Source organism: Turneriella parva DSM 21527 (assembly GCF_000266885.1).
Taxonomy (GTDB): Bacteria; Spirochaetota; Leptospiria; order Turneriellales; family Turneriellaceae; genus Turneriella; species Turneriella parva.
This window is the reverse complement of sequence record NC_018020.1, coordinates 3,090,397-3,146,775: the sequence shown is the minus strand read 5'-3', so window position 1 is coordinate 3,146,775 and position 56,379 is coordinate 3,090,397. Positions and strand designations below refer to the sequence as shown.

General features: G+C 54.9%; 56 protein-coding genes (1 of these 56 only partly in view). 23 read left to right on the top strand and 33 right to left on the bottom strand.

Annotation, left to right across the window (positions count from 1 at the left end; translation table 11 throughout):
* Positions 1–38: 38 nt before the first annotated feature.
* Positions 39–494, top strand: a complete 456-nt coding sequence (locus TURPA_RS15010; protein WP_014804153.1) for an RDD family protein — start codon at positions 39–41, stop codon at positions 492–494.
* A 115-nt stretch (positions 495–609) separates the two neighbouring features.
* Here the strand turns inward: TURPA_RS15010 and TURPA_RS15005 are convergent, their stop codons facing one another.
* Genes TURPA_RS15005 through TURPA_RS14990 form a run of 4 tightly spaced genes read right to left on the bottom strand, consistent with a single transcriptional unit; the run spans position 610 to position 3,790 of the window.
* Entirely contained in the window at positions 610–1,158 is a 549-nt protein-coding gene (locus TURPA_RS15005; RefSeq protein ID WP_157210516.1) for a SixA phosphatase family protein, read from the bottom strand.
* The gene (gene argC / locus TURPA_RS15000; RefSeq protein ID WP_014804151.1) at positions 1,133–2,167 is read right to left on the bottom strand and encodes an N-acetyl-gamma-glutamyl-phosphate reductase; all 1,035 of its coding nucleotides are present in this window, start codon (positions 2,165–2,167) and stop codon (positions 1,133–1,135) included. The genes TURPA_RS15005 and argC overlap by 26 nt, the downstream gene beginning before the upstream one ends.
* Positions 2,164–3,039, bottom strand: coding sequence for a peptidylprolyl isomerase (locus TURPA_RS14995; RefSeq protein ID WP_014804150.1), 876 nt, complete (start codon positions 3,037–3,039; stop codon positions 2,164–2,166). The genes argC and TURPA_RS14995 overlap by 4 nt, the downstream gene beginning before the upstream one ends.
* A 1-nt stretch (position 3,040) precedes the next feature.
* The gene (locus TURPA_RS14990; RefSeq protein WP_014804149.1) at positions 3,041–3,790 is read right to left on the bottom strand and encodes a succinate dehydrogenase/fumarate reductase iron-sulfur subunit; all 750 of its coding nucleotides are present in this window, start codon (positions 3,788–3,790) and stop codon (positions 3,041–3,043) included.
* A gap of 86 nt (positions 3,791–3,876) precedes the next feature.
* On the opposite strand from TURPA_RS14990, the gene TURPA_RS14985 reads away from it, so the two are divergent.
* Positions 3,877–5,445, top strand: coding sequence for a bifunctional ADP-dependent NAD(P)H-hydrate dehydratase/NAD(P)H-hydrate epimerase (locus TURPA_RS14985; RefSeq protein WP_014804148.1), 1,569 nt, complete (start codon positions 3,877–3,879; stop codon positions 5,443–5,445).
* 7 nt (positions 5,446–5,452) lie between these two features.
* Here TURPA_RS14985 and TURPA_RS14980 read toward each other — a convergent pair whose 3' ends face one another.
* The 6 genes from TURPA_RS14980 to TURPA_RS14955 form a co-directional block, all read right to left on the bottom strand.
* Complete coding sequence (locus tag TURPA_RS14980; RefSeq protein ID WP_014804147.1) at positions 5,453–6,718, bottom strand: AAA family ATPase; 1,266 nt, start codon at positions 6,716–6,718, stop codon at positions 5,453–5,455.
* 41 nt (positions 6,719–6,759) lie between these two features.
* Entirely contained in the window at positions 6,760–9,078 is a 2,319-nt protein-coding gene (locus TURPA_RS22105) for an EAL domain-containing protein (RefSeq protein ID WP_157210515.1), read from the bottom strand.
* Positions 9,079–9,185: 107 nt separating this feature from the next.
* Positions 9,186–10,352, bottom strand: coding sequence for a DNA recombination protein RmuC (locus TURPA_RS14970; RefSeq protein WP_014804145.1), 1,167 nt, complete (start codon positions 10,350–10,352; stop codon positions 9,186–9,188).
* A 73-nt stretch (positions 10,353–10,425) separates the two neighbouring features.
* Positions 10,426–11,796 carry an NAD(P)/FAD-dependent oxidoreductase gene (locus TURPA_RS14965; RefSeq protein ID WP_014804144.1) on the bottom strand — a complete coding sequence of 457 codons (1,371 nt, stop codon included), beginning with the start codon at positions 11,794–11,796 and terminating at the stop codon, positions 10,426–10,428.
* 27 nt (positions 11,797–11,823) lie between these two features.
* Positions 11,824–12,429: an aminotransferase class IV gene (locus tag TURPA_RS14960; protein WP_014804143.1), complete on the bottom strand. Its 606-nt coding sequence runs from the start codon at positions 12,427–12,429 to the stop codon at positions 11,824–11,826.
* On the bottom strand, positions 12,426–13,187 hold the full coding sequence (locus TURPA_RS14955; protein ID WP_169314425.1) for an aminodeoxychorismate synthase component I: 762 nt from the start codon (positions 13,185–13,187) through the stop codon (positions 12,426–12,428). Before TURPA_RS14955 ends, TURPA_RS14960 begins: the two co-directional genes overlap by 4 nt.
* Before the next feature lie 380 nt (positions 13,188–13,567).
* Between TURPA_RS14955 and TURPA_RS14950 the strand changes: the two genes are divergently transcribed.
* The 6 genes from TURPA_RS14950 to TURPA_RS14925 all read left to right on the top strand — a co-directional run bounded on the left by TURPA_RS14950 (position 13,568) and on the right by TURPA_RS14925 (position 20,207).
* Positions 13,568–14,392, top strand: coding sequence for a FecR family protein (locus tag TURPA_RS14950; protein WP_014804141.1), 825 nt, complete (start codon positions 13,568–13,570; stop codon positions 14,390–14,392).
* Positions 14,393–14,709: 317 nt separating this feature from the next.
* Positions 14,710–15,696, top strand: coding sequence for a polysaccharide deacetylase family protein (locus tag TURPA_RS14945; RefSeq protein WP_014804140.1), 987 nt, complete (start codon positions 14,710–14,712; stop codon positions 15,694–15,696).
* Between the two features lie 85 nt (positions 15,697–15,781).
* Positions 15,782–17,923 (top strand): tetratricopeptide repeat protein, encoded by a 2,142-nt coding sequence (locus TURPA_RS14940; protein ID WP_014804139.1) that lies wholly within the window; start codon positions 15,782–15,784, stop codon positions 17,921–17,923.
* On the top strand, positions 17,920–18,828 hold the full coding sequence (locus tag TURPA_RS14935; protein WP_014804138.1) for a hypothetical protein: 909 nt from the start codon (positions 17,920–17,922) through the stop codon (positions 18,826–18,828). The genes TURPA_RS14940 and TURPA_RS14935 overlap by 4 nt, the downstream gene beginning before the upstream one ends.
* Positions 18,829–18,904: 76 nt before the next feature.
* Positions 18,905–19,609, top strand: a complete 705-nt coding sequence (locus tag TURPA_RS14930; protein WP_157210514.1) for a hypothetical protein — start codon at positions 18,905–18,907, stop codon at positions 19,607–19,609.
* A 4-nt stretch (positions 19,610–19,613) separates the two neighbouring features.
* Positions 19,614–20,207, top strand: coding sequence for a uracil-DNA glycosylase (locus TURPA_RS14925; RefSeq protein ID WP_014804136.1), 594 nt, complete (start codon positions 19,614–19,616; stop codon positions 20,205–20,207).
* 101 nt (positions 20,208–20,308) lie between these two features.
* On the opposite strand, the gene TURPA_RS14920 is transcribed toward TURPA_RS14925, so the two are convergent.
* The 3 genes from TURPA_RS14920 to TURPA_RS14910 are packed head-to-tail and all read right to left on the bottom strand — an operon-like array spanning position 20,309 to position 21,555.
* Positions 20,309–20,767 carry an SRPBCC family protein gene (locus TURPA_RS14920; protein WP_014804135.1) on the bottom strand — a complete coding sequence of 153 codons (459 nt, stop codon included), beginning with the start codon at positions 20,765–20,767 and terminating at the stop codon, positions 20,309–20,311.
* A complete protein-coding gene (locus tag TURPA_RS14915; RefSeq protein ID WP_014804134.1) occupies positions 20,764–21,288 on the bottom strand; it encodes a gamma carbonic anhydrase family protein in 525 nt (174 codons plus the stop codon). The genes TURPA_RS14920 and TURPA_RS14915 overlap by 4 nt, the downstream gene beginning before the upstream one ends.
* Positions 21,289–21,339: 51 nt before the next feature.
* The gene (locus tag TURPA_RS14910) at positions 21,340–21,555 is read right to left on the bottom strand and encodes a (2Fe-2S)-binding protein (RefSeq protein ID WP_014804133.1); all 216 of its coding nucleotides are present in this window, start codon (positions 21,553–21,555) and stop codon (positions 21,340–21,342) included.
* 181 nt (positions 21,556–21,736) lie between these two features.
* Here TURPA_RS14910 and TURPA_RS14905 point away from each other — a divergent pair, with 181 nt between their 5' ends.
* On the top strand, positions 21,737–23,182 hold the full coding sequence (locus TURPA_RS14905) for a hypothetical protein (protein ID WP_014804132.1): 1,446 nt from the start codon (positions 21,737–21,739) through the stop codon (positions 23,180–23,182).
* 5 nt (positions 23,183–23,187) lie between these two features.
* Here TURPA_RS14905 and trhO read toward each other — a convergent pair whose 3' ends face one another.
* The 3 genes from trhO to TURPA_RS14890 form a co-directional block, all read right to left on the bottom strand.
* Positions 23,188–24,240, bottom strand: coding sequence for an oxygen-dependent tRNA uridine(34) hydroxylase TrhO (gene trhO, locus TURPA_RS14900; RefSeq protein WP_014804131.1), 1,053 nt, complete (start codon positions 24,238–24,240; stop codon positions 23,188–23,190).
* A gap of 79 nt (positions 24,241–24,319) precedes the next feature.
* Positions 24,320–25,261 carry a bile acid:sodium symporter family protein gene (locus tag TURPA_RS14895; RefSeq protein WP_014804130.1) on the bottom strand — a complete coding sequence of 314 codons (942 nt, stop codon included), beginning with the start codon at positions 25,259–25,261 and terminating at the stop codon, positions 24,320–24,322.
* Between the two features lie 48 nt (positions 25,262–25,309).
* Entirely contained in the window at positions 25,310–26,455 is a 1,146-nt protein-coding gene (locus tag TURPA_RS14890) for a citrate/2-methylcitrate synthase (RefSeq protein WP_014804129.1), read from the bottom strand.
* A 140-nt stretch (positions 26,456–26,595) separates the two neighbouring features.
* Between TURPA_RS14890 and TURPA_RS14885 the strand changes: the two genes are divergently transcribed.
* The 4 genes from TURPA_RS14885 (at position 26,596) to TURPA_RS14870 (ending at position 30,654) form a co-directional block, all read left to right on the top strand.
* Positions 26,596–27,645, top strand: coding sequence for a glycosyltransferase family protein (locus tag TURPA_RS14885; protein ID WP_014804128.1), 1,050 nt, complete (start codon positions 26,596–26,598; stop codon positions 27,643–27,645).
* Between the two features lie 146 nt (positions 27,646–27,791).
* Positions 27,792–28,910: a BamA/TamA family outer membrane protein gene (locus TURPA_RS14880; RefSeq protein WP_157210513.1), complete on the top strand. Its 1,119-nt coding sequence runs from the start codon at positions 27,792–27,794 to the stop codon at positions 28,908–28,910.
* Positions 28,907–29,626, top strand: a complete 720-nt coding sequence (locus TURPA_RS14875) for a hypothetical protein (protein WP_014804126.1) — start codon at positions 28,907–28,909, stop codon at positions 29,624–29,626. Before TURPA_RS14880 ends, TURPA_RS14875 begins: the two co-directional genes overlap by 4 nt.
* Positions 29,623–30,654: a CapA family protein gene (locus TURPA_RS14870; RefSeq protein ID WP_014804125.1), complete on the top strand. Its 1,032-nt coding sequence runs from the start codon at positions 29,623–29,625 to the stop codon at positions 30,652–30,654. Before TURPA_RS14875 ends, TURPA_RS14870 begins: the two co-directional genes overlap by 4 nt.
* Positions 30,655–30,691: 37 nt before the next feature.
* On the opposite strand, the gene TURPA_RS14865 is transcribed toward TURPA_RS14870, so the two are convergent.
* The 7 genes from TURPA_RS14865 to TURPA_RS14835 all read right to left on the bottom strand — a co-directional run bounded on the left by TURPA_RS14865 (position 30,692) and on the right by TURPA_RS14835 (position 39,941).
* Entirely contained in the window at positions 30,692–33,268 is a 2,577-nt protein-coding gene (locus TURPA_RS14865; RefSeq protein ID WP_041948553.1) for an ATP-dependent Clp protease ATP-binding subunit, read from the bottom strand.
* Positions 33,269–33,429: 161 nt separating this feature from the next.
* Positions 33,430–34,275, bottom strand: coding sequence for a hypothetical protein (locus TURPA_RS14860; RefSeq protein WP_041948552.1), 846 nt, complete (start codon positions 34,273–34,275; stop codon positions 33,430–33,432).
* A 59-nt stretch (positions 34,276–34,334) separates the two neighbouring features.
* Positions 34,335–34,784 (bottom strand): hypothetical protein, encoded by a 450-nt coding sequence (locus tag TURPA_RS14855; RefSeq protein WP_157210512.1) that lies wholly within the window; start codon positions 34,782–34,784, stop codon positions 34,335–34,337.
* Positions 34,785–35,094: 310 nt separating this feature from the next.
* Positions 35,095–36,543 (bottom strand): transcription termination factor Rho, encoded by a 1,449-nt coding sequence (gene rho / locus TURPA_RS14850; RefSeq protein WP_014804121.1) that lies wholly within the window; start codon positions 36,541–36,543, stop codon positions 35,095–35,097.
* A gap of 170 nt (positions 36,544–36,713) precedes the next feature.
* The gene (locus TURPA_RS14845) at positions 36,714–38,126 is read right to left on the bottom strand and encodes a DUF4398 domain-containing protein (RefSeq protein WP_014804120.1); all 1,413 of its coding nucleotides are present in this window, start codon (positions 38,124–38,126) and stop codon (positions 36,714–36,716) included.
* On the bottom strand, positions 38,126–38,461 hold the full coding sequence (locus TURPA_RS14840; RefSeq protein WP_014804119.1) for an STAS domain-containing protein: 336 nt from the start codon (positions 38,459–38,461) through the stop codon (positions 38,126–38,128). Before TURPA_RS14840 ends, TURPA_RS14845 begins: the two co-directional genes overlap by 1 nt.
* Positions 38,462–38,552: 91 nt before the next feature.
* Complete coding sequence (locus tag TURPA_RS14835; protein WP_014804118.1) at positions 38,553–39,941, bottom strand: S41 family peptidase; 1,389 nt, start codon at positions 39,939–39,941, stop codon at positions 38,553–38,555.
* A gap of 128 nt (positions 39,942–40,069) precedes the next feature.
* On the opposite strand from TURPA_RS14835, the gene TURPA_RS14830 reads away from it, so the two are divergent.
* Genes TURPA_RS14830 through priA form a run of 4 tightly spaced genes read left to right on the top strand, consistent with a single transcriptional unit; the run spans position 40,070 to position 45,252 of the window.
* Positions 40,070–40,759: a LolA family protein gene (locus TURPA_RS14830; protein ID WP_014804117.1), complete on the top strand. Its 690-nt coding sequence runs from the start codon at positions 40,070–40,072 to the stop codon at positions 40,757–40,759.
* A 5-nt stretch (positions 40,760–40,764) separates the two neighbouring features.
* Positions 40,765–41,874 carry a helix-turn-helix domain-containing protein gene (locus tag TURPA_RS14825; protein WP_014804116.1) on the top strand — a complete coding sequence of 370 codons (1,110 nt, stop codon included), beginning with the start codon at positions 40,765–40,767 and terminating at the stop codon, positions 41,872–41,874.
* A gap of 49 nt (positions 41,875–41,923) precedes the next feature.
* Positions 41,924–43,273 carry a MiaB/RimO family radical SAM methylthiotransferase gene (locus TURPA_RS14820; protein ID WP_014804115.1) on the top strand — a complete coding sequence of 450 codons (1,350 nt, stop codon included), beginning with the start codon at positions 41,924–41,926 and terminating at the stop codon, positions 43,271–43,273.
* Positions 43,270–45,252, top strand: coding sequence for a replication restart helicase PriA (gene priA, locus TURPA_RS14815; protein WP_014804114.1), 1,983 nt, complete (start codon positions 43,270–43,272; stop codon positions 45,250–45,252). The genes TURPA_RS14820 and priA overlap by 4 nt, the downstream gene beginning before the upstream one ends.
* Here priA and rplI read toward each other — a convergent pair.
* The 5 genes from rplI to rpsF all read right to left on the bottom strand — a co-directional run bounded on the left by rplI (position 45,249) and on the right by rpsF (position 47,852).
* Positions 45,249–45,692, bottom strand: coding sequence for a 50S ribosomal protein L9 (gene rplI / locus TURPA_RS14810; RefSeq protein WP_014804113.1), 444 nt, complete (start codon positions 45,690–45,692; stop codon positions 45,249–45,251). The genes priA and rplI overlap by 4 nt on opposite strands.
* Positions 45,692–46,732: a DUF2232 domain-containing protein gene (locus TURPA_RS14805; protein WP_014804112.1), complete on the bottom strand. Its 1,041-nt coding sequence runs from the start codon at positions 46,730–46,732 to the stop codon at positions 45,692–45,694. The genes rplI and TURPA_RS14805 overlap by 1 nt, the downstream gene beginning before the upstream one ends.
* A gap of 78 nt (positions 46,733–46,810) precedes the next feature.
* Positions 46,811–47,095, bottom strand: a complete 285-nt coding sequence (rpsR, locus tag TURPA_RS14800) for a 30S ribosomal protein S18 (RefSeq protein WP_014804111.1) — start codon at positions 47,093–47,095, stop codon at positions 46,811–46,813.
* 24 nt (positions 47,096–47,119) lie between these two features.
* Complete coding sequence (locus tag TURPA_RS14795) at positions 47,120–47,563, bottom strand: single-stranded DNA-binding protein (RefSeq protein ID WP_014804110.1); 444 nt, start codon at positions 47,561–47,563, stop codon at positions 47,120–47,122.
* Between the two features lies 1 nt (position 47,564).
* Entirely contained in the window at positions 47,565–47,852 is a 288-nt protein-coding gene (gene rpsF / locus TURPA_RS14790) for a 30S ribosomal protein S6 (RefSeq protein WP_014804109.1), read from the bottom strand.
* Positions 47,853–48,032: 180 nt separating this feature from the next.
* Here rpsF and TURPA_RS14785 point away from each other — a divergent pair, with 180 nt between their 5' ends.
* Positions 48,033–48,830, top strand: a complete 798-nt coding sequence (locus TURPA_RS14785) for a carbon-nitrogen hydrolase family protein (RefSeq protein WP_041949421.1) — start codon at positions 48,033–48,035, stop codon at positions 48,828–48,830.
* 2 nt (positions 48,831–48,832) lie between these two features.
* On the opposite strand, the gene TURPA_RS14780 is transcribed toward TURPA_RS14785, so the two are convergent.
* A complete protein-coding gene (locus TURPA_RS14780; protein WP_014804107.1) occupies positions 48,833–50,287 on the bottom strand; it encodes a peptidase M30 in 1,455 nt (484 codons plus the stop codon).
* A 113-nt stretch (positions 50,288–50,400) separates the two neighbouring features.
* Here TURPA_RS14780 and TURPA_RS14775 point away from each other — a divergent pair, with 113 nt between their 5' ends.
* Positions 50,401–50,655: a hypothetical protein gene (locus TURPA_RS14775; protein ID WP_014804106.1), complete on the top strand. Its 255-nt coding sequence runs from the start codon at positions 50,401–50,403 to the stop codon at positions 50,653–50,655.
* A gap of 4 nt (positions 50,656–50,659) precedes the next feature.
* Positions 50,660–51,475: an SDR family oxidoreductase gene (locus tag TURPA_RS14770; protein ID WP_014804105.1), complete on the top strand. Its 816-nt coding sequence runs from the start codon at positions 50,660–50,662 to the stop codon at positions 51,473–51,475.
* Here the strand turns inward: TURPA_RS14770 and panC are convergent.
* From panC to TURPA_RS14755, 3 genes are read right to left on the bottom strand one after another with little or no spacing between them, the layout of a single operon-like run.
* Positions 51,467–52,300 carry a pantoate--beta-alanine ligase gene (gene panC, locus TURPA_RS14765; protein ID WP_014804104.1) on the bottom strand — a complete coding sequence of 278 codons (834 nt, stop codon included), beginning with the start codon at positions 52,298–52,300 and terminating at the stop codon, positions 51,467–51,469. The two genes, TURPA_RS14770 and panC, sit on opposite strands and share 9 nt — an antisense overlap.
* Positions 52,300–53,187, bottom strand: coding sequence for an alpha/beta fold hydrolase (locus tag TURPA_RS14760; RefSeq protein ID WP_014804103.1), 888 nt, complete (start codon positions 53,185–53,187; stop codon positions 52,300–52,302). Before TURPA_RS14760 ends, panC begins: the two co-directional genes overlap by 1 nt.
* Positions 53,184–53,858, bottom strand: a complete 675-nt coding sequence (locus TURPA_RS14755; protein WP_014804102.1) for a glutathione S-transferase family protein — start codon at positions 53,856–53,858, stop codon at positions 53,184–53,186. Before TURPA_RS14755 ends, TURPA_RS14760 begins: the two co-directional genes overlap by 4 nt.
* Positions 53,859–53,935: 77 nt before the next feature.
* Here TURPA_RS14755 and TURPA_RS14750 point away from each other — a divergent pair, with 77 nt between their 5' ends.
* Positions 53,936–54,610 carry a hypothetical protein gene (locus tag TURPA_RS14750; protein WP_014804101.1) on the top strand — a complete coding sequence of 225 codons (675 nt, stop codon included), beginning with the start codon at positions 53,936–53,938 and terminating at the stop codon, positions 54,608–54,610.
* 13 nt (positions 54,611–54,623) lie between these two features.
* On the opposite strand, the gene TURPA_RS14745 is transcribed toward TURPA_RS14750, so the two are convergent.
* Positions 54,624–55,589 carry an IS30 family transposase gene (locus TURPA_RS14745; RefSeq protein WP_014801244.1) on the bottom strand — a complete coding sequence of 322 codons (966 nt, stop codon included), beginning with the start codon at positions 55,587–55,589 and terminating at the stop codon, positions 54,624–54,626.
* A gap of 160 nt (positions 55,590–55,749) precedes the next feature.
* On the opposite strand from TURPA_RS14745, the gene gcvH reads away from it, so the two are divergent.
* Both gcvH and gcvPA read left to right on the top strand, forming a co-directional pair.
* Positions 55,750–56,139, top strand: coding sequence for a glycine cleavage system protein GcvH (gene gcvH / locus TURPA_RS14740; RefSeq protein ID WP_014804100.1), 390 nt, complete (start codon positions 55,750–55,752; stop codon positions 56,137–56,139).
* Positions 56,139–56,379 carry the beginning of an aminomethyl-transferring glycine dehydrogenase subunit GcvPA gene (gcvPA, locus tag TURPA_RS14735; protein ID WP_014804099.1) on the top strand. Its footprint extends 1,085 nt past the window's final position, so 241 of the gene's 1,326 nt are visible here — the first part of the coding sequence; the start codon lies at positions 56,139–56,141; its stop codon lies beyond the right edge, outside the window. Before gcvH ends, gcvPA begins: the two co-directional genes overlap by 1 nt.

Here is a 56,379-nt window from a genome sequence, read left to right as displayed (position 1 = left end):
CTTCTGACTGCCCGGCGCAGCCCCACCGATAATTAAACATGACCTCAATTCAATATGCCGGGTTCTGGCGCCGGCTTGTCGCGGCCCTGCTCGACCAGATAGTGCTGACCGTGGGCCGGGCCTTTATCTACGGGGCCCTCGCGCTGATCGTCTATGCAGGCCTCTACCTGTTCGAAGCGCGCGACCACCAGAATCTGGCATTTGCCATCACAGGGGGATTTCTCTGGTTTCTGGATATCTGGCTCACCTGGATATATTACGCACTCATGGAAAGCTCTTCGCTGCAAGGCACATTGGGCAAACTCGCGCTGGGCATTCGCGTTTACCACCGTGACCAAACGCGTGCGCTCACCTTTGAAGAAGCGACGGTGCGCTATTTTGCCAAAATTCTGAGCCGCCTGACGCTTTTGATTGGCTATATTCTCTGCGCGTTCAGTTCACGCAAACAGGGCCTGCACGACTTTATCGGGCGTTCTGTGCTCGTGGTCAGATAAAGAATTCTTTCAGCCGGCTGCGGCAAGAGTCATGCGCGTCGAAGTACGCGCGAGAGAATGCGCACAAATGCGGACATTTGCGCTGTTGTTTTCGGCTTTTTTAGACCTTTCTTGGCTATTCGAGAAAAAGTTTTGGATAGAGTAGCGAACGCAGAATACCTGTCGCCGGTCTGATCTCTGACCAGAGCGTTACGTGAAAGTGAATAATCGCGATACCGCAGGTGGGCATTTTGCAGTGAAACGGGGATCTTGAGGTAAGCATCACAAGCAGGTCTTCGAGCACGGGGTTATGCCCGACGAGCATCATCGCATGGGTTTCATCACCGGTTTTCTGAATTTTCTGCAGGTACGACTGCGCAGAAGACGAATAGAGGTCGTCAGCGACTTCAACCGAGTCTTTAATTTTCAGCGCTTCGGCGAAAATTGCCGCAGTTTCTTTGGCGCGCGCCGCTGAAGAAGTGCAAATAACCTCGGGGGGAAATCTAAACCCGGCAACCAGGGAAGCCATCTTTTCTGCATGGCGCATACCCTTGTCGACCAGCCGGCGCTCATGATCGCTTTTTTTTACGTCTTGCGGTTCGGCCTTTGCATGCCGTACCAGAAACACCGTCTTAATGAGTTTTTCTTTTTGCGCCAATTCAGTATACTCCTGTTGTTTCTTCAAGCCCAAACATGAGGTTCATATTCTGTACTGCCTGCCCTGCCGCACCCTTCATCAGGTTGTCAATCGCAGAGACAATTTCTACCAGGCCGCTCTCTGCGTCGAAATGGTGTGAAAATTCGCAGAAGTTCGTGTGTTGCACTGACTTGAGCTCAATCGAATCGACGCTCGCGCGGTAGCGCAAAAAAGGCTCTTTCACCGCCAAAGCTGCGGATCGAAAATCGGCGTCGGTAGCGGCGGCCTTTGGGACTATATACGCAGTCGAGAGTATGCCGCGATACATGGGTAGAAGGTAGGGCGTGAATCTGAGAGAGACTTTTTGACCTGCAAACAGCGCGAGCTGCTGCGCGATTTCGGGAGCATGCTGGTGTTTTGCCGTCTTGTACGCGCGAAAGTTCTCATAGACTGTCGAATAGCCGAGGCCATCTTTTTCTTTGCGCCCACCCGCCCCAGAGGTACCGCTCTTTGCATCGACGATAACCGGCTTTGAAAAATCGATCAGGTCGCGGTAAACGTATAGCGGCAGCAGCGCAGCGGTCGGGTAGCACCCGGGGTTTGCGACAAGATTAGCGGTTTTGATAGCGGCGCGGCTCGTTTCTGGCATGCCATACACAGCCTCTGCCAGCGCCGCGGGCGCATTGTGGTCAAGGCCGTAGTAGCTTTTGAAATCCTCACTGTTTTTGAGTCTGAACGCGCCCGCGATATCGATGACACGAATACCCTGCCCGACAAAGAGCGGCGCCCATTTGAGAGAAACTTCATCGGGCGTGGCGAGAAATATGGCGTCGAGTTTTGGCACATCACCCACAACCTGCGGGTGCGCCGAAAAGGCGAGCGTCTCTGCCCCGGGGGTTAAAAGCGCAGGAAAAACCTCAACCAACTTCTTACCCGCATATTCAGACGAAGTAAGGTAGGCGAGCTCGGCACGGTCATGGCGGCTGAGAATACGAATGAGTTCTTGCCCGGTGAAGCCACCGGCGCCCAGAATACCCAGCTTCAGTTTGTTATTCAATTTTCCAGTATCGTGACTTTTTTCATCACGACAGTTTTTTTAGGTCGGTCTTGCTGGTCGCGTTCGACTTTCGTGATCGCTTCGGCGATGTCGAGACCGCCGATCACGCGACCGAATACCGTGTGCTTGCCATCGAGGTAGATGTTATCGGCTACGCTGATGAAGAACTGGCTACCGTTCGTATTCGGGCCGGCATTTGCCATCGAAAGCGAACCCTTGGTATTCGATTCAGACTCGAGGCCCGGCGTGTATGTGATACCGCGGGCAGTGTATAATTCTTCGAGCGATTTTTCGCCCCACTTGGCCTGCTCGCTCTTGAACAGCGCTTCGGCTTCTTTTTGTTTCGCGGTCAGGTCTTGCTGGCTTTGAATATTGAGTTTCTTGAAGACTTCAGTGCGTGCAACCTGCCCAACCTCTTGCATCGCCATGGGCGAAGCCGATACCTTCATCTTATCGAGGCCGAGGGCCTTGGCGTTAATCTCGTCGGCAAACTGGTAGCCGGGGCCGCCGGTACCGTTACCCTTGATGTCGCCGCCCTGAATCATGAAGTTGGGTATCACGCGGTGAAAGACGAGGCCGTCGTAATAGGGGCGTTTCGCAGGCTTACCGTCAGTGTCGGTGAATTCTCTTTCGCCTTTGGCCAGCGAAACAAAGTTCTCTACTGTTTTGGGCGCTGCGTGGCGGTAGAGTTCTACCGTAATGGTGCCTAAAGTCGTTTCGATGACTGCAACCGGGTTGGTATCTTTGCGCATTTTTTCTTTTACTTCTTTCATTGCTTCTGCCTTGTTTTTGGGAGTCTTGCTGCACGCTTCGGTTAAGGGCAGCAAGGCTGCCAGAAGCGCGAGGCGGGTAAAAAACGCGCGGCTCGCCATCTCAGTACTGGCTGACGAGTTCGGCGCTGGCGTATTCGCGGTTCATGCGCGCGATGTGCGATATAGAAATTTCTTTCGGGCATTCGGCTTCGCACGCACCGGTGTTGGTGCAATTACCGAAACCTTCGGCATCCATCGCGGCGACCATCTTACGCACGCGCTCTGCCCGCTCTGCCTTGCCCTGCGGCAGCAGCGCAAGGTGTGAAACCTTGGCGGCAACAAACAGCATCGCCGAGGCATTCTTACACGCTGCTACGCAGGCGCCGCAACCGATACAGGCAGCGGCCAGAAATGCTTCGTCGGCAATCGGCTTCGGAATCGGTGTGAGATTTGCTTCAGGTGCGCTGCCGGTATTGACGGTGATATATCCACCGGCTTGTTGAATGCGGTCGAAAGCCGAGCGGTCGACCACCAGGTCTTTCAGCACAGGGAAAGCTTTGGCGCGCCATGGCTCGACGGTGAGGGCGTCGCCGTCTTTGAATTTGCGCATGTGCAGCTGGCAGGTCGCCGTGCCGCGCTCCGGGCCGTGCGGTTTGCCGTCGATCACGACGCCGCATGAGCCGCAAATGCCTTCGCGGCAGTCGTGGCTGAACGCAACCGGCTCTTCGCCCTTGTGCGTGAGGTTTTCGTTCAGAACGTCGAGCATCTCAAGAAACGACATGTGCTCGTTGACGTTGTCGAGCTGGTAGTCATGAAACTTGCCCTTGTCGTCTTTGTTCTTCTGGCGCCAGACTTTGAGTTTGATCTTCATGTATACTCAGAATTCTTTTCGCCATTACGGCATAAAGCGAAAAACGGTTGGCACCTTGAACGTTGCCCTCTGCGAGTCGGGCAGCTATGCCTGCAATTTTGGACAACCTGCCCGATTTCGGCAGCCTGCTGCTGAGTCGCGAACAAATGCGCGCCTACGATGCGCTGGCGATGGCAAGCTGCAAAATACCCGGTACAATTCTCATGGAGAACGCAGGCCGCGGTGCCGCCGAGAAGATCGGGCGGCTGCTCGCGAAAACCGCAGAAAAACCGAGGGTTGTAATACTCTGCGGCACGGGAAATAACGGCGGCGACGGCTTCGTCGTCGCGAGGCAGCTCGTGGCTGAGCGACGCCTCGCGGCGACGGTCACCCTGTTTGTGCACGGCGCCCCGACAGATATCAAGGGGGATGCAAAAATCAATCTCGATATTCTGCTCGCGCTCGGCCAGCGCGTGCTTTTCAGTGATGATTTTTCGCTGCCCGATTTCGCTGCAGAATTGGGCAAGGCAACAATCGCCGTCGACGCGCTCTTCGGCACTGGCCTTAGCCGCGCGCTCACCGCTGAAGCGCAACGTCTCGTCGGCGAATTCAATCGCTTTGCCGGCCCACGCGTGTCGCTCGACCTGCCGAGCGGCCTTGATGCCGACACGGGTCAGGTTCTGGGGCTTGCGGTGCGGGCGACGCACACCGTGACGTTCGCGCATGCAAAACCGGGCATGCTCACACCCGCGGGCAGCGAACACTGCGGTGAAATCACTGTCGTGCACACCGGCCATGATGACACTGATATTCTGCGCCAGACCGGCCCGGCCGCCCGCGTGCTCACGGCGACAGGCGTTGCTGCATGGTTATCGCCCCGAATCAAGGGTACGTTTAAACACCGGTCGGGTGATGCAATCGTTTTTGCCGGCTCGCCCGGTAAAACCGGCGCAGCACACCTCGCAGCTCTTGCGGCGCTGCGCGCGGGTGCAGGCCTCGTCACGATTGCCACAGCGTCCGAGGCAGTGCCTGCGATTGCGCAAAGCGCAGATGAGATCATGCTGCTAAGTTTACCAGACAGCGCTTCAGCAACGGATCTTGAAGCTCTAATCCAGAAACGCAGCAGCGTCGCTCTCGGGCCGGGTTTTGGCTTGAGCGCCGAGGCCAAGCTGCTCTCTGAACGGCTATGGCAAGAATGCGCCACGGTGCTGACCGTCGACGCCGATGGTCTGACGAACATTGCCGGTGCTGCCGCGGCAATACATCCACGCATTCTGACTCCGCATTCGGGCGAAATGGCCCGGCTGCTCGGTATCACTCCAGCAGAGGTGGAGCGCGACCGATATGCTGCCGTGCGCGTTGCAGCAAAACGCTATCACGCAGTCGTTGTGCTGAAAGGTGCACATTCGCTGATTGGGGCACCCGACGGCGAAACATTCGTATCACCCTGGGCAAACCCGGCGCTCGCAACCGCGGGTTCGGGTGATGTTCTCACCGGAATCATCTGCGCGCTGGCGGCAGATCTGGAACCTTTCGCAGCGGCAAGCGCAGGCGTCTACCTGCACGGGCTCGCGGCGCATCTGTGGTGTGAAGAAAATCATGCCGACCGTGGTATGGTCGCGTCTGACATTATCGCCCGGCTGCCTGCCGCCAGCGGATTGCTGGTTTCCCGTTAGGGAAGCATCAATCTGCCGGTCTACCCAACCTGTATTCGGCGAGCGTGCGCACGTAATATTCGAGCGTCGGGGCCGCGACGGCCGTCGTTGACTTTTCGATCTGCTCGCGCGCGAGCTGGCGTTCGGCCCTGAGGCACACATCGCGAATCGCGCGCACTGAAAGCCCCGACAGCTGCTGCGCCAGTTTCTCATTATCGCCAGCCGACAGCTGTTTTGCATAGAACCTGATCAGCTCTTGAATGTCTTCTTGTTGCGGTTCGTTAAATTCGAGAATTGTGTCGAAGCGAGACAGCAGCGCGCTGTCAAGGTCTTGCGGTCGGTTCGTCGCCCCGACGGTAATGATATTATTCTGCGTCTCAAGACCGTCAATTTTTCGAAGTAATACCGACAGCAGCCGGCGCGATGCCTCAAAGAGCTTTTCGTTGCGCGACGGAGCCAGCGCGTCGATTTCGTCGAGAAAAAGTATCAGCGGTTCGCGTGTCGTCGTGGCAGCATCAAATATAACTGCGAGGCGCTTCGTCGATTCGCCATAATAGGCCGAAAGAATGTTTTCGAGCGGCACGTGAACGACAACCAGACCTGCTTCTTTACCAACGTGACGCGCCATCGTGGTTTTGCCGGTACCCGGAGGCCCTGTAAAGAGCACCGCCCGGGGGCGGTTCAAAGAGAATTCGCTACGCGTCTCGCGCGCGATCTTGTCATAGACCTCTGGGTTTTTGAGCGGCAGAATCACCGTCTCTCGCAGCTTTGCGGTGAGGCGCGAAAAGGCGGCAATACCGCCAATCTTGTCTTGCGGCCGGTAAATGTGGCAGCCCATTTCTGCTAATTGCGAAAGCACGTCTTTGCCTGAAACCCGGCCCAGCGCGCGCCGCAAAAGCGCACTCATGAGAGAAAGCTCTGCGTGAACGAGCGCCCCCTTCTTCGTAATTTCCAGTGTCTTTTCCCCGTAAAGGCCCGAAATGCGAATCTTGATTTTTTCGAGCAGGCCTTCGGTTGCGAACAGGTTGTCGTTCAGAGCCTGTATCGACAAAAAAGATTTTTCGAATGTGTGAATACGCCAGTTCTCTAGGTGGCGCTTCGCGATGGCTATCGTGTCGATCAAAAGTGAATCAGAAACTTCTTCAACCTCACAGCGCAGGTTAAAATCACTGCGCTCGAATGTGAGCTGCAGTTTTTGGCTGTCGACACCGATTTCGGCGGCAGTACGGTCGAGCTCCGCCCTGATTTCACTGAGCTGCAAAGGGACGCCGGCTGTCTCGCGGGGTGTTGCCATTTCGGTGGCATGGTTGCGCTGTGCGTTGCGGCGACAATCGTCTAACTGTTGGCTGTCGCCGCGAGCGGGGCAGCGAGAAACTGCCGTTCAAATTCTGCGACACTGATTGGCGGGCTGAAAAGGTAACCCTGATAGAGTGTGCAGCCGTGCTCGCGCAAGTAGGCGCGCTGTGCTTCGGTTTCAACGCCTTCTGCCATGACTTCGAGTTTGAGATTATTCGCCATGCCGATGATCGTTTTCACGAGCACCGCATCGTTGGGGTCGGTCAGAATATCTCTGACGAAAGACTGGTCGATTTTCATCTGGCTGAGCGGTAATTGTTTGAGATAATAAAGCGATGACTGGCCTGTGCCAAAATCGTCGAGCGAGAGATGAATACCCATGCTGCGCAGCTCTTGCATGCGCGCCGCAGATTCAGCGACATTTTCGAGTGCGAGCGATTCGGTGAGTTCGAGCTTCAGGCGCTCGCCGCTCACACCGTGGCGAGAGAGCGCCTTGCCTACTTCAGTGGCAAAATCGGCTCGGTGAAATTGCCGCGCGCTGACGTTAACCGCGAGCGTCAGGCTGCGGGTGTCGGCTGATTTTTCCCACCGGGCGAGCACGGCGCAGGCTTGATCGATTACCCAGGCACCGATTTCGACGATAAGGCCGGTACGCTCTGCCGAAGGTATAAACTCGAGCGGCGACACGAGGCCCTTTTCGGGGTGCTGCCAGCGCAGCAGCACCTCTGCGCCGACGAGCTTCGCTGCATCATCGAGCTGTGGCTGAAGGTAGATGACGAACTGAGAATGCGACAGCGCCTGTTTCAGGTCGTCTTCGAGTTTGAGCCGCTCTGCCAGCAGCTGCTGCATCTGCGGATCAAAAAATCTGAACGCGTTTCGGCCGTCGGCTTTCGCCTGGTACATCGCCATATCGGCGCGCCGCAGCAGCTCGTCGACGGTGAGTTCGTGCCCCTTGAACATGGTGACACCGATGCTGCACGTATTTTCGTAATCGCTCATTTGCCGGTATGAAAGTGCTACCGGCAGGCTGAGCGCATGCAATATGCGCCGTGTGATTTCGCTGACTTCTTCTGCGGCTTTTTCTTCTTCTTCAGAGAGTTCGCCGAGTATAATGATGAACTCGTCGCCACCCAGGCGCGCTACCGTATCGCCTTCGCGAATACAAAGCTTTAACCGACGCGACTGTTGCACCAGCAGCTGGTCGCCCGCTTCGTGGCCTTTCGTGTCGTTCAGATTCTTAAAGTGATCGAGGTCTATAAAGAGCAGCGCCCCACGCAGCCCGGTGCGACCGCTGAGTGCGAGCGCCTGCTCAAGCCGGTCGAGCAGCAGCCGGCGATTCGGCAGAGAAGTGAGAGGATCGTAAAAAGCGAGGTTTTCAATTTGCTCTTCAGCGTGGCGGCGCTCTGTCACATCGTGCACCGCGCCGAGCAGCAAGGTCACATTACCGGTTTCGCTGTCGCGCACAGGCCGCACATGATCGCGCACCCAAAGAATCTTACCCGAAGCCGATTGTATACGATATTCAGTTATCGTCTCTTTGCCTTCGAGTAGCGTGGGCATATGCCGCTGCAGGCGTTCGCGGTCTTCGGGATGTACGATCTGCATCCAACCGCCGAGTTTGCCGATGTCGCTCGGCGCGTACCCGGTTATGCGCTCAAACGAACCGGCAAAGATTTGCGGCACCATATTGGGCTGCCTGAGATCAACCTGATAAACGTAGTCGGATGCAAGTTCAGTAAAAAGGGTCAGCAGGCGCTCTTTGCTTTCGAGATCGCTTTTCTGATTGCGGGCCGTAATCAGCAGAATTCGCGTATGCCGCAAACTCTGCTCCATTTTCGACCTGACAAAAGATATCACCACCGCAATCAGAGTGCTGACAGATACGAAACCAATGGTTGCACTGATAAAATTCGTGAATATTGTCGTGCCCCCAGGCAGATTCACCAGCTGTTGGGGTAATCTATCGGCTGCGGTGTAGCCCATCAGCGCCAGCACAATCGCGCTTAAAAGTATCGCTGCCAAAGCAGTGCGAATGCGGTAATATGCCGCGGCCAGTGACACGCCGGCCGTCAGAACGAGCAGCGCCCCGCCGCGTGGCTCGGCGAGGCCCCACGAAACCTGCAGACCGATAATCATCATGCCGATGATCAGCGTTGCGGCAATCGGCCTGTAGCTGGCGCGCGCCACGATGAGAATCGCCAGCACCACGATAAAGGTCGCGAGAAAAATATTCAGAAAATCAGCGACAAACCCCTGGCGGGCAAAGCGAAACAGCCAACTTGCTGAACCACCTACAATGCTAATGAGCGCCAGGCGGCGCGCAAGAGTGAGTTCCCATTCGAAAATTTTACCCGTCATATTCGCCGCGAAGAAGCCGTGCTTAACAGCCCCGCACATTCTGAAAAGCTTTTAAGATTGGTTCTTGGGTGGCGCGTGGATGCTGAGCCGCATGTATACCCCGTCCGCTATTCTTCGTCTTCGGCCGTGAGCGCGAGGCGCTTCTTGGCTTTCGCGCCGAGTTCGCGCAGCTTTTCACTTTGCGTCACCAGATTACCGGGCCCGGTATTGAGCTTCTTCATCGCGTCTTCATACGTTTTGCGGGTGGTATCCATCTGTGCGCCGAGGCGGGTAATGTCTTCGACAAAGCCGACGAATTTATCGTAGAGTTTGCCGCCTTCAAGCGCAATCTTCAGAGCGTTCTTGTTTTGGTTATCTTGCTGCCACATCTGCGCGACGAGCCGCAGCGTGACGAGCAAGGTACCTGGCGTGAGAATCACGACGTTCTTTCTGAACGCATAGTCATAGAGCTGCTCGTCGGCGTTCAGCGCCTCGAGAAACGCGCCTTCGATCGGCACGAACATGAACACGAGATCGATGCTGTTCACTCCGGCGAGAGAGCTGTAGTCTTTTTTACCGAGGTCGTCGACGTGCTTCTTGAGCCGCGCAAGGTGCTCTTTACGCAGCGCCGCACGCGCCTCTTCGTTCGCCGCGCCGAACATTTGCTCGTAGTGCACGAGCGACACCTTCGAATCGATAATCATGTCTTTTTGATCGGGCAAGCGCACGACCACGTCGGGTCTGAAATCTCCCTGTTCGCCCTTGAGCGAAACCTGCGTTTCATAGTGCGTGCCTCTGATGAGACCAGCGACTTCGAGCAGGCGCTCGAGCACCATCTCACCCCAGTTGCCGCGCGACTTGGCATCGCCCTTCAGAGCGTCTGCGAGCCGCCGCGCCTCTTCACCGACGTTTTTGTTCAGATCGGTGAGCGAACGAATCTGCTCTTTGAGCGCAGCACTGTCACGCCCCTGCGCGGTCGCGGTTTGTTCGAGGCGATTCTGAAATTCACCCAGCTTTGACTGCAACGGTTGCAGCAGAGTGTCTAACTGCTTCTGCGCGTCAGCGTGCACCTGGCGCGACCCCGAAACGAGTACGTCGTTCGCGATATTCTTGAATTCGGTCTGGATTTTTTCTGCCAGAGCCGCCTGCGCCGCTTCAGTCTTCGCAAGTGATTCTTTAAGCAGCCGGTTTTCGGTCGCTGCGGCGATGCCCGCATTTTTGCCCGCGAGACGACCAATGACTATACCGAGCATCAACCCGATGGCAAGTGCAGTAAAGATAAACAGGTATACCATGGCTGTCACCCTGTCGCAGGCTTTCAGCCTGTTAAGCAGGTTATGTTTTTCACAAGCCTGGCAGGTCGCTGATTCAGTAACCGGCCAGGTTCTTCGCGTGCTGAACCCAACCCGCAAACTTTTTCTGATCATGTACCTCGGGAAAGTTCAGGTAGTGCATATAGACGAGCGGCATATGCGCCAGCGAGCGCACCAGATTCGCCGCAAACAGCGGGTCGCGCAGACCAGTTGCGAGAATACTGAGCCCACTCGTGAGCGAAGGCTCGGGCATCACCTGTTTGATGCCTGCCAGCATCATCGCCTCATTCATGAGGCCGTAGCGAAACATTTTCGCGATGTCGTCGGATTTCAGATTCTGCGAGAAGCGGCGAAACAGATTGTAAGTCGCGAGCATCGCCCCGAGATTCTTTTGAAAAGAAGCGGTATACCCCCACAGCACCGATTCATCGCCCGGGTCGGCGGCGTCGGTGACAGCGTTCGCGAGAAGCCTGGCCGCCTGAAGCGCAGGCATCACGCCGCTGCCATGCACTGAAAATACCTGGTTCGCTGCATTGCCGAGAACGGCGACACCGGGCGCCGTCAGCCGGTGCAAAGGGTGCCTCAGCGGTATGGTACCACCCCCACTGTGAATCTTGTCGCCGACCCACGGATTTTCGCCGCAGAACTTTTTGACCATCTGCGTACCCGTGAGAAACCGCGCGTCTTTGATCGCCCCTGCCAGTAGCCCAACCTCTGATAGGTCGCGCGAAACCTGAACGCTCAGCGTTGAATAACCACCCTGCGTGCCGAGAATGCTGACAAGCGTGCCCGGCTGCACCCCATGCCTTTTCAGAAACTCTGCTGCTTGCGCGCGGTCACTGATTCGCGAATTCTGCTGCAGAGCCGTGCACACATCTGCATCATTCAGCGAACCTGAGGATTGATTGAGTGAAGCAACTTGCCCCCGTAACAGGCCTGTAATTCCCGTTGCATCGACGAAAAGTTTTGCACTGAGCGAAAACCTGTCGGCAGAATCACCACCGGTTAGCCGCGAGAACCGCACGGTCTGCGGTCGCTCATCGCGAAAATCAAAGCCCTCGACACGAGTCTGGTCAAAACCGATGACACCGGCAGCAAAGGCTGACCGGTGCAACCGATCGACAAACGGGCGCATGCGAATGTTCGTAAACCCACTCGCGGCGACATCGAGCCTTTCGCCGAAATCAGCCGAGAAGAAGGTAACAGGAAAATCTCTGATTTCGACCTCATCACCTGCAGGCTCGGCCAGTCCGATTTTTTGAAAAGTATCAAGATGCAGACCGTTTACCCACGACGGCCCGGCCTTCGCAAATTCACGCTGCTCAACAAGCGCCACCTTAAAACCGGCCTCGGCCAGAAAAAGCGCACTCGCAGCCCCCGCGGGGCCTGCGCCCAGAACTACGATATCAAATTTATGAGTTTCCATCTGTAGAGACGCCCGTGAAGGGCGTCTCTACAAAGAAATGTCATTGGCCTCTTTTAAGAAGTTCATACAATTTATTAACTTCACCTTTAGGTATCTCCCCTGCTCTACGTCGCGCGCGGATATCTTTGCGGTAAATATATCGCCAGTTGCCAGCGCTGCCGATCGGGCGACACCTTCGAGAAGCGGCCGGGCGGGTGTCAGCCAGCGAACGCCGTCGAACAGGCACACGTTTGCATAGATCGCGTCGGTAATAAGACCGTTTTGTACGATGAGCGGTTCAACACCTGGCGCAACCTGCGACCTCAACATCTCTAGTGCGCTGCGGTCAGAATACTTAAAGCGGTAGTCGAGCTGCGGCGATTCAACCAAGGCTACCGAGGTAATATTGCGCTGCGCGTAGGGCTCAGCCGAAATGCTTTCTAGTTCGATGCCGTAGACAATGCGCATTTTGACAAGCCCCTGCGCAGCTTTCACAGGCGCTTTCGCAAGCCACGCGGCAATTTCGTTTTTGAGGTCGATGCGCGGCAACAGGCCAAAGTGCGCGAGCCTTGTCAGATCAAAGCGGCGCTGGTGAAGTTCGATCAAAGACACCTCGCCGTTAGAGATCCTCAATGATTCGATGAACTTTTTCATAGTGGAACGTATACCTTACTCAAGATCTCTGCATATTCGGCTTCGGGGTCGCTGTAGATCGTGACACCGGCCCCGCTGCGAAACCTGACCTGCGGCTGAGAAAGATCGAGATAGCGAATTAAGACCGCGCTCTGCAGGTTTTCGCCGTCGAACAACACGGCGACTCCCGTGAAAAAACCGCGCGACTCGGTTTCGCTCTGGCGAATGAGCTGCAGCGTCTCTTGTTTGGGCGCGCCCGAGATTGACCCTGCGGGCAGCAGCATCGGCAACCACTCGCCGAGATGATCGCGCCAGTCAGGCGGCAGGCGACCGCTGATGCGCGTGCTCGTCTGGAAAAGCGGCCCGGACTCGCGCTCGATGCGGCTCACGAAACGGTAGTCTTCAATTTTGACGCCTGTGGCGACGCGGCCGAGGTCGTTGCGCAGCAGGTCGACGACGGTTGCGTGTTCGGCCTGCTCTTTCGCATCGGCGAGCAGAGCGGCTGCGTCGGGGCCGGTACCCTTCATCGGGTTGGTGAATATGGTGTCGCCGCTGACGCTCACGAAGGCCTCGGGCGAAAAGCTGATAAACTCGCTCTCAAGCCAGACAGTGAAGGGTGCGGCCGAACGTTCAAACAGCCTCTCGGGTGGCAGGTTGAGCCGCACTCCAGTCTGTGAACAATAGTTTACCAAGTATGAACGCCCGGCCTGCATTTCTGCCTGTAGCGCGTGAATGGCGCTGACCACCTGGTGCCTGTTCGGTGGTGTGAGAATCTCCAAAGCGTACCGGCTATGGAATTCCGCAGCTGAGGTTTGGGGGGAGCTATGATTTTCCATAGCTAAACCCGGGGTTGGGCTGTCTGGCCGCCTTGTACTGGCATGAATATCTTGCTTCGCACTAAATCCTGCAAAATGCATCGCACAATGGCCAAGCTGCAATGCCGAACCAGCACTTTTACCGGATAAAGCAGCTTTTTGCGGTATCGTGGTCGCCGCAAGGCGGCCATCGAATGCAAACAGGGCAAAAAACGGCTGTCTTTCGCTACCCCACTTGCTTAACAAAGAAGAATCCGGTAAAAAATTGAATTTTTTTATGGACACTTCGGGTCGAAGGTGTAAGATACCGTTGAGACGTAAAGAATCTGGTAGGAGGATATATAATGCGAAATCTCATTCTTTCGACCGCAGTGGTTGCCCTGGTGGCAGTCGGTTGCGGCGATAAAAAAGACCAAACGAGCCTTGACTCTGCAAAATTTACCTATGTAAAAGGTGATGTTTTGGTGAGCGGCAAGCCTGCAACTCTCGGCCAAACCGTGAGCAAAGACGCTACTATTGAAGTGAAAAACAATTCAATGGCAGTTCTGCAGTTTTCAAGCTCAGCTTCAATTACCCTGAAGGCTAACTCAGTGCTGTCAATTGCCAACCTCAGCAAAAACGAAAGCGGCAAGCCTGTGATCGAACTGTCACAGTCTAGCGGTGCATCGTTCAGCAAGATTGCAAAAGGCCAATCTGAGTTTTCAATCAAGACACCAACCGCTGTCGCGGGTGTGCGTGGTACATCGTTTGAGCTGACTGTCGGCAACGGCAAGACAACCCAAATCAAACTGCTCGAAGGTAAAGTTGCCGTTATCAAGGCGACCGAAGGCCAGACAGCTGAAGCGATTAAAGAAGAACTGGCAAAAGCGGACACTGTTGAGATCGCTCCTGTTAGCGGTAAAGTGGTAGTACCTGAATCAGTTGAAAAATATGCAACTGGCGCAGCAACTTCAGCTTCACTGACTGACGCAGCGAAACCAGAAGTGAAAAAACTGACACTCGCCGATATCAAGGCTAAATATGGCCGTATCGCGAAAATTCAGACCAAAAATGGTAAAGAGTACGTAGGTTACTTCAACCAGCAAGGTGCTGAAATGACTATCCAAACTGTTGATGGTCAGGTTCGCGTGCCAGTCGCGAACGTTCAGAAAGTTACGCCCATGAATTGACCTGGTTGGCAGCCTCAAGCTGCCAACTTAGGGGTCTGCGGCCAAGGGGCCGCAGACGCGCAACTTCCAAACCCGCTCTCCCGAGCGGGTTTTTTTATGCGATTGGGGCCAGCGCACCGAGCGCCAAATTGTTTAAAGTGGTGCATTGCGAACTGGCATCATTCAGGAAAAGCGGGCTATGCCCGTTCATAGAGCGATTCTTGCGCCAAGAATCGCGGAACTTTTCCTGAATGATGCCGGTTCGAAGCTCGGTGCGCTGGCCCGCTGGCATAGTCTATTGCGAATTTCACCTTGTCTCAAGTCATAATTCTGGCCGCATGAAATCAGTCCCCTTTTCTGTTTCGCTCATTTTCATGAGCGGCTTTTACCTCTTCTGCAACGCAGAGGCGCCGATCGCCGATGCGAGCAAAACCAGCGCACCGGCAGGCACCCTACCCCCCAACGAGCTCGGCAAAATACCCATTCTGACCTACCATAAGATCGCCGATGAAAACACCGAGTATACCCGCAGCCGTGAAAGCTACGCGAACGACCTGGTGTTATTAAAGAAGCACGGCTTCTACCCTGTCTCGCTGTCAGAGCTCCGCACCGGAAAAATCACGACCCCTAAGGGTAAAATACCCGTGTTGATCACTTACGATGATTCGTCAGAGACGCACTTTAAGTATGAGGCGGATGGTTCGCTCTCACCTGGCTGCGCGGTAGAGATCATGGAACGCTTTCAAAAAAAGAACAGCGATTTTCCGCTGCGCGGTGTGTTTTTTGTTCTACCAAAAGCGGCATACCCGAATAATTTTTTCGGCCAGACTGAACTCATCGGCAAAAAGATGAAATACCTCACCGACAGGGGTTTTGAAATCGGTTCGCACACGCTGTGGCATGCGAACCTCAGAAAGTATCGCCATAAAATTGAAGAGCAGCTGGCGCTCGGCACATATGAGATTCAGAAGTATGTGAAAAATTATCCCGTATACGCGTTTGCACTGCCATACGGTATATTTCCGCCAAAAGAAGACGAACCGCGGCTGCGTTCAGGCACGTACAAAGGCCGTCATTATAAGCATGAGATGATCTTTGATTATTCCAACGGGCTCAGCCATTCGGTTTACGACGCCAAATTTGACACCTACCACATTCGCCGGCTGCATGGCAATGAGAAGACTCTGGCTAAGCTTTTCAGGCAGGCAACGACGCAGAAGCATATCTTTTTTGTGAGCGACGGCGACCCGAACACGGTGACAGTGAAAAAAAGCGACGCCGAACGCGTTCGCCTGAAACCCGGCCAGAAGCTGGCGACATACTGATGTGAACAGGCGCGGGTGCGCACCCTCTCACTATTAAGATAAAAGGCTTGCCGCTAAGTATGCGTACGTAACCAAACCCGGACGCATGCTCCGACACGTTTCTTTGATTGCCCTGCTGTTTTTCGCGGCAGCCGGCGGCACCTTCGCCCTCGATGAAAAAGCCGAAAGGGAGGCGAGCCTCAAGCTTAACCAGGCGTTTGCTGCGTTTTTCGCTGAAAAACCCGTTGCTGCGGCAAAGGCGTTTGAAGAGTACATTAAGCTCAAGGGCGAAAGCGAGGTCGCTCTGCGCTATCTCGCGCGCATTGCACTCGGCAGCGGCGATATGACGAGTGCGACCCTCTACCTCGAACGCGGGGTTAAGGCCGACCCCAATGGCGTCTATTCGCTGCAATTATTGTCAGAAATTTACCTGAAGCAGAACAAGCTCGATGACGCGGCGCGCGTCTTGAACATGATTCTCAAGAACGACCCGCTGAACGAACGCGCACTGCAGGTCATGGCTTACATCTACCAGCAGAAGAATGACACCCGCCAGGCTGCGACTTACCACAAACGCCTCATTATCGCCGTACAGAAAGGCACGGGTAACAGCGACCTGCTGCAACAGTCGCTCTATTTTCTGGGCAACTACTATTATCAGCAGGACAACTTTGCCAAGTCACTGCACTATTTCAAACGCCTGAACGAGCTAGACCCTGAAAACGCACGTTACCTGCTGATCATCGGTGAGCTGCAGAAGATTACGGGTCAATTTCGTGTTTCGGCCGAAACACACGAAGAACTGGTGAAACGCCAGCCCGACTTTGCGCAGGCACATGAGTCATTGGCCGAAACCTATTTTATACTCGATGACGCGCGCGCGCTCGGTCACCTGAAATCGTTTCGTAAGCTGCGTAAGAATGAGAAACCCGGTATTCTCGAGGGCATCGAGCAGCAGCTAAGCGGCAAAGACGACGAGGCGCTGAAAGCATACGACGGCATTCTGGGTGCCAACCAAAACAGGCTGAGCGCAAGGCTCGGCCGGTTTCGTATCTACAAGAAGCGCAACCTGCACACCGAAGCCCGCAACGAAGCCTTTGCGATTGTGGTGATTGCCCAAAGACTGAGCGCGTTTGAGCTGGCGCGCGAATACGCGCATGTCACGCTGGAATACCTGAACCGGCAGGCCGAAGAGCTGAAGTTTCGCGAAAAATTTTCGCAATCTGAAAGCCAACTAGCTGCAGGTGCCGACCTGGACGGCGCGGTCGAGCAGCTGGCGATCGACTTCGTCGAACTCTATATTACCCATGCATCGACGCTCGAAAGTACAGGCGAGCGCAGCGTTGCGGTCACCTACCACGAACTTGCTGCCCGCACCATTGTGCAGCTGCGCGCATGGTACCACGCGATGTCAGCCAACCCGGCGATAAAGGCAAACGCCAATCGTTTGTCGCAGGTCGAAAAACGCCAGCGTGAAGCAAAGAACCAGCTCTACCAGACGCGGGTGAATCAGGCCTGGACTCTCGTCAACATCAAGAACGCGCTGCCCGACGCCGAACGCGCAGCCGAGACTGCGGTGCAGATAGAGGCAGAATACGCGACCGCATGGTTCGTGAAGGGCATCATTCGTAACCACCTCGCCGAAAAGAACCCGCAGGAATACAAAGCCGCTGCTGCCTATTTCAACAAGGCGATCGAAATCACCGAGCTAAAGGGTAAGAAGAAAGTCGCGCCGGCGAACTATTACTTTTACTCGGGCATGGCGCTTGAAAAAATGAATGATTTTCCCGCAGCAGAAGCTCGGCTGAAGAAAACCATCGAACTCGACCCGTACAACCCGACCTATCTGAATTATCTGGGCTACATCTATTCGCTGCGCAATTTGAATCTTGACGACGCAAACCAGCTGGTATTGCGCGCGCTCGAAGACGACCCTGAGAACGAGGCATACCTCGATACCTTCGGCTGGATTCAGTTCAAACTCGGCAACTACCGTGAAGCGCTCGAGCAACTCACCGTCGCCGCATCATTTGCACAAAAAAAGAATTTTGTCGACCCGGTGATTTTCTTTCACCTTGCCGAAGTACACGCTAAACTGAATAATCGCATTACCGCAATCGAGTATTACAACAAAACCCTGACGGATATCAAAAAGGCCTCAGAGCCGCTCGATACCGCCTACATTAACGCACAAATCAAGAAACTGGAAAATGAAAACAAACAAACAAAAAAAGAGGATCAGAAATGAAATACAAAAACTTCAGTGAGTTCAAAGAAGCGTACAAGAAACGTGCGCTAAGCCCCGAGTTTCGCCAGGCAGGGCTTGAAACGATGGAAAAAATACACAACGAAATTCTTGATAAGCCAATCTCTGAATGGCTCGATATTGCCGCCGATATTTCACCCGATCGCAACGGAGAAAGCGAATGGCGCCATGCACTCGAAGCGATCGTGCGCGACATTCGCCCCAAGTCGCAGAGCATCATTGTCAAAAATGGCCGCACCGGCAGGGATATTCTGGAGCAGGCAACGATCGACCAGTGGAAAGATGTTGTGCAGCGCCCGATCGATTTTCCGCCAGAGACGGTGCGCGAGATCATGAGCCAAAAGGCCGTAAAAGAGCTCTTTCTGAATGTGGTACACGATTCGATTACCGGCTTTACGAAGAGCATTAAGCTGCCCCTCGTCGGTGACCTGAACAAAGTCGTCGACGACAAGATGATCAAGGGCTTTCTGATGCCTTTCATGGACTCGATTACCAAGATCGCGACCGACTTCGTGAACAACAAGTCAAACCAGCCAATGATGAGCGAATTTGCCGGCAAACTACTCGACATCGCCCTCGACCAGAAGCCCACAATTCTCGACGTGCTTATGGACGCAGAACGCGAAGAAGAAATCTGGCAGGCCATTCACACGACTGCGAGCGACAAAACCTTTCGCAAACTCGCTCACGAGCACACGCTCGATGTGATCAAAGCGATGAAGAAAGACGCGGGCACAAAGAGCCTCAGAGAGTGGCTCAAAGAACGCAATCGCGCGATTCCGTTCAGCGCGCCCACAGACAAAGAACTCGGCCATATGCAGAAAGTTCTGGCAGAATCTGAAGCATGCGCTGAGTTCATGTTTCGTGAGCTGTCGTTTCACAGCTAAGGCTGAGGTGAATATCACCCCCCTGAATTTCCTGCGGGGCTTAATGCACCCGGCAGGCATCTTCATATGCGGGTTGATGCTGGCCTGCGGTACCACTGCGCCGCAGGTAACGACCGCCGGCGCCGTGGCTGAAAGCCTCGGCAGCAAAGAGGCCGAAGCCTTTCGCCGCGAAATCAGCCAGAATTACCCCCCTTACAAATCGCTCAGGGTGAGCTTTACGCTGAAGGGTAAAGTCGACAATCAGGAGCTCTATTATGAAGGGCAGCTGACGGCCACGGCGACAGCTCTCACGTTGCGGCTCACAGACGCGGTATTTCTCTCTCCCCTGCTGACGCTCGAGATCGCAGAAACTTCGGTATCGCTCAAAGACCACGCGCGCAATAAAAAAGAAACTATCGCGCGCAAAGATTACCAATGGGTTGAGCTTTTCGGCCGGTCGTTTCCCGTGAGTTTCTTTGAACCGCTGATGCGCGGTTTCGTGCCTGCCGATGCGACGGCGCCAAAAAGCAGTTACCTCGCCACCCCCGGCGGAGACACGCAGGTGCGCTCGGTGAACGACAGCTATGAGGCAGCGCTGTACTTTAACGAAAATAAACTGCGCAAAATTTTCTACCGTGACAAGCTGCGGGGTGAAATTCTGGTGTTTCAGCTCGGCACCTTTTTCAAAAATCGCGCCTACCCTCAGAATCTGCGGATAGAACACTCCCGCACCAACGATCATCTGGCACTGCAATTCAAGAATCTGCAGGTCACAGGCGAGCCGACAAAACCGAAAAAATAGCCCGATGTCTTTGGATATCCTCAAGGCCAAGGCGCTCACCTGCACGCTGTGCAATCTCGCGACGACGCGAACTCAGGTCGTCTTCGGCGAAGGCAATGAGAACGCGCGCCTCATGTTCATCGGCGAGGGCCCCGGCAAAGACGAAGACGCGTCGGGCAGGCCTTTCGTCGGCCGCGCAGGGCAGCTGCTCACGCGCATCATCGAAAACGGACTTAAACTCAGGCGCGAAGATGTTTACATTGCAAACGTTGTCAAGTGCCGCCCGACGGTTGACGGGCTGGGCAAAAAAGACCGGGCTCCCGAGGCGGATGAAGTTGCCTCATGTTCGCCGTTTCTGATCAGGCAGATTGAACTGGTTCAGCCCAAAGTTATCGTGACGCTCGGAAATCCTGCTACGCGATTCTTGCTCAAAACCGGCGAAGGTATCACAAGGCTGCGCGGCAAGTGGCACGATTACAATGGCATTGCTGTCATGCCGACCTACCATCCGAGTTTTTTGCTCAGAAACGGCGGCGACTCGGGCAACACGCCTTACAAGCGCGATGTCTGGAACGACATGAAATTAGTCATTGATAGACTGGGACTAAAGAGCATTTAAAAACTTGTACAAGGTCATTCCCGCGGAAGCGGGAATCTCTTGTCATGAATGCAGATGCCCGCGCCTGCGCTGAGCCGGTCGAAGTGTTCGCGGGCATGACTTTAAGAGAAAATTCTCTCAACAGCTTCGTAGCGAAAGGCAAATATTTCTTCTAATTTTCGCTCGACGACGAGCTTGTTGACCAGACTTTGCAGTGGCACGGGCGGTAGCGCATAGTCGACTCGGTCAGTCATAAGAGTATATTTCTTTTCTTTACGAAAGAAATGCTTGTGCGACCAAATGCGGTATGGGCCGATACGCTGCTCGTCGGCAAACATCACCTCGTGTTCGACGTGGGTTATTTCAGTCACCCATGTCACCGGAATTCTCAGCAGCGGTGAGACTTTATATTCAATAAAGAGACCCGCATAGATTTCTTGTGGCAGGTCGCGGGTCAGCACCCGAAAGCCCAGCTCTTTCGGAGTAATGTGCTGAAGGTTATTCGGATTTGAAAAGTATCTCCACGTTTGGCTGAGCGGCGCGCGCACGATCTGCTCGCGGTAAAGGCTGTAGATTTTCATTTCACCTCTTTGGCTGCTGTGCGGTGCAGTTCAGCGTTCGTGACGTAACCGCGCCAGGTGCGCTCGATCATTGCACGCTCTTCTTCTCTCAGTTCGCGAACAAGTTTCGCCGGCGAGCCAAGAGCGAGCCAGCCGCTCCTGACGATAAAACCCGGCGGCACGAGCGCGCCTGCCGCGACAAAACCGAGCGGTTCAACGACAACCCCGTCGAGCAGCGTCGCTCCCATACCGACGAAGCTGTCGTCTTGCAGCGTGCAGCCATGCAGCAACACCCGGTGACCGATCGTCACGCGGTTGCCGATGGTGGTTGCAAACTTGCCGCCCGTAACGTGCACGACGCTCGCGTCTTGAATGTTCGTGTCGCTGCCGATACGTATCGAATGCACGTCGCCCCGCACCACGCAGCCATACCAAATTGAGCTGCGCTCACCGATTTCGACATCACCCAGAACCACTGCGCCCGGCGCGACATACGCCGAGGCAGCAATTTTCGGAGCAACTTCTTTAAATGAGAGAATCATGCCACCGCCAGAGAAGGCGGCTCAGAAAGTGGGACAAGGCGAAAACCGGTTTCAGACAGACGGAGCAAGCTCGCCACTGTAGGCCGGGGCAACACCGGCCGCGCCCCCGTAATGGCGTGAAATTTCATCTTGCACGGCATCACGGCAGCTGCCACACCCCATCGCCACGCCCAGTTCGGCCTGCACGTCGCTCAGAGTGCGGGCGCCACAGGCGAGCGCCTGCTTGACCTTGCGGTCATTGATATTCGCGCATGAGCAAATGATCATGAGCTAATGAGAATAGTTCTCACTTGCCGTCAAGCCTTTTCGCCTTTTTCTCTATCCTCATATACCTCTGGCTTCTCATGCCCTGGCCCATTTCGTAGCTATGGAATTCCGTAGCCAGAGCACGCAATTTGGGGCTGTTTTTTGCTTTTCACCCGCCTCGACCGAATGCGCGCTACAGACTATGCGAATTTTGACCCCGCTTTCGGGCCTGCTGCTGCTCGGCCTTGCGACTATCGGTTCGGCCGCCACGTTCAAAGATGCCGTGAAGTCCATGGGCCCGGGCAACACCGGGGCCCCGCTCGCGCGCGATCTTGTGACTGTGCTGCACCTGATGAGTGAAAAACTGCAGTACGACCAAAATGCGAAGCAGTTTTTCAGCTTCATGAACGATGCGCTCGAAGACTTCGACTTCGCGCGCATCTACAACAGCCCGTATATGCAGCCGACGCAGGGCGGCTTTCGCAGCGTCACGCTGAATGGCCGAAACACGGGTACGAACTACCAGGTGGCGCTGAACCCCGACCCCACCGACTATTCTGCGCTCGGCAATGCGCGTGCCGAATACCGCATGCGGCAGAACGACCTCGACAGCAAGCGCACGTACACGGCGCAGCTCGACTTCGATGCGGCCCTGAAAAAATTCGACGCACAGGCGATGGCGCGGCTCATTGAGAATATTCTGCGCGTTGTGGATGCAGAAAATATCAAAACGCTGCGCGCCAATGGGTCGGCACTCTGCCCTGAAATCACCGGTGATTTTCGCCCGGTGGTCGACCAGGCCGCAGCCGATTTGCCGCAGTCGGCTGCCCTCTTCTGCAAATATGTGGAGCTCAAGAGCATCGGCACGCCGCGCTCATCGGGCGGCAAGAGCTACACCGAGATCGCGATGCGCGGCAAATTCAGAATGAACGCGCTGGAAAACGATTTTCCGCAGTTCAAAAAGTTCATGAAGAACATACGTAATCTGTTCGTGCTGCAGATTTATACCAGCGACACCAAAGGGCGCAACCTGTCTTCGTTCGTGATCAACGCGCAGACCGAAGAGTTTTACCTCGCGTTCAACACGGCAGGCGGCAAAATATTGCCGATGAACAAAGACCAGACACCGGCCTTTGCCGACGCCATCTCTTTCAGCGGTATCAATGACCGAAAGTTCTATTTGTCGTTTAATCTCTTCGTCAATGTGCACGGCCTCAAGATCAACACCGGCAACATCGGCGCCTACCTGCGCTACACGACGAATAACGAGAACCTTTCTTTTTTCGCGAAACTGACGCACATGCCCGAGGGCAAGGTTTCAGGCGCGCTGTTCGGAGTTCTGCCGACATGGCTGATTGACCTGTCGATTCCGTCTGACCTGCAGACCCTGATGAATTCATTCACCGAAACGGTGTTCAAGGCCAATAATGGCGAAGGCAGCCGCGCCGAAATCGCCTGGAAAAAGCGCGGCGGCCAGGCCGTGATGCATGCCTCGGCTTCTACCGAATTTCTCGAGAATCGCTTTATTCGCATCGGCATGAAAATCTGGGTTAAAAAATTCAGACCCAATGAGCATGTACAAGAAGACATCCGCCGGTTTATTGGGGGCTATACCCGGGCGCTGCTGAATGACCTGAACGCGATGTAAGCCGATCAAGCCGGGGCGCGAACGCGTATTTTTTTGCTGAACCAGGTCTTGTTTTTGAGAGTCGGGTCTGCCTGCCTCAGCGCACGCCGCTCTTCTTCGGGTAAGAGACTGATACGATGGCATTCTTCGCTGCAACAATCACTGAGTCTAGTGCCGCAGGCATCGCACTGCACCATGAGTACATGACAGCCCTCGTTCGCGCAGTTGAGCTGCCGGTCGCTGGCTGCGCCACAGATATGGCATTTCGCAAGCACATCATCGGTGATACGCTCGCCCAGTCGCTCGTCGAAGACAAAATTCTTTCCCTTAAATTTTGACGGCAGTTGCTCTTTCTTCACGGCATGCGCATAGTTGATGACGCCGCCTTCGAGCTGGTAGACGTTCTTGTAGCCATGCTTTCTGAGATATGCACCCGCTTTTTCACAGCGAATGCCCCCGGTGCAGTAGATGAGAATCTTGTCGTCTTTTTTGTCTTTCAGCATTTCAGCCACGAGCGGTAACTCTTCGCGAAACGTCGGCACGTCGGGGCAAATGGCATTTTCAAACCGACCAACCTCTGATTCATAGTGGTTGCGCATGTCGACGACGATCGTGCCGGGTTCTTCGAGAGCCTTGTTGAATTCGAGCGGCTTCAGATGCGGCGCGGCGACTTTTTCATCGATGGAAAAATCACCCAAGCCATCATTGACAATGTACTGTTTGACCTTGATTGTCAGTTTAATAAACGAATTTCCATTATCTTCAACCCCGGGATTAAACCGCATCGAACCGAACCCCGGCCGTGTCTCAAGGCTTGCGCTAAAACTCTGCAGATGCTCTTCGGGCACCGCTAACTGTGCATTGATGCCTTCATGCGCGAGATAGATGCGCCCCAAAACACCCATTGCACTCCACTCGCGATAGAGCTCGTCGCGCAGCGTGCGCGGCTCTTCAATACGCAGGTAACGGTAGAATGAGAGCGTGCGTCGCTTAACCGGTTCAAGCCGCGCCAGCAAATCTTGCCGGCTATAACGGTTATGCAGCATCTCTTTTTTGACCAGATTACGGTGGCGTGCCATTTGAAAAGCCTTTGGCCTCGGCAGAAGCCAATACGGGCGCATGCGGGGGGCGAGACAGCGCGTCACGCAATGTACTTACTCAATTGACGGGTCGCCCCGCCGCACCCGCGTGCGTGACGGCGCTTCTGGCAAACCATGCCGCAATGAGGCTGCCGATCAGGCTGTGCATAAGCGAAGAGATCGCGCACGGCACAGCCGCAAGCGCTGTGAGGTGTTTGGTTGCAAGCACGACACCTAGCCCTGAATTCTGCATACCCACTTCGATCGAGATGGTACGGCATTGAACTTCAGGTATTCGCAGCAGGCGCGCGAACAGATAACCTAATAAAAAGCCGCCAGCGTGTAAGGTAAAGACTGCCGCGATGATTCTGAGGCCACCCGATAGAATCGCGGTTCGCGAGCTGCCAATAATCGAAGCGACAATGAGGGTGATCGCGATGACTGCGAGAAAGTTGGCTGAGTGTTCAAGCCTGCGCGCAATTTGCGGAAGCAGACGCCTGGCGCCGAGCGCCAGGGCTATCGGCAGCAGAATAACCAGCGCCGTGTCGCGCGTCATCGCGACCGCATCGACAGGCACCCGGGCGCCAATCAGCCAGGCTGAAAGCGCCGGCGTCAGAACTGCTGCGGCAATCGTTGAAACGGCGGTCATGGTAACAGAAAGGGGTACATCCGCCTTTGCGAGAAACGTAATCACATTCGACGCTGTGCCTCCCGGACAACACGCGACCAAAATGAGCCCTGCCGCAATTTCGGGGGGCAGAGAAAAGGCAAGCGCGGTGGCAAACCCCAGCGCCGGCATGATAGTGTATTGCAGAAAAAAACCCGTAGCAACCTGACCGGGCTTTCGCACGACGCGCTTGAAATCAGCGGCCGTGAGACCAAGCCCCGTAAAGAACATGATGAAGGCGAGCGCAATTTTGATGTGCAGCGGCCCAAACCATGTAAAAATCGCCGGATATACAAGCGCCATCGCACTTGCTGAGCCGGCGATTAAAGGAAAGAGTTGGGTTAAGCGATTCACGAGAACTAATACTTACTTGTGCGCTTTGCGCACAAGTAAGTATCAGAATCATTTTTCTGGGGGATGAAGGTCGCGTGCTCCCTCGTAGATGACGCGTGGGCGAAACAGACGGTTGTTTTCGTGCTGCTCGATGTGGTGCGACACGAGACCTGCGAGGCGCGAGCAAAGAAAGATCGGTGTGTAAAGGTCGATGGGCACGTTGATGAGGTAATAGAGAAGCGCGATCGGATAATCGGCGTTCGGGTAGAGTCCTTTTTCACGCGCCATCGTTTTCTCAATAGTCTGGTAGATCGAATAGAGGTCTTTGCCGTCTGGGCGCTGGTCGACAAGCTTGGGGATATAGTCTTTCATGAGAAATGCGCGCGGGTCGTATTTCTTCATGTAAACGCGGTGGCCAAAGCCCATGATCTTGTCTTTGCGCGTGAGTTTGCCCATGATGTAGCTCTCAGCGGTTGCAGGCCCGCCTGTCTTGTTGACTTCGAGAAACATCTGCATCGCCGCTTCATTGGCACCACCGTGAAGGGGGCCCTTGAGCGAAGCAACCGCACTGGCACAAGAACCGTATATATCAGAGAGCGTCGAACTGACAACGCGCACAGCGAATGTTGAATTCGGCATTTCGTGTTCAATATACGTGGTGAGAATCTTGTCGAGCGTGTCGGTCTCAACCGCAGTCGGCTTCGAACCTTTAATCATGTGCACGAAGTTCTCTGAATAACCCATAGACTTGTCAGGTTTGACAAATGGCAGGCCCATGATCGCGCGGTAGCTATTGACCGCGATCGTCGGTGCTTTCGCCAGAATTTTGAGAGCCTTCTCTTCGTTCGATTTGGTAGAAGTGTCCATGAGAAAGTCGTGCTCTTCATAGCCACCAAGAATCGAAATGCCGGTGCGCAGAGCATCCATCGCCTGCGTCTTCTTGGGCAGAAGTTTGAAAATTTCGTACATCTCGTTCGGAATTTCAGCCTGATCCATGAGCTTCTGCTCAAAGGCCTTCGCCTCGGCATCGGTCGGAAACTTGTTGTAAATCAGCAGGTAGGCAACCTTGATATAAGAGGTTTTCTGAATCAGCTCGATCAGGTCGTAGCCGCGCACGACGATCTGCTCTTTTGCTTCGTCGAGTAATGAGAGTTTGGTGATACAGGCGATGACGCCATCTAAACCGGGTTTGTAATCTGCATATTCGTTTGCCATTTTGTCTCCTCTGGTTGCTGCCTGAAGGCAGGCCGTGTGTGCGCTCATAGACAGAAACTGAGTCACAGCGACTACTTTTTTGAAAGCCCAGGCTGCGTATTCGCTTTACGGCGCCGCTTCGCCGCAGAGCAAATACCTCTGTGCCTGAAAAGCGGGTGTTATTGTTGCAAGATTGGTACGCAGAGAACGACCTGCTCAATCCGTCTTTTTTTGCGTTGCTCGAACTTTTTCCGCAGGCGCAGGTAGGTTTTCTCAAGAATCTCGAGCGCAGCGTGCCTGCCGTGCTACGAGACCGCCATGTCGAATTTTACGCCTCGCGCTTCGCGCGCAAGGCATTCGAGAACCTCGAAGAGCTGATCGCCGCTGAAGCACTGATACCCATTGATGATTTTGACCTCGTCTTCGTAAACACGCGCGGTTACCTGAAACACCTGCGCCGTGAAAAATCGGCGACGACGCGAATCATCGCCTACCAGCACGACCTCTTACCCTATCTGTGGCGCGTCGACGTTGAGGCGCTGAACGCCCCGAGAACCGCCGAACTGTTGCGGCTGCAAGAAATCGACCTCGAATACAGCATGGGGGTCGACCTGACAATCGCCGCCAACTACGCTTTGCGCGCGACACTCGCCGCATTGACGCGGCAGAAAGTGCCACTCGCTTATCCGCTCGTCGACGGTGAACTGTTTTTCCCGGACACAAGCGCCGAAGCCGAATATTTTCTGGCGACCGAAGCCACCGATTTGCCTGCGCTCGTGCACCTGTTTTCGTGCGTGACCGACAAACTCGTGATTATGGCAGAAGAAAAACCCGACAAACTGTTGAAAGAACTGAAACCCGACAACATTTTCTATACGGGTAAAATTTCGAATTCAGAGAAGGCATATTATCTGGGCGGCGCGAAAGCGCTGATTCTCGGTGAAACACGCGAACTCGATCATCTGGGTCTGGCTGCACTCAAAGCAGGCGTACCGGTCATCGCACACCCATCGCAGGGCATGCATGAATTTCTGCACGACACCGATCTCGGCCATGAACTGCGTACCGGCTCGGCCGAAGAAATTCTTTATCTGGTGCGCAGTTACCGCGAACTCCGACCCGAGCGCGAAAGTATTCACTCGGGCGTCGAATGGCTGAACCGGGAATATTTTCTGCGCCGGTTGCGCAAGGCGCTGGACCACCACACGTGACGTGCGGTTGCGCTCTGCCCGCAAAGCTCGCCTGTGCGCTGGTATTCTGCTGCGCCCTTAGCGCCGGGGTAAAGCCGCTTTCGCCCCAGGGGGATTCACCCCGTACTCTAAAAAAGATCTCTGTTTCAGGCCTGAACCGTACTGACATGCGGGTTGTGCTGCAGTACGTACCGGCAAAAGAAGGCGACAGCGCTGAAAATATAGATACCGACTCAATCCGCGACAGCGTCGCGCGACTCAGCATCTTCGCTGAGCAGCAGGTAACTCTCACTGAAATTTCTGACGGGGGTCTCTGCCGGGCAGAATGCCATTTGCAGATTCTCGTCAAAGAGAAGTGGAGCCTTTACCCCGTGCCGGTATACGTCAAATACCGCGACACCGAAATTGGCGGCGCGTTTCTCGTCGAATCGAATCTTTTCGGCCAGAACAAAGGGGGCGTCATCGGTGGGCTGATCTCGAACCGCGGGTGGCAGGCGCTCGCCGGGTATACCGACCCGCACATTGGCTACAGCCGTTTTTCGACGACGATGCGCTATCTGACCGGGCGGGTGTTTCTTGAAGATGCCACAACCACCGGAGTTGTGACACGCAGCTACACGCTGATGCGCCACGATTTTCAAAGTGCGACCCTCTATGAAATTCGCCACCACCTGTTTCTGGGGGTGCTCGCGGGCCTGCGCTCTGCGCAGGTTATCGATTCGCCTGCCGTCAACTCGGCAATGAATCTAAATTTTGGAGCGAGGTTCCGATATTCAGATATAGTGCCGCAGGGATATTTTCAGCAGGGTTTTGAATCGACGCTCGATCTCGAACAGGGTGTCGCTGCTCAAGGTGAAAAGCTGCACGTAATCTCGTCGGCCACTGCCTGGCATTACCGCCCATTCAGAAAACAATTTCTGTCACTGCTTTACTCATTCCAATGGTCTGAATATCCCGCTGTGCTCGAGCAGCGCCTCGGTGGCTGGCAGGGCACACGCACTTTACCTGCACTCTTAATACCCGCCGACCGCTTTACCGTTGCGGCAGTCAATTACCAGTACGCGTTGTTCGAGTTTCCTTGGGTAACTTTTGCCGCGATCGCCTTTGTCGACGCCGGTGCATTTGCGCGCGACCGGGAGAATGCAACCTACTTCTGGGGCCCGGGGGGCGGTGTGCGTATGTACCTCAGCCAGATGACGATACCCGCGCTCGGGGTCGATGTGGCACGCGACATGGTATCGCGCCAGCTGCAAATCAGCTTCTTCTTCGGCTATAACCTGCAATGAAAGCGACCTTACTTATCACGGGCGACAGCAAAGACTTCGGTCATGGCCATCAGGTGCGCATGCACAACCTCGCGCTTGAGCTGAAGCGAAGGCAATTGACCACCCTGCACTCTGTCGCTCAGCCGGGCGAGGTGCTCAGGCTGCCACTTGAAGTGGGCGTCGTCGTGCTCGACCGCCGCGACACAGACTTCAATACTATCGCAGGCCAAACAACCGCCGTCAGCGTGGCGATCGATAATCGCGGCGCGGCGCGCGCACAGGCTGACATCGTGATCGATGCGCTGCCTCATATGTCGATGACCGCAGGTGAATACGAAAAAGCACTGCGGCATGTAATTTTACCGCGGCAGCTCACCGCCATGCCGTCAGAAGTTGCCAAAGCACGAATCACGCTATGCCGCACAAAGGCAGAAGCAGAGGCGAATGCGGATTTCAAAGCCTCATCGGGCGTACTTTCGCCAGCAGATTATCTCACGCAGATGCAACTGTCTTCGAGGCCTGCACTCTATTTTGGCCAGGCGCTTTTTGAAGCACTCTATGCAGGCAAACACGTTCAGCTTTACCCCATAAGTGACTACCACATGCAGCTCGCAGAAGACCTCGTGCGCCGGCTAAACGAGAACAATGCACTGTTGCAGGCACTTGATGGCCTCGGGCTCACAAGAGTAGCCGACCTCTTGCAAGGCGTGCACAGAAAAAATCAGGGAAAGCCATGAAAAAAATAGTAATCCTCATAATGCTGGCCGCACTGGCCGGGCATGCCGCGCCGAAAAGATCTGAATCCATCATCACCATCAAGGCAGTCGGTGACATCGTGCCGGGAACTCTCTACCCTGAAAAGCGTGTGCCGGCAGATCCGTACGAAGATATTTTCGCGCCGATTCAGCAATACCTTTCGGGCGCCGATATTCTGTTCGGTAATTTTGAAAGCACACTGACTGACTACCCGAAAACCAGCAAGAACACTTCGAGCAAACACGTCTTCGCATTTCGCACGCCACCGTCGACAGCGAAGGTGCTGAAGCGGGCCGGCTTCGGCGTGCTCAGCACAGCCAACAACCATTCAGGCGACTTCGGCGAACGCGGCTTTAACGACACGATGCAGAATCTGAAAGACGCGGGTATTCTCGCCGTCGGCCGCAAAGGCCAGATAGGCTACAGCAAAGCCGGGGGTAAACGTGTGGCCTTCATCGCCTTCAGCTATTTTCGCAAGCACAACTACATTCACGACCTTGCCGAAATGCGGGCGCTTGTCAGCCGGGCGCGCGAGCAGGCTGAAATCGTCGTCATCTCGTGCCACTGGGGCGGCGAAGGGGAAAAATTCTTACATACCAGAAAAGAGACCGAAACTTTTTTCGGTGAAAACCGCGGCAACCTGCCCCTTTTCGCGCACGCAGCCATCGACGCCGGCGCCGACCTGATTCTCGGTCACGGGCCACACGTTGTACGTGCACTCGAACTCTACAAGAGCCGGCTTATCGTCTATTCACTCGGCAATTTTATTGGCTACGGCGCGCTGTCGTCGCGGGGCAAAACAGGACTCACGCTCGTGCTCGACGTGAATCTCGACTCTACAGGTAAATTTCTCTCAGGAAAAATTCACCCGATGAACATGCCTGAAAAATCACTGCCGCGCTACGACGCTTCGGGCAGAACGATTGAGCTGATGCGCAGTCTTACGCAAAAAGATTTTCCGCATACGCGGCTCGAGATTGGCGCCGACGGTAACATCACTGTAAAGTGATGCTCACCGCCTGCGTAAGGGTAGGTTTGAACCTACCCTACGCAAACTCGACGGTGTCGAGCACCCGCTTCGCGACAATCTTCTTGCCCTGTTCAGCCTTGCCCTCGAGCAATGCTTTGGCCAGCGGGTTCAGCAGCAGGTTCTCAATGGCGCGTTTCATCGGGCGGGCACCATATTCTTCATCAAACCCATGTTCGATAATGAGCTTACGCACATCGGGCCCGACTTCTAGCTCAAGACCACGCTCGCGAATCTTGCCGACGACATGGTCGATCTGTAGGCCCGCGATACTTTCGAGGTGCTTTGCTCCGAGACGGTGAAACTGTATTACACCGTCGATGCGGTTCAAAAACTCTGGCCTGAAGAAGCCGCGCACGGTGTCGAGCACGCGTACTTCTTGCTCTTCGCTGTTGAGCTCTGCATTCGCCAAATGTTCTGAACCCAGATTCGACGTCATAATCAGAATCGTATTGCGAAAGTTGACTAAGCGGCCTTTCGCGTCGGTCAGCCGGCCTTCGTCAAGAATCTGCAGAAACAGATTAAACACGTCGGGGTGGGCCTTCTCGATCTCGTCGAACAAGATGACGCTGTAAGGGCGGCGACGCACCTTTTCAGTCAGCTGCCCGCCTTCGTCATAGCCTATATACCCTGGAGGCGAACCGATCAGCTTCGCAACCGAGTGTTTCTCCATATATTCGCTCATGTCGATGCGAACCAGCGCCTTGGCGTCATCGAACAGATACTCAGCCAGAGCTTTTGCGGTTTCGGTCTTACCGACCCCCGTGGGTCCCAAAAACAAGAAGCTGCCGATGGGTTTATCTTCGTCGGCGATACCTGCCCGGTTGCGGCGAATGGCATTAGCAATCGCTTCGACCGCAGTCTCCTGACCGACAACACGGCCATGCAGCGCGGTCTCGATATTGAGGAGTTTTGTTTTCTCAGAGGTGAGCATCTTCGCAACAGGTATGCCTGTCCAGCGGGAGACTATTTCTGCAATGTCTTCTTCAGTCACTTCTTCTTTGAGCAGGCGTAGCTCGGGACTTTTACCCCGCACCTGCTGAATCGCCGCTTCGAGCTTTTTCTGTAACTCAGGAATTTTGCCGTAGCGCAATTCGGCAACGCGGTTCAAGTCACCTTTGCGCTCTGCTGCCGCCTCTTCGGTTTTGAGTTTTTCGATCTCTGCCTTAATTTCTGTCGAAAGACCCAGGTCTTTTTTTTCGGTGTCGAGTTTCACCTTCATCGCCTGAAATTCTTCGCGCAGCTCGCTCAGCTCTTTGCGTACGGCGTTCAGCCGCTCGACGCTGAGCGTGTCATTCTCACGGTTCAGAGCCGTTTCTTCGATCGTCAGGGCAATGATGCGGCGATTGAGGTCGTCGAGCTCTTGCGGCATTGAATTGCGCTCAATCTTGAGTTTGGCGCAAGCCTCATCGATCAGGTCGATCGCCTTATCGGGTAAAAAGCGGTCAGCAATATAGCGGTTCGAAAGCGTCGCCGCTGACACGATCGCTGCGTCGGTGATGCGAATGCCGTGGTGAACCTCATAACGGTCGCGTAGGCCTCGCAAAATTGTCACGGCATCTTCAACAGACGGTTCGCTCACGTAAACGCTCTGAAACCTGCGCTCGAGCGCAGAATCTTTCTCGATGTGTTTCTGGTACTCTTTGAGGGTCGTCGCGCCGATCAGGTGAATTTCGCCGCGCGCGAGCGCCGGCTTCAGCATGTTCGCCGCGTCGAGCGAACCTTCGGTCGCGCCCGCGCCGACGACAGTGTGTATTTCATCGATAAACAGAATCAACTTATCCTGGTTGGTGCGCACCTCATCGAGTACCGCCTTCAGCCTCTCTTCGAATTCGCCACGGTATTTTGCCCCGGCGATGAGCGAACCCATGTCGAGCGTGACCACGGTCTTGTCGCGTAAGATATCCGGCACATCACCTGAAACGATGCGGCCGGCAAGCCCCTCGACAATGGCCGTTTTGCCCGTGCCCGGTTCGCCGATCAGCAGCGGATTATTTTTGTTGCGGCGTGATAGAATCTGAATCGTGCGGCGAATCTCTTCGTCCCGCCCGATCACCGGGTCGAGTTTGCCGCTGCGCGCAAGTTCGTTCAGGTTTTTGCCATATTTCTGCAGCGCGTTGAACTTGGCTTCAGGGTTGTCTGAATCGGCCTTCTGGCTGCCACGCAGCTCTTTGAGCACACTGGCGAGCCGGGCGCGGTCGAGCCCGAGCGCAAAGAGTTCTTTCTTCAGCGCAAAATTACCATTTGTATAGGCGAGCAGCAGGTGCTCGAGTGACAGGTACTGGTCGCCAAGGCCAGACATCTCTTTCTCGGCGAGCTGCATGAACTTGCGTGCATCGCCCGAGAGATTTTGCCCCGGTTCAAAATTGCCCTGCGCACGCGGCAGGCGAGCGAGATAACTCTCAAAGAGCTCTGTCGCCTTTTCGGGCGAGATGTTCAGCCGGTGCAACACCTGCACGGGTAGACCGTCGGCCTCATCAAACAGTGCCGCCATAAAGTGCTCGGGCGTGATGTCAGCGTGCCCCAGCTCTTGCGCTTTCGCCACGGCACTCTGGTATACCGCGCGCGTCTTGATTGTCATATTTTCGCCTGCCATATTTTCCCCCGGCGGTGCAGTTCCACCTGCTGCCGCGCCCGCCAGAGTGATAGCACTCTAACGTCTATAGTGCTAATATATCAAGGCTAGAATGAGACGGCTTTTTTTTGTGAGGATATAGGCGCGGTATGCTTTGGCGCGCGTGGCCGTTTTGGCTCGCCCTAAAGGTTCTGTTTCAACCAGGCCGCGTCGATACGGCGCGGGAAAAACAGGCCATCTGTACCCAGATGCGGGCTGTATTTGCCGCGCAAAGTGATCTCGAGGCATTCAGTACCCTGCCAGGCTGACGTGTTCTTATATAGTTGCTGAATCTGTAATCTCAACGTTTGGTAGCTCACACCCGAACCAAAGTTGGTATCAAAGTCAACGGCAGTGCACCTGCCCTTCACCGACGCCCCGAGTACGCGTGGCTTACGAATGAACGAATCGATGAAGTCTTTATCCTGCTCGGCGCCCGAAGGCCCGCGTATCAGCTCATTCAGCCGCCCCTTCAGATTGCCAGCCGCCGCTGTCGGGCGTTCAAGCATCGCGAGAACAGGCTGGCCCTTGGAGTTCAGCTTGTAAAAGTAGAATTTGCCCATGGCCTCGAGCCGTTCTGGGTCTGCCCGGCTTTCGATAAGCGTGTCGCCCGCTTCTTCGGCGAGCTCTGCTTTGAGGTTACCGGGTTCTGCGACCATCGGCACCTCATCTGCAGCGACGTTACGCGAAACCCGCGCCTTCTCAGAAGTCTTGGGCTGCGGCGCCGAAGTCCCGATTTTCTGCGTCAGCCACTCCCGCGCTGTTTTGCGCCAGCCAGATTCCTGACCGGTTGCGCGCCCCTGCACTTTACTCACCTTTTGCGGCGTTGCGGGTTCGGTCAGGCGGTCGATCGCGAAAAAGCCCCAACCAATCACGCCCAAAACGAACAGAATGGTGACGAGATTCTGCCCGTCACCCCCCGCTGGTTTTCTGCCGCCACGGCTCACATATGAATATCGGCATTTACGCCACCTTCCCTTGATGGCCACACCGCAAAATGGGCAAAATAGCCACGGCGACTACAGAGAGGTGTCAAGAAAGTCACCGCTCAAGTTGCGTTCTGCACCCGGTAGATCAGGTCTTTCAGCCGCAGACGAAAGGTGCCTTCATACTTTTCCCCTGCCCGGTTCTCGAAAACCAGCCTCGTCTTACCGACCACCAGACTTTCGAAGAAAGTCCGCCATTGTTGCCGGTCAGCGTCTGTTGCCTCTTCAGGCTTCACAAACGGCAGAAAATCCTGGTGCATGCGGCGCGCGAAGGCTTCACGATCGTAGCGCTCCTTGTATTCAACCAAAGCTTCAATCATCAGAGCATTGCACTCGGCCAAACGGATCTCGCCCTCGCCCAGAGGGCAGCGCACCTGAAATGTGTTGGTGTCCAGAAAACCCGTCGCGCGGTAGTTGCGTTCGACATCGCTGAGCACCGTGTCACGCGATGGCGCGCAGAAGGCTGTGAGCGTAAAAATGAGGATAGAGAATACGAATGAGGGCAACCGCACTGCGGGAGATTTGCAGGTCTGGCAAAAGCCTCGGGGTTTTCCTTGGGAAACGCCTGCCAATAGAGCGTTGACCTCATGTTCAATGACTGAAGCGCTTCTCCGTGCCCTAACCCCATTGCATAAAAAACGCAAGTCTGGCAAAAGCCTCGGTGTTTCCAAGAGGAAATAAGCTACTGCGCGAAAAAAGCAAGTCCAGCAAAAGCCTCCGAAGCGGAGACTCGAAGACTCGTCGCGGCGTTTCCCTTGGGAAACGCCTGCTAAAGCGCTTCGCTGCCTTTGCCGGACAAAGAGTCGCATTTTTCGCGCATTGCTAACCGGTCTTCATACTATCCAGAAACGCCTTGTTGCTCTTCGTGCCGCGCATTTTTTCGAGTAGCAGTTCCATGCTTTCGACAGTGGAAAGCGGTGCGAAGACTTTGCGCAGAATCCAGATTCGGCTGACGTCTTCTTTGTCGAGCAGCAGTTCTTCGCGGCGGGTGCCTGAACGGTTCATATCGATTGCAGGGAAAGTGCGCTTCTCGACCAGCTTGCGGTCGAGATGCAGCTCCATGTTACCAGTACCTTTGAACTCCTCAAAAATCACTTCGTCCATTTTGCTGCCCGTGTCGATGAGCGCCGTTGCGATAATCGTCAGGCTGCCGCCCTCTTCGATATTGCGCGCAGCCCCGAAAAAGCGTTTCGGCTTGTGCAGAGCGTTTGAATCAACTCCGCCTGACAGAACCTTACCAGAAGAAGGTATCACCTGGTTGTAAGCACGCGCAAGACGCGTGATCGAATCGAGCAGAATAACGACGTCGCGCTTATGTTCGACAAGGCGCTTTGCCTTTTCGATGACCATTTCAGCGACCTGAACGTGCCGGTTCGCGGGTTCGTCAAAGGTCGACGCAATCACCTCGCCACGCACGCTGCGTGCCATGTCGGTCACCTCTTCTGGACGCTCATCGATCAAGAGCACCATGAGCGTAACTTCAGGGTGGTTTGATGTAATTGCATTGGCGATATCTTGCATCAGCATTGTTTTGCCGGTGCGCGGAGGTGCAACGATCAGACCACGCTGGCCCTTGCCGATCGGCGACACCAGATCGACGACGCGCATCGAAAGTTTTTCAGCGCCGGTTTCGAGTTTCAGATGCTCTTGCGGATACAGCGGCGTCAGGTTGTCGAAATGCACGCGGCGCATCGCTTCACCCGAAGCAACGCCGTTGATCGTATCAACGCGCATAATCGCAAAAAAGCGCTCGTTGTCGCGCGGCATGCGAATCTGCCCATACACGGTATCGCCCTTGCGCAGCGCGAACATGCGAATCTGCGCGGGTGACACATAGATGTCGTCTGGCCCCGCCAGGTAATTATAGCTCGCTGAACGCAGGAAACCGTAGCCGTCGGGCATGACTTCGAGCACGCCTTCGGCATACACCTGACCCGAATTATCCGATTGCTTTTGCAGAATGGAGAAAATCAGAGCAGGCTTCTTGAGATCAGCCGGATTTTCAACCCCGAGAGACAAAGCCATCTCAACCAGTTCATTCATGTTCTTGTTCTTGAACTCGCTGATTTCCATCTTACGGCCGTTGGGGTTCAGCACATTACTTTGCGGCCGGGCCGGGGCGGCGGCCGCAGGGGCTGCTGCTGCCTCTTCGACGTCTTCGGTGGCGTCGCCGTTGCCTGACACATCTTTGCGTGGACGCAGCTTAAACTTCACTTTCTCATTGCCGTCTGCAACAGCTGTCTCTTCTTCGGGTGATTTCTTACGGGCCATTTTTCCTCTTTGGTCTTTTAATCTTCTCAGCAGTGAACCGCCTAAGCGGTGTTGTATAATTGCGGGGTTTGGATATCAGGGCCAGGCGCCTGATTCAGTCGATGCGATTGGGGTTTAAATCTGGTTAATAAATGCCAACGGGCCGCATAGACGCGGCCCTTCAGCTCTCCTTATTTTTTCTTGGGGGGAATTTTGAATACCTGACCGGGATAAATCAGGTCAGGGTTCTTGATTTTCGCTTTATTCGCGCGGTAGATTTTTGGCCACAGGCGCGCATTGTTGTAGATTTTTCTGTAACCGGCGATTTTCCAGAGGCAATCACGGTTTTCAGGAATATAGCGCACTTTGTATGTTTTCCAGCCTGCGCCCATCTCTTCGCTTTCTTCTGGGGTATTCTCGGTAGACTCGGTGCCGTTTTCTTCAGAACCATTGCGCTCTGTGCCATTGGCCGTTTCGTCACCTTTACCCAAACCTGCACGGTCGCGAGCCTGCGCGAGCAGAACTTCTGTTTCGGGCAGTGAATCGGTAAGAATCTTCGCGAGGCGGCTTGCCTCTTCAGATTGTGTCGCTGATTCGCCGTATGCCTTGTTCTTATTTGCTTCACGCGCTGCCGCAAGCGCTTCTTTGGCCGCCGTCAGGTTTTCATCTGCAGTCTTGAATGCCTGCTGCGCTTCTTCATTGCCTTCGAGCGCTTTTGCGGTTTTTTTGTCGCTCGCCCGCGCCTTCAGGTCATTGAGCTTGCGCTCCGCAGCCTTCACGTCGGCTTCAGCCTTGGCAAGCTTCGTGCGCGCTGCATCGCGCTGTGAGAGCGCCAATGCTTCTTTCGATGAGACCTTCGCTGCCTGAATTTTTTCGTATGCCGATTTCAGGCGTTTGTTCTCGAGATCGCCGCGGGCATGGCCTGCGTCGTCTTTCGCCTTCTTCAGTGTGTCGGGTGCGCTCTGTGCAGCACCGGCGCGTTCTGCAGCGGCAATCGTATCGTCGATTTCTGCGAGATCACGCTTCATTACTTCGATCTGTGCTTCTGAAGTTGTCAGCGCCGCTTTCGCCTTTTCGCGCGATTCTTCAAAGAGGTGGTATGAACTTAGATAATCTTTAGACTCGTAATACTTATCGCCCTGAACCAGGCTTGCTTTCGCCGCACCGAGTTCGCTTTCAGCGAATTGCTCTGCGTTCGCCTCTTCTGCCGCGCGAATTGCCGCTTCGGCTTCAGAGCGTGTGTCTTGCGCCAGCTTTGGAGCAGATTCGTCGTACGCGGCATCGGCAAGCTTCTTTGCTTCGACGGCCTTTTCTTTGGCGTCGCTCATTTTGTCTTTTTCAACCAGATTGTGCGATTCAAGCAGCGCCTTTTGCGCGCCTTCAAAGTTCTGCGGCGAATATTTAGCAGCCTTTACTGTCTCGGCGCGTGCGATTGCAACCTTGGCAACGCCCATGTCTTCCATGGGTATGGGGTCGCCGCAACCCACAGCCGTCGCCAGCGTGGCGAGCAGCAGAGTGGCCAGTGTTCTTTTGATTCTTGCAGATGATTTCATGTAGACTCCAGAGTTTGAGAGGTTAGAATAGGCTGCGTTCGCGGCCATCATTATTTGAATTTCGCCAGGGCTTCGCCCTCTGATTCGTAGATTTCAAAGAAGCTAGTGAGTTTGGTGAGTTCGAACACTTTTTTGACCGAAGCATAGACGTTGATGATTTTGAGGCCACCCTGATATTTCTTGAGGTTCGAAAGGCTTGAAATCAGCGCACCAATACCCGACGAGTCGATGTACGACACCTTTTCGAGGTTGATGATTACATTATATTTTTGAGCTTCAATCAGCTTCTGGATAATGTCTTTGATCTCAGGCGCGTTATACAGGTCAATTTCACCCTGAATGTCGAGTATCGTGATGGCGTCTTTTTCTCTCTGGCTGATTTCCATGGTATTTGCTCCGGTTAGGTATTATTAAACGCATCCTTAACGCGTTTTTTATCGTCAATCAAAAAACATATTTCAATGTCTGACCGGGTGATCAGATTTTTTTCATCTCGTCGATGGCCCGCTGCAACTGCACGTCAAATTCAAGATCGATCGTCTGGCGCGGCTCACCTTTCGTCAGTTCATCTTTCAGAGTGCGCTTCGCGGCATAGTCGCTCAGGGCAAGGCCCTTTGCAGCGAGCAATTTCTGAAACTTTTTCACCGTATCGGGCGTATAGGCCTTGTTTTCCTTTACGAAATCCTGCAGAATCTTCTTCTCTTTGATCTCTTTATAATGGCGGCGGTCGTCTTTGTTGAAATCGAGCGCCGGTACCGTGATATCGGGCTCTATGCCCTTCTTGTGAATCGAAACACCAGAAGGAGTGTAATATTTCTGAATCGTCAGCGCCATTGAGGTACCGTACATCATGCTGATCACATTCTGCACCGAACCTTTGCCGAACGTTTTCACGCCGATAAACTTGCCGCGTTTATGGTCTTTGATTGCGCCGGTGACAATTTCGCTCGCCGAAGCCGAACCTTCGTTGGCAAGAATGATGAGCGGCATATCGGCAGCTATCGCCGCCGAGGGGTCGGCGTTAAAGACGCGGTCGAGCTCTTTCTTGCGCCCGCGCGTCGAGACGATTACTCCCGATTTAATGAAGAAATTGCTGATGCGGTGCGCGGCATCTAGCAGTCCGCCGGGGTTCCAGCGCAGGTCAAGAATGAGCCCTTTGACCTTCTTCTTTTTGAAGTCTGCAAGAGCCTTGGCCAGATCTTCGGTGGCAGTCTGGTTGAACTGCTTCAGGCGCACATAACCGAGTTTTTCTTTTTCGAGGTATTCAGAGGTAACAACCTGAATCTTGATGACTTCGCGCACGAGGTCGAATGACAGCATCTCGTCTTCACCCTCGCGCACGACGCTGATGTTGACCGAGGTGCCTGGTTTGCCGCGCAGTTGCTTTACCGCGTCGCTGAGCGAAACATCACGCGTCGTCTTTTTATCAATTTCAATAATTTTGTCACCGGGCTTTATGCCCGCGCGCATCGCCGGCGTACCGTCAATCGGAGAGACCACGGTCAGCACGTTGTCACGCTGCGAAATTTCGATTCCCAAACCACCAAAGTTGCCCCGCATCTCAGTCTGCAGCTCAGTCGTTTCTTCTGCAGTCATGAAGCGGGTGTGCGCGTCGTCGAGCGCGCCGAGCATGCCACGAATTGCCCCGAACAGCAGCTGCTGGCGCGAGACATCGTCGACATAATCGTTGCGCACGTGAAAGAGCGCGGCGTTAAAAAGTTCGGTCAGCCCCTCTTCTGAAATTTCTTTCTTCGCATTCGCGTCCATCTGGCCGGCAGTGGCGGCGGTAAACAGAACGAGGCAGATGGCAAGGCCTAAGATTTTTTTTCGGCGATCCGCTACAGCGGAAGGGGTTTTAGTGCTCATGATTTACGTCTTAGGTGCCATCGTTACATCAGGATTCTCGGTCAATCACTTTTGATTCTGCAGGTTGATATTGTTTGACAGCCTGTTTCTCAATCACTTTTTCAAATCGTTTACCACCCTAATATACCATGAAAAAACTGCTTCTGATACCCATATTATTCGTTGCGGCGCTGCCTTCGGGCGCGCCGCGGGCCGATAGCTTTATACATCCTTCTGATGTTGCGCGCCAGATGCAGGCGAAATTCAAGGCGCTGAAAGGTTACCAGGCAGATTTTTCGCTGAGCATAAAAGACACGAATAAAACGCGCGTGAGCTCGGGGGTCGCAACTTATGGCGAAGGCGGCAAGCTCAATTTCACCTTCAGCCAGCCCGCGGGTGACGTGATCGTCAGCAATGGGCAGATGCTGTATGTTTACGTAGCGCGCCTGAAGGCAGTCGGCAAGCAGCCGCTCAAGAACAAAGACAAAGACGGCAAGTCACTCTACAGCGCCGGCACTGCCGAGGGCCTCAGCAACCTGTTTCGCCGCTATCATTACCGTTTTGACAAACCTGAGCAACCGCGCGAAACCGACGGCGGCAAGTACTACATACTTGAGCTCAAAGAAAAAGAAATTACCGGCGGCTACGACAAAATTACGCTGCTCGTTGAAACAGAAAGTTATCTGATACACAAAATGCGTGCGTCTTCGCCGAGCGGCCGCAGCGTTGAACTGACCTTTTCGAATATAAAGCTGAATCCGGTGATCGACGCAAAACTGTTCCAGTTCAAAGAACCCGACAACGTGAAGATTGTCGATAATCCCCTCACTACGGAGTAATGGTAATGACCGCAGGCGCACTATTAAGAAAAACGCGTGAAGAAAAACGCATCTCGATCAGGCAGGCAGCAGACGACACAAAAATCACGTCGCGCCACCTTCAGGCGATCGAAGACGACAACTACCTGGTTTTTCCCGGCGAAACCTATGCATTGGGATTTCTCGCGAGCTACGCCGTTTACCTCGACGTTGATCCTGAGCATGTGAAGCGTCTCTACAAAGGCTCGCAGCTCACAGAAACAGAAACGCCGCTGCACGAGCTGATGCAGCCTACGGTTCAGATCAGCGACTATGTCGAGAAGTTTGCAAAGCCACTCATCATCATCCCGGTGGCCGTGATTGTCATTGCAGGTATCGTCATGCTCGTCAGCCATTTGAGTTCAGACAAGCAGACTGTGACCCCGGGCAACGAAGCCGCTTCGAATACCGTGACGGGCTTCACCAAGAACTCGAACACTGTACCCGAAGTCGAATCAGACCACGTGAAACTGCAGCCGGGCCGGCCGAGCCCGCAGATTATCAAAAAAGGCCGCGCGATCAGTTTTTCGGTTCAGAATACAGAAGTTTTTCTTGTGCTCAGAGACATCATTTCAGACGAAAAAACCGGCAACTACAAAGTTGAATTAGAGGTATACCCCGGTCGCAAGAAATACACACTCAAAGAAGAAGAGCCGATAGACCTTGAAGACCCGGCAATACCGAGAAAGTTCAAGGCGACGCTTTCAGGCGTGACGGCAAACAATGCCAAGATCGTCATCGACCTCGGCGAAGAGGTTCAGCCTGCTGAAGGTGAAAACCAGACCGAAGTGCGCGTTTCAAACCCTGATAATTTTCTGATTCGCCTCGAAGGCACCCTCACGGGAGACACCTATATCGAGGCCTTCGTCGATGGCAAACCCGTTAAGCGCGGCCTCGTACTGCGCGGCACCCACCTTCTGTGGGAGGCCAACGACAGCATACAGATTAAGGTCGGCGATGCAGGCGATGTCAATCTGAGCGTGAACGGCAAGCCCGAGGTTTTTGGCAAGAAAGGCGCAGTCGCCAACAAGATTATTCGCAAGATGCGCGACCCGGTCGAGCAGTCGAAATTTAAGATCGTCATTAAAGATGCTTGATATTTTGGGCTGCCAGGCAGCCCAAAATGGTGTAGATTGAGGGCAGAATATGAAGAAATCAGCCGCAGACCTGTCGTTTCACATCGAGACCCTCGGCTGCCCCAAAAACCGGGTAGACTCGCGGCGCATGCGCACCTCGCTGCTGCGCCTCGGCATGCATGAGGCGAAAAAGGCCGAAGCCGCCGATTTTTTTCTTATCAACAGCTGTTCTTTTATACGCGAGGCGCAAGAAGAGACGATTCAGACGGTCTTCAACGCCCTCAAGGTTAAAGAGAAAAAATCACCGAATATGAAGGTAGGCCTCGTCGGCTGCTTTGTCGAGCGCTTCTCTGAGGCGGTAAAACAAGATATACCTGAACTCGATTTTACGATCGGCACGCAGCGCTACCACGAAGTCGGGGCGCTCATCACAGAAAAGTTCAATGTGGAGCCATCGGGTCATGCTGCGGCTCTGCAAAACGAGCTACAATCGACGAACGCCGACTGCCTGCGCCCCTTCACCTGGCTGCGCATTGCGCAGGGGTGTGACCGCAAATGCGCTTTCTGCATTATACCCACAATACGCGGCAAGCTCGTCACTTACCCTGTGAAAGATGTCGAAACCCAACTTGGCGACGAACAGGCATTGCGCGGCGATACCGTGCCGATTCGCGAGGTTGTCTTGGTGAGCCAAGACACGATCAGCCAGGGCGTTGCGGCGCTCGAAGAGGTGATCGCGCACCTGTCGGCGAAGCCCGGCATCGAATGGATTCGCCTGCAATACCTTTTCCCTGACCGGCGCGTGCCTGAACTTCTGCAGCTGTGGCGCAAGTACCCTAAACTGACGCCCTACCTCGATATTCCATTTCAGCACGTTTCGCCGCGGGTGCTGACGGCGATGAAACGGCCTTCTGACACGGGGCTTTTCAGCGAAATTATTGGCGAAGCGCAGAATATCGCAGAAGACTTTGAAATCCGCACTTCTTTTATAGTGGGTTTTCCCGGCGAAGAGCAGAGCGATTTCGAAATGCTGAAAGACTTTGTGACCGGGCACCGTATCGACAAACTGGCGCTGTTTCGCTATTCACACGAGGCCGGCACGAGTGCAGGCGACAAGCTCGCCGAGACTCTGACCGACACCGTGAAATATGAGCGCATGAATGAACTGCGCGAGCTGCACCTGAACCGCCGCAAAGAATACGCATTGGGCCTCATCGGCAGGCGCGAGCGCATGCTCGTCGACGAAATCGCAGGGGGCGAAGTGACGCTGCGCCGTGCACACGATGCACCTGAAAGCGATGAAATCGTTACCGTAACGCAGAGCCCGGTTTCGCCTCTCAAAGTCGGCGACATGCCACTCGTCGAACTCAAGGCATATACAGAATATTCGTTTTTGGGCGAACTTGTTTCAAACCCGTGATCTGCCGCCTCTTCGTCGGGGCGGAAACAGAACATCCGCAGATTCTATTCGCCGATATCGAACCCGAAATAGCGTTACTCACCGGCCACAGGCTTGAAAGCGATCAGGGCGTTGTCGTCGTGCTCGATCGAGCGGCAGACGACCATAGCGTCACGCCGGGGCATTTTCACTTCAAGCCGAAAACAGCCGTTCAGGTTTTGAACTCCGACGCTTTGCGGCTCGCCGGCCTGGTCGCAGAGCAATACTTTGTATCAGCGGCAGACGCCCTGCCCCTGATGCTGCCTCCCTATCTGAAACGCCAGCCCAAGCTGCCAGAAAGACTCACCGCTGCATTGCCCGAAAAGCCCGAACTCAGCGCGGCGCAGGCGGCGATTGTCGAGGCAATTCAGAACAAATCCGCAGGCGAAACCGGCGAACACATTCTCTGGGGCGTCACGGGGTCAGGTAAGACACGAATCTATGAGTACCTGATCGAAGCGGCGCTAGAGCGCGGCGAGCAGGTGCTGCTGCTTCTACCCGAAATCGCGCTCTCGGGTCAGCTCATGGAAATTATGACGCGGCGTTTTCCTGAGCATACCGTGCTGTACCATTCAGGCCTTTCAGACGGGGAAAGGGCGAAAAGCCACGCGGCCTTTATTTCGGGCCGCGCATCGATTGCGATCGGCACGAGGTCGGCCGTATTTTTGCCAGCGGTGAACCTGGGTCTCATTATTATCGACGAAGAGCACGATGCCTCGTACAAAGACATGCGGCAAATTCGGTTCGACACGCGCACCGTCGCACGCCTGCGGCAGCAGTTGCCTGAAAGACCGCTCACGCCCAAACTGTTGCTCGGTTCAGCCACACCGACACTCGATACGCTCATGCGCGCGCGAACCGGCGAGGCTTTGCTGCACCGGCTTCGCCACCGCGCCACGGGTCAAAGCCTGCCGAATGTATTTGTGCCGCCCTACACCGTGCAGTCGGGGCTCATCGGCCCGTTCTTGCACGACAAGATGCACGAACACCTGAGCGAAAAAAACCAGGTTCTGCTGCTCATGAACCGGCGCGGCCACAGCACGCATGTGCACTGCGCGACCTGCGAAAGCTTTGCCGAATGCCCCCGATGCAGCGTGGCGCTGACCTACCACAAAGACAACGTGCTGCGCTGCCACCAATGCGGCTTTCAGCAAGACTACAGCCGTGCCTGCCCCGTCGACGGCACGCCGCGCCAGCTGACCGGACGCGGCATTCAGCGGGTCGAAGAAATACTCGATGGCCAGTTCTCTTCTTATTCGTATGCGCGCCTCGACCGCGACACCGCACGCAAACGCGGGTTTGCCGACGATGTCATGCAGACCATGCGGGATGGCGGCATCGATATTCTCATCGGCACGCAGATGATCGCAAAAGGTTTTGATATCGAGGGCGTGACGCTCGTAGGAGTTCTCGCGATCGACCAGATGCTCACCGCCGCAGATTTTCGCGCTTCAGAAAATGCCTGGCAGCTTCTGTCTCAGGTCGTCGGCAGATCGGGGCGGCACAAACCGGGCGAGGTCGTGATTCAGACGATGGCGCCCGAGCACCCGGTGATTCGCGCCGCTCAGGCGCACGACGCCGATGCGTTCTATCAGCACGAGGCGGATATCAGGCGCAAGACAAAGTACCCGCCCTTTGCGAGCCTCGCGCGCATTCTCATGACGGCAGACGACGAGAACTATCTGCACCGTGTGGCCGAAAAACTCGCGGGCGACCTCGCGCCGGCAAACACCGCGCAGCTTTTTGCGAGCGATGCCGCGGCTACGATTGAACTGCTAGGCCCGGCTCTGCCATCGGTGAATAAAATTGAAAATGTTTATCGGGTGCAGTTTCTGATTAAGGCACCGCATGAAGCGGCACTCAGAACATACGCCACGCGCATTCTGCCGGTGCTACACCACTACCGCAGAAATTTCAAGACGCAGCTCTTTTTAGATCTGGAACCGAGAGAGATCAATTAGCCGGCAACAACGTGCAGCTGAATCGTGGCGTTCACGCCGTCGTGAAGCTTGATCTGCACCTTATAGTTGCCGAGTGCCTTGATGTTGTCATCGAGTGCAATCGAACGGCGGTCTACCTGAAAGCCCATCGCTTCGAGTTGCTTAGAAATTTGAATGTTCGTGATGCTGCCGAAGAGCTTGTTATCTTCGCCGACTTTTGCCTGCAGTGTGACTTCTTTGCCATTCAGCTGCGCGGCGAGTTCTTCAGCCGACTTTTTGCGCTTCGCGATCTTGCGCGCCTGTACCTGCTCGAGAAAGGCCTTTTCTTTTACCGAACGCACTGTTGCGTTCATGACGAGCCCACGGGGAAACAGAAAGTTTCGCGCGTAGCCGTCTTTTACTTCTTTAATATCACCGGCACGGCCGAGTGTCGGAATGTCTTGTTTCAGAATAACGCGCATCAGCTCAAATCGGAGTCTGTGACAGGGCGTAAAGACCTTTTCCGCAGGGCAAGCCAGACCTCAAGCAGCCCAATCGCCAGAAAAATAATCGCCATGAGCGGTATCAGCTCTGGCATCCACAGGCCTATCAGCATCGCGCCCAGCGCTATCCAGTGCGCCGGCATCAGCCGCACCTCAAAAAAAAGCGCCGCGACACCGATACCCTGCAGCATGTATAAGAAGAGCATCACCATGAGGCCATTGCGAAAATAGAACATCAGCGGCTTAAGCCCCTCAACGCGCAGAGCCCCGACAAACCCGGCGCCGCAGACAATAAGCGCCCACACCCAGGTATCGGGTATGCGAAAAAGGCTCATATGCCCCTGCACCACATTCTGTTTGAAACGAATGCGCGCAAAAATGCGCAGAAAGACTCCCAGGCAAAGAACGGCGGTAAAACTGGATATGAAGATGATCGTGGGGGCGTAATCGAGCAGCTGCACGCGAAAATCAACGATTGGCTGCCCAGCGGCCTGCATGCGCTGCGCCCATTGGTTGTACGCCTCGTCGAGAATCTGCTTCAAAACGCCGGTCACCCGGTATTCGTAGGCCGCCACGGTAAACGACACGACAGATGACGCGATGGTAAAGACAAGTAGCAGTGCGGAGTTATAACCAGACAAGAATGCATCGCGCTTCTGCCAGATTTTTTTTAATTGTACGGTGAGCGAGAGGTATTTCTGCACCCGGCCCTCGACATCGGGAATACGCTCAATTTCGGCCTTCAGCTCACGCCGGGTCGGTAGCGGCATATTCAAGAGCTTAAATATTGCACTCGTCGGGTTGAGCGCGACGACCCAAACACCTGAGATAAAATAGAAAATTGCTGCTCCACCGGGCAAAAAGGCTTCGACACGCATGCGTCCCGGAAGAAACAGAAAAAGACCAGTCACAACGACAACGCTCCACAGCCAGATGCGGCGATCGAAGTTTGATTTGTAGAGATAGATGGGAACCAGAGCGAAAGCCAGGCTTAAGGGAAAACCCAGCAACAGCTCCATGGTCGTTTTAAAGACTGTGTCCGTTCGCCGCGAGGCAAAACGAACACAGTTTAGACGACCATGAAACCATGCGAGTCGTTACACTGAGAAAGGCATGAAGCCTGCGTTGCGGGCTTTCTTGATTGCCTTCGCCACGAGACGCTGGTGCAGCGCGCACGTGCCGGTCAGACGGCGGGGCAGAATTTTGCCTTTGTTCGAAACAAGCTTCACGAGAATGTCGACGCGCTTATATTCGATTGCCATATCTTTCACTTCGCAGAAGCGGCAGGTCTTCTTTTTAAAGCGTGGGCCGCCGCGGCCACCGCGACGATCATCACCGTCGTCTGGCCCCCTGCGTGGTTCTCTGTCTTGACGTTCTTCCATAATTTCCTCTTTGTTACATTACACTTAAAACGGGATATCGTCGTCGCTCATCGCACCTGTATCAAAGTGCGCCGCGCCGCCCATGGGTTCTGAGGCTGGGGTTTCCCGTGTAGACCCGCCTGCACCGTCTTGTTTGGCATCCAGAAACTGAAAGCCTTCAACATGAATTTCAACCTTGCTCTGCTTTTTGCCGTCGGTACCTTCCCATGAAGACCAGCGCAATGCGCCTTCGACGCAGATGCGCCTGCCCTTCTGCAGGTACTTGTGTATCGTTTCGGCCGGTTTTCCCCATGCGACGCAGTCAAAAAAGCCAACTTCGTCGCGGCTTTCGCCACTCTGCTTGTTGTAGATGCTGCGGTTTGAGGCAAGCGAGAAGCGGCAGAAATAACTGCCTGAATTCGTCGACTTGAGTTCCGGGTCGCGCGTTAAGCGACCAATCAGTATAACGCGGTTGATATCGCTCGCCATTTTAATCGAGCACGGTGATCATCGCTTTGAGTACGCCTGCATTGACGCGCAGGTCGCCATTGATCTGCGGTATCGCAGCACCTTCAGACTTAAAGCCATAATAGAAATAGTGGCCCCGGTCTTGTTTCTTGGCGAGGTGATAGAGACGGCGCGCGCCCCAATCTTCTTTTTGGACAATTTCTGCCCCACGCTTTTGTAACGAAGCTTCTGCTTCATCTCGTGAACGGGTCTTGTCGTCAGCATTCTTGTCGCTGAGCACAAGAACCAGTTCGTAGTTCTTTTTTGCCATATTTAAACCCCCTATGGTTGTTAAGGATAGGTATGTGATTCGCGCGCTTCGCGCGCGAATCAATCCGATCCAGAAGGCGGGTCAACTTGTCCTTTTCAGACACTGTGGAAAGTAAAAACGACCCTAAGTAGAGTGATGCCGGCGAACGGGGTGCCCGTTCGCCGGCATCACAGCAAGATTATGCGCGCAGCCGTCATTCAACTCAACTCGCAGAACGATACCGGGCATAATCTCGAGGCGGCTGAGCAGCTCATCAAAGCGGCCGTGGCGCAGGGGGCAGAATATGTGCTGCTGCCCGAGAATTTTGCATTTTTTGGCAGCGAACAGGAAAAAAGCGCAAAGGCTGCCGAAATAGAAACCGCAGCGCGCGCGTTTCTGAAATCCACCGCGGCGAAGCATAATATCACGATCACCGGCGGCGGCATGCCGATCGCTAACCCGGCCGGCAAGGTGTTCAATTCAGCTGTCACCTACGGGCCCGATGGCAACGAGCTGCACCGCTACGATAAGCTGCACCTGTTTGATGTCGCTCCCGGCGACAACGTCAGCTACCAGGAGTCGCGCTCAACCGCGCCGGGCGGCGGCAGCCTGTCGCTCTTTGCCTGCGGCTCGATGCAGGTTGGCATGTCGGTGTGTTATGACATTCGCTTTCCCGCGCTCTACCGGCACCACGCAAAGGCCGGAGCTCAGGTCTTATGCGTACCGGCCGCCTTCACAAAGCTCACCGGTGAAGCGCACTGGCACGTGCTGCTCAGAAGCCGCGCAATTGAAAATACCTGCTACGTGCTCGCGGCAGCTCAAACCGGCACGCACTTCGGCGGCCGCGAGACGTTTGGTCACAGCCTCATCGTCGACCCGTGGGGTGAAGTCGTCGCCGAACTCGGTGACAGACCGGGGTTTGTGGTGCACGAGCTTTTGCCCGAACGCATCGCGGGTGTGCGGCGCCGCATGCCTTCGCTGCAACACGACCGGCTGTGAAGCTATTCCAGAAAATCCCTGAGTCGTGGGTTCAGACGAAAGTGCCAGTGCAGCGCGCGCTGCTCGAGGGGTGTGTCAGTCTGCCCCGCGGCGAGAAGAGCTTCGCTCGACAATGGCTCAGAGGTGATACTCTGCTGAACCGAATCAACCACCGTCGCCGATCGGGTAGCTGCTGTATTGGGGTCGTGGTTGAAGACGACAAAGTAATCCGTGCCACTGATCAGCGTTAAGCCGCACGAACTGCACGTCTGAAAATTCGGTGCGGGCAAGCCCGCCTGCACCTTGTACAGCACGGGTGCGTAACTTTGCAGCGCCCCAGTGTTCGCGTTGGATGCCGGCCCATAAGAGCCGCTTGCAAGGGTGCTGGTGAGTTCATCTTTGAAGGCCGTATTGCTGCCGTCGAATTTGTATGTATACGAGGCGCCGGCTGCGAGTGTGAACGACGATGCGTCAGTGTTGTACCGAACCGTCGCACCCGTCGCTGCGTCACCGACCATATTGCGAATCAACGCCCCCCACATGAAGCGGTAGCTGCAGTTGAAATATTGGTAGGTATGGCTCAAGGTATTACCACAGGCCGTTGTAAGATTCGGGTCGAGGCTCTGCAACGCGCTATTGACACTCGTGACACCCAGCGCGTTATTTCTGAAGATGGCTGAAATGCCCCCGAGACCATAGACATCCGCAAGGTACTTAAAGTAAATATATGACGTGGCGTAGTTATCGAGCAAAAAGCGGTCGGGTTCGCGAATGAGCGAGGTTTTGTTTAAGAGCGCCGTGCGAAATGAATTGGCGCGGCCGATTTGCGGGCCGAACCCGGTCAGGTCTGAACTGATTTCTGCCAGGCCTTCGTCGAGCCAGGTAGGTTCAATGTCGTCTTGCTCTGAGCGGTAATATTTGCCGAACTGCAGCAGGTGCTGATATTCGTGCGCCAACGTCGCGAAGAACGAAGTGCGTGTGATATCAGCCGGGTACGTATCGAGATAGAGCATCTCGGCAAAGTTACTGTGGTATTTGCTGTCGAGCGCATTGACCGAGGCCTCGGTGAAATGGTTAATCGGGTCAAAATAGCCGGCGATATAGCCGCCACCCGGCTGGTAACCATCTTGAATATCGAGCAGTAGCAGAATCACCTTGCCCGACTGGTCAACGTCTGTGGGGGTCGTGTACCAGACATGCTCGATGGGAACGATATTGTTCTCGAATGCAGCAAGAAGATTGTCGACCGATGCGGCCGCCACAGAGGCACCGCCACTTTTTGCTTCGACATAGACATCGGCATGCGCCGAAGAGGCGGCAAACATCGAGGTCACCCGGTAGAATGTCGATTCGCTTGAACTGAGGTCGCTCTTGCGGGCCCAAAATCCCCTGCCACCCGGCGGGTCATAGAGCGCATCGCTGCCCACGCAACCGGCGAAGAGCAGAAGAGTGCAAGTGGCGAGCAAGAGAGGCCGCACCCTGCCCGCTCGCCTTCAGGCGCGCACTGTCAATCAGAAAGCCAAAATATGAGGCCGTGGTGGCTCCACCCAAAACGTGTTGGCGCTGCAATGGCATTTGTGCATGCGGCGCTATGAATTTTCGTGAAACGCAGGCGCAGCTCGAAGGCAATGTCGCCGCCGCAATCGATTCGGCCGAACAGGCGCACCGCATGGCTGCAGCTCAGCTCTTCGACCAGCTGGGCAATTTCGCCCCGGTTGCAGAAATTGTCGGCAGCGTCAGGCCCCTCTATGAATCAGGTGTCGCACAACTTTTCGAACTCGGCCGCCAGGTGAACCGCAGCGGCGGCGAACTCACGCGCTCAATGCTCGACCGGGCAGGAATCTGAGTTGATGAAGCATAGACTCGGCGGTGTCTACGCCATTACCGGCGCTTCAAAAGGCATCGGCAGGGCGTTCGCGCATGCACTGGCGCCGAAAGCCTCGGCTCTCGTTCTGCTCGCGCGCGATGCGAAGGCGCTTAAGGCGGTTTCAGCCGAACTCACGAAACTAAACCCGAAGCTCAGCGTCGAAACATATTCGGTCGACCTGTCAGACCCAAAGGCTATCAAAAAGACCACCGACGCAATACGCAAGGCACACCGCACGATCAATGGCATCGTGAATAATGCCGGCTATGCGCGGCCCGGCTACTTTCACGAGCTGCCGGCCGACGAATTCGAAAAGGCGATGCGCGTCGATTACCTCGGCGCTGTACACGTGACCCGCGCGCTGCACGACCTCGTACCCAAGGGGGGATTAATCACTTTCACGTCATCGGTCGTCGGTTACATGGGAGTTTTTGGCTACAGCTCTTACGCCGGGGCCAAGTTTGCACTCATCGGCTTTGCTGAAACTCTGCGGCAAGAACTGGCGGCGCGCGAAATACAAGTCAGCGTACTCTGCCCGCCAGACACCGAGACACCCGGCTATGCGATCGAAAACCAGACTAAACCGGTTGAAACGCAGGCCCTGTCTGCCGGTGCAAAACTGATGACAGCCGAAGCCGTAGCCCAAAAATTCGTCAACGGCATTGAACGCGGCAAATTTCTCATCAATTGTAATTTTGATTCGGCGCTGATCTATCGCCTCAAGAGTATTTGGCCCTCGCTCGTTCACCGCATCATGCTAGGTATGATCAAAAAGGCGCAGAAAAAAAAGTTAAGCTAAAAGCACATTGTCGATCAGGCGAATGCCGTCGACGAATGCCGCGACCGCAATCACGACTTCGCGCGGCCTTTCAGCACCGGTAGCGACCGGTTCAAGCGTTGCCGCATCAGACACCAGAGCATATTCCACTTCGAGGGGCGAAAGGCCTTGTGCGAGAGCCGCGTGCACCTGAGAAACGTCTTTTCCCTGGCGCCAGAGATCAGCAGCGGCGAAAAGAGCCTGTGAAAGAGCGAGCGCTGCCACTCGCCCTGCGCCAGAGAGCCGTACATTGCGAGATGACATCGCGAGTCCGTCAGCTTCGCGCACGAGGGGACATCCCACCACTTCGACATCGAGCTCAAGGTCGGCCGCCATGCGCCTGATCAAAATGAACTGTTGATAGTCCTTGAGGCCAAAGTAGGCGTGCCGTGGCCGCACCCACATAAACAGGTTGTGCACGATGAGCAGCACACCTTCGAAGTGGCCCGGCCGGCCGGCGCCGCAAAGCCGCGCCATCATTTCATCGTAGCGCATCTTGAGCGCCGGCACGCCCGTCGGGTAAATTTCTGTACGCGGCGGGCAAAACACAGCATCGACTCCGGCCTGCTCGAGCATCGCAAAATCGCGGTCGAGATCGACCGGGTATTTTTCGAGATCTTTTGGGTCGTTAAACTGAGCCGGATTTACAAAGATCGAAACCGCGGTCACTTTGTTCTCGGCCTTGGCCCGTTCGACGAGCGAGAGATGGCCAGCATGCAGGTAACCCATCGTCGGCACGAAGCCGATTTCTTGAATGTGCCTCGCGGCGAAGGCGCGCATTTCGGCGCGGGTAGTAATAATCTGCACTACTGCTCCATAAATCGGCGAAACAGCGCCGCAACTTCGGGCGCGTTGTCGATGTGCAGGTGGTGGTGACCCGCCAGCGTCTCTATCTTAAGTTTCTTCACGAGCTCATGGTTATCTCTTGCGGCCTTGTGTAACTCTGCCATGCCCCTGTCGCCGAGCACGAGCAGCGCCGGCACCTGAATGTTGCCGACAATAGCCGCCACCTGCTCCTGGGTCATGCGAATGAGCGACGGAGCGCGCAGGCGAAAATCGGCGCGCCAGGTGATGCCGCCTTCCGCTTTTTTCACAGCACGCGCGACGAGCGGCAAGGCATTCTGTCGCGTGAGGCCGTTGACGCGCATGCGAATCTTGACGGCGTCATCGACCGAGGCATAGACCGGCTTGGGCAGATTCTGCGCCTTGCGAAATTCACTCACCCCATCGCGGAGTATGCGTGGCGCATCAGCAGGTGCGGCTGTGAGCGGTGCAAACCCTTCGATCAAGAATATTCTGACAATGCGTTTGCCGATGCTTCCCGCATAAAGCGAACAGGCTCCCGCGCCCATCGAATGCCCGGTCAGAACAACATCGTCTTTATCGATGAAGCCGAGAGCGGCATCGATGAAGGGTATCAGGTCGATGTAATGGTAACGGTCGCCCTTATGCTTGTGCGCGCTTTTGCCATGGCCGAAAAAATCCCAAAGATAAAATTCATAATCGGGCAGCGCTTCTGCAAGGGGTACAAAAGAGCCAGCGTTGTCGAGCCAGCCGTGAAAGCAAACCAGTGTGCCTTTCGGTTTCTCAACTGCCGAATGCAGGTAAGCCGCCTGGTAGCCCAAAAGATTGGCGCGGCCTTCTTTGAATTTTCGTTTGGCGGTTATCAAATGGCGATTGGTTCGGTCTCTCAAAGCCCCACTTTACCCGCAAACTTTTTGGCGCGCTCAATAACCTTAATCTGTTTTTCGGCGGTCTTATGCAGTTCGGCAAAATCGGGGTTCTGGTCGAGAAAGGCTTTGTACTCCGCGAAACCCCTGATGTCTGCCAGCGGGTTTTCGCCGAGGTGGCGTTCAGCCAGCAGCGCAAACCAGGGAATCGTGCAGTACGCCGCGCAGTCAGCGAATGAAATTTCATTACCCGCGATATATGGCGCAAACCTTGCTGCCCGGTTGATACTGCCGACTGCGAGTTTCAGCTCTCGCAAGATAATCTCTTTAAGCGCCGGTGGCGTGCTCGAATCGAGCGTATGAAAATCGCGCACAATACGAATCGGCTTGTCGATGTGGATGTCGATGTAGTTCACAAGCTGCCGCACGCGGTGGCGATCTGCCGCCTCTTGTGGCAAAAGCCTCGTCGTCCCGGGGTATTTCTCTTCGAGGTACTCAAGCATCGGGTGCGTCTCAGCAAAATACACACCGTCGATTTCGAGCGTCGGTATCACACCGAGCGGATTTACCCTGAGGTATGCCTCGTCTTTTGCAGGGCCGGCTTTTACCTCTTCAAATTCGAGCCCTTTGATTCTTAACGCCATCTTGACCCGGTTGTAATAATTGCTGATGGGGTAACCGTGCAGGCGTATCATGCCGGGTAGCAGCGCAAGTTTCGTCGCGAGGTCAATATTTTAATTGCCTGCACATGAACCGAACATCTGTTGCCGCTATGCGTTTCTGGTCAATTGCGCTTCTGCTCGTTATTTCTTTCGTTGCCTGCGGTTCGCCTGCCCTGCAGACAGAGTTGCACCATGAGAGCAAATACCTGGCCGTGTTCTCTTCGCCGGCGCTGACGACTGCAGACGACGACCGTCGCCTCGCAAACGCGTTTCAGTCAAAATACCGCAGCCGCGTGGTGCTGCTTCGCCCTGTGACCGGGCAGGCATACCTGAAAGAACTCGGCGCCAAAGCTTCGCTCTTTGCAATGATCAGAATCAACTCGCTGCGCGAAACCCGCGCGGTGGTCAAAGAGATTGAACAGGCGCTCGGCAATGCCACGCTCGCGGCGCTGCTGCCGCTGGCAGAAACCACCGGTTCGCAAGACAACTTTTCAGGACTCGTGTTTCAGCTGGCTCTCGAAAAGCGCGCCGCAGGCTTTAACCGCCTGAACAGCCGGGCGAAGGCTGAAATTTTCAGAGTGGAGGCCGATGAGTTCAGCCACGACCGCAACCTGCTCTCTTATTTTTCGTCGATTTCGCTGAACGACTCGCCTTACCAGACGGTGCGCCTGCTGGGTTTTTCGGGCGTGATGGAAACGCAGTTCGAAACGTACGACGGCCTCTACACGCGTACCGTGCGCAAGCTCGAAGCGGCCGACACGGCGATCGTCGAGAAAGTTCGTTAATGGCAATCAGGTCTTACATTCCAAAACGAAGTGCAATCGACCTCCGAAAGTAGACCTCGGCTGGCGTCCGAAAATTCAGTCGCTTGCGTGGCCGATTATTCAGTAATTCGAGCGCCGCGTCAACCTGTTCCTGGTCGATTTCCCGAAAGTCCGTTCCCTTCGGAAATGGCTCGCGCAGCAGGCCGTTGGTGTTTTCGTTCGTTCCCCGCTGCCAGGGCGATCCTGGGTCGCAGAAATACACTCCGCAATTCAGCACCTGTTGCAGGTCCCGGTATCCGCTCATTTCTGTGCCGCGATCATAAATCACACCCCGTAACAGAGAATTATCGACGTCTGCGAACAGGTCGCGTGCAGCCGCGTTGAACTGCTCAACGAGTTTGCGCTCGATTTTTGCCGCCTTGGTGTAGCGCGAATGTCTTTCGACAAAGGTTGCGATTTGTCCTGTGCCGATTTTTCCCTCCACCAAATCACCCTCCCAATAGCCAGGTTTTCGCCGCGTCAAAGCCTCGGCTGGCAGGTCGTGAATGCGTAAGAACCCTTTGTTTTCAGCCTCAATCCGCACTGTGCGCTTGTATGGTTTTCCCTTGCGGCGCAGGCAAAGGCGATAGAAATTCGATGTGGCGGATTTCTTACGGATATGATTATAGATCGTCTGCATGCAAACCCCGCCGAAGCGTTCAAGCCGCATACGCCCCGCGATCTGCTCCGGTGACAGCGTCGATTTGAGCGATGCGCCGATCTGTGACCAGAGTTCCGGGGTCACCTTTGCGGCGTTGGTATTCGTCTGGCGCCTGCGCGCTGCATCTTTTGCGCAGCGGGCGCTGTAATGCCGCGGCATTGAATTGCGGCGGATTTCACGATAAATGGTGCTCGGGTGGCGCTTCAGGTCTCTGGCAATACGTCCGGCATGGCGGCCCTGCCTGAGGCTTTCTTCTATACACAGTCTTTCTTCATTGGATAGTTGAACGTAAGGTCGCATCCGGGGTCTCCGTGGTCGTATTTCGCAAATCAACCTCGAAACCCCGGCGCGGCCTTACACTACTTTATCCTATCGCACTTCGTTTTGGAATCTACAGGTTTCTCGCCGAGAGACCTGTGAGATATCATTTACCGCGCATTTGCCCGTTCAAGGGTGCCGCATGGCAAATTTTCCGGCTGACCTCAAGTATACAAAAGAGCATGAATGGGTGAAAATCACCGGCACGACTGCGCGGGTCGGCATTACCGACTATGCGCAAGAAGCGCTGGGCGACGTCGTCTACGTCGATTTTCCGAAGGCGGGCGCCGAAATCAAGGCGATGGCAGTTGCGGGCACCATAGAATCGGTGAAAGCCGTTTCAGATATTTACCAGCCACTCACGGGAAAGATCGGGGCGGTTAACACAGAACTCAACAAAAACCCGGCGACCGTGAACCAAGACCCCTACCAAGGCGGATGGCTCTTCGAAATCGAAGGCATTTCGACTGACGAAGTCGGCGCGCTGCTCGATGCAGCCGGCTACGAAGCACACCTCAAGACGCTCGCCTAATGCCATATACCGTTCACAGCGCAGAAAGCCGCGAGGCAATCTTAAAGACGCTTGGGGTCGGTTCTGCCGACGCGCTTTTTGCCCACATACCGAAAGAAGTGCATAAACCGACTTCTGCCGGTCTTGAACCCGCGCTGGGTGAATATGAACTGCTGTCGCGTTTTCACCAGATTGTCTCAGAAGGCAAATCACCGCTCACCGACCACTGCTGTGGTTATGGCCTCTACCGCCACCGCATTC

Bases quoted from the DNA above. Each gene is read 5' to 3' on its own strand.
- TURPA_RS15010 (WP_014804153.1), top strand. From the start codon at position 39: ATGACCTCAATTCAATATGCCGGGTTCTGGCGCCGGCTTGTCGCGGCC.
- TURPA_RS14995 (WP_014804150.1), bottom strand. From the start codon at position 3,039: ATGGCGAGCCGCGCGTTTTTTACCCGCCTCGCGCTTCTGGCAGCCTTG.
- TURPA_RS14990 (WP_014804149.1), bottom strand. From the start codon at position 3,790: ATGAAGATCAAACTCAAAGTCTGGCGCCAGAAGAACAAAGACGACAAG.
- TURPA_RS14985 (WP_014804148.1), top strand. From the start codon at position 3,877: ATGCCTGCAATTTTGGACAACCTGCCCGATTTCGGCAGCCTGCTGCTG.
- TURPA_RS14980 (WP_014804147.1), bottom strand. From the start codon at position 6,718: ATGGCAACACCCCGCGAGACAGCCGGCGTCCCTTTGCAGCTCAGTGAA.
- TURPA_RS22105 (WP_157210515.1), bottom strand. From the start codon at position 9,078: ATGACGGGTAAAATTTTCGAATGGGAACTCACTCTTGCGCGCCGCCTG.
- TURPA_RS14970 (WP_014804145.1), bottom strand. From the start codon at position 10,352: ATGGTATACCTGTTTATCTTTACTGCACTTGCCATCGGGTTGATGCTC.
- TURPA_RS14965 (WP_014804144.1), bottom strand. From the start codon at position 11,796: ATGGAAACTCATAAATTTGATATCGTAGTTCTGGGCGCAGGCCCCGCG.
- TURPA_RS14960 (WP_014804143.1), bottom strand. From the start codon at position 12,429: ATGAAAAAGTTCATCGAATCATTGAGGATCTCTAACGGCGAGGTGTCT.
- TURPA_RS14950 (WP_014804141.1), top strand. From the start codon at position 13,568: ATGCGAAATCTCATTCTTTCGACCGCAGTGGTTGCCCTGGTGGCAGTC.
- TURPA_RS14945 (WP_014804140.1), top strand. From the start codon at position 14,710: ATGAAATCAGTCCCCTTTTCTGTTTCGCTCATTTTCATGAGCGGCTTT.
- TURPA_RS14940 (WP_014804139.1), top strand. From the start codon at position 15,782: ATGCTCCGACACGTTTCTTTGATTGCCCTGCTGTTTTTCGCGGCAGCC.
- TURPA_RS14935 (WP_014804138.1), top strand. From the start codon at position 17,920: ATGAAATACAAAAACTTCAGTGAGTTCAAAGAAGCGTACAAGAAACGT.
- TURPA_RS14930 (WP_157210514.1), top strand. From the start codon at position 18,905: ATGCTGGCCTGCGGTACCACTGCGCCGCAGGTAACGACCGCCGGCGCC.
- TURPA_RS14925 (WP_014804136.1), top strand. From the start codon at position 19,614: ATGTCTTTGGATATCCTCAAGGCCAAGGCGCTCACCTGCACGCTGTGC.
- TURPA_RS14920 (WP_014804135.1), bottom strand. From the start codon at position 20,767: ATGAAAATCTACAGCCTTTACCGCGAGCAGATCGTGCGCGCGCCGCTC.
- TURPA_RS14915 (WP_014804134.1), bottom strand. From the start codon at position 21,288: ATGATTCTCTCATTTAAAGAAGTTGCTCCGAAAATTGCTGCCTCGGCG.
- TURPA_RS14910 (WP_014804133.1), bottom strand. From the start codon at position 21,555: ATGATCATTTGCTCATGCGCGAATATCAATGACCGCAAGGTCAAGCAG.
- TURPA_RS14905 (WP_014804132.1), top strand. From the start codon at position 21,737: ATGCGAATTTTGACCCCGCTTTCGGGCCTGCTGCTGCTCGGCCTTGCG.
- trhO (WP_014804131.1), bottom strand. From the start codon at position 24,240: ATGGCACGCCACCGTAATCTGGTCAAAAAAGAGATGCTGCATAACCGT.
- TURPA_RS14890 (WP_014804129.1), bottom strand. From the start codon at position 26,455: ATGGCAAACGAATATGCAGATTACAAACCCGGTTTAGATGGCGTCATC.
- TURPA_RS14880 (WP_157210513.1), top strand. From the start codon at position 27,792: ATGCGGGTTGTGCTGCAGTACGTACCGGCAAAAGAAGGCGACAGCGCT.
- TURPA_RS14875 (WP_014804126.1), top strand. From the start codon at position 28,907: ATGAAAGCGACCTTACTTATCACGGGCGACAGCAAAGACTTCGGTCAT.
- TURPA_RS14870 (WP_014804125.1), top strand. From the start codon at position 29,623: ATGAAAAAAATAGTAATCCTCATAATGCTGGCCGCACTGGCCGGGCAT.
- TURPA_RS14865 (WP_041948553.1), bottom strand. From the start codon at position 33,268: ATGGCAGGCGAAAATATGACAATCAAGACGCGCGCGGTATACCAGAGT.
- rho (WP_014804121.1), bottom strand. From the start codon at position 36,543: ATGGCCCGTAAGAAATCACCCGAAGAAGAGACAGCTGTTGCAGACGGC.
- TURPA_RS14845 (WP_014804120.1), bottom strand. From the start codon at position 38,126: ATGATGGCCGCGAACGCAGCCTATTCTAACCTCTCAAACTCTGGAGTC.
- TURPA_RS14840 (WP_014804119.1), bottom strand. From the start codon at position 38,461: ATGGAAATCAGCCAGAGAGAAAAAGACGCCATCACGATACTCGACATT.
- TURPA_RS14835 (WP_014804118.1), bottom strand. From the start codon at position 39,941: ATGAGCACTAAAACCCCTTCCGCTGTAGCGGATCGCCGAAAAAAAATC.
- TURPA_RS14830 (WP_014804117.1), top strand. From the start codon at position 40,070: ATGAAAAAACTGCTTCTGATACCCATATTATTCGTTGCGGCGCTGCCT.
- TURPA_RS14825 (WP_014804116.1), top strand. From the start codon at position 40,765: ATGACCGCAGGCGCACTATTAAGAAAAACGCGTGAAGAAAAACGCATC.
- TURPA_RS14820 (WP_014804115.1), top strand. From the start codon at position 41,924: ATGAAGAAATCAGCCGCAGACCTGTCGTTTCACATCGAGACCCTCGGC.
- rplI (WP_014804113.1), bottom strand. From the start codon at position 45,692: ATGCGCGTTATTCTGAAACAAGACATTCCGACACTCGGCCGTGCCGGT.
- TURPA_RS14805 (WP_014804112.1), bottom strand. From the start codon at position 46,732: ATGGAGCTGTTGCTGGGTTTTCCCTTAAGCCTGGCTTTCGCTCTGGTT.
- rpsR (WP_014804111.1), bottom strand. From the start codon at position 47,095: ATGGAAGAACGTCAAGACAGAGAACCACGCAGGGGGCCAGACGACGGT.
- TURPA_RS14795 (WP_014804110.1), bottom strand. From the start codon at position 47,563: ATGGCGAGCGATATCAACCGCGTTATACTGATTGGTCGCTTAACGCGC.
- rpsF (WP_014804109.1), bottom strand. From the start codon at position 47,852: ATGGCAAAAAAGAACTACGAACTGGTTCTTGTGCTCAGCGACAAGAAT.
- TURPA_RS14785 (WP_041949421.1), top strand. From the start codon at position 48,033: ATGCGCGCAGCCGTCATTCAACTCAACTCGCAGAACGATACCGGGCAT.
- TURPA_RS14775 (WP_014804106.1), top strand. From the start codon at position 50,401: ATGAATTTTCGTGAAACGCAGGCGCAGCTCGAAGGCAATGTCGCCGCC.
- TURPA_RS14770 (WP_014804105.1), top strand. From the start codon at position 50,660: ATGAAGCATAGACTCGGCGGTGTCTACGCCATTACCGGCGCTTCAAAA.
- TURPA_RS14755 (WP_014804102.1), bottom strand. From the start codon at position 53,858: ATGATACGCCTGCACGGTTACCCCATCAGCAATTATTACAACCGGGTC.
- TURPA_RS14750 (WP_014804101.1), top strand. From the start codon at position 53,936: ATGCGTTTCTGGTCAATTGCGCTTCTGCTCGTTATTTCTTTCGTTGCC.
- TURPA_RS14745 (WP_014801244.1), bottom strand. From the start codon at position 55,589: ATGCGACCTTACGTTCAACTATCCAATGAAGAAAGACTGTGTATAGAA.
- gcvH (WP_014804100.1), top strand. From the start codon at position 55,750: ATGGCAAATTTTCCGGCTGACCTCAAGTATACAAAAGAGCATGAATGG.